This is a genomic window from Corynebacterium sp. HMSC069E04 (assembly GCF_001813175.1).
GTDB classification, from domain to species: Bacteria; Actinomycetota; Actinomycetes; order Mycobacteriales; family Mycobacteriaceae; genus Corynebacterium; species Corynebacterium aurimucosum.
The window spans coordinates 1-57047 of sequence record NZ_KV811688.1; the positions used below are offsets into that span (position 1 = coordinate 1).

Below are 57047 nucleotides of genomic sequence, written 5' to 3' on the forward strand. Positions count from 1 at the left end.
AAACGGAACAAAACCTGGGACACTTCAGGGTGAAGCGTCAATCACGGGCACGGGGCTATATGCGCTACAGGTGTTGGGGCGGACGGACTCACGTTATGGGAAGGGAGGAAGTTGACCGCCGGGAAGAAGATGCCACTGGCGTGCGGGGAAACGCTGGCCTCGGGCGCACGTTCTGGGTGCCGAAACGGAACAGGAAAAGCCCCGCGAGGAAGGGGCTTGGAACCTTAGGCGCTTGTAGGGCCCAGCGGCATGGTGCGCTTGTGGGCGCCGCCGCGCCAGAGGGTTTCGATGCGCTCGCGGGCGTCGTCAGGCACGTCCTTGCCCTCGAGGTAGTCATCGATGTGGGTGTAGGTGACGCCGAGAGCTTCTTCATCAGAGAGCAAGGGGCGGTCATCCTCCAAGTCAGCAGTTGGTACCTTCTTCCACGTGGAATCCGGTGCGCCGAGATGTTTCAGGAGTTGAGCGCCCTGGCGCTTGTTGAGCCCGGCGAGAGGCAGGATGTCGGCAGCGCCATCGCCCCACTTGGTAAAGAAAGCTGTGACGTTTTCGGCGGCGTGGTCGGTACCGATGACTAGCGCACCGACCTCGCCGGCTAGCGCGTACTGTGCAGCCATGCGCAGACGCGCCTTCAGGTTGCCTCGATTGAAATCCCTCAGAGAGTCTTGTTGCATGGCGTTGGCGACGGCGTCGTCGAGAGCTGTGGTGGTCTCGGCAATGTTGACGGTGAGGGAGTAGTCAGGCTCGATGAAGTCCAGAGCGATCTGTGCGTCATCCTCGTCGGCCTGCACTCCGTGGGGAAGGCGCACGGCCCAGAAATGTGCGCCGTCGACGCGGGCCACCGCCAGCTGTGCCAAGCGTCCGGCCAGGGTGGAGTCTTGGCCACCAGAGATGCCCAGGACAAAGCCCTTCGCACCGGTGGCGCGAAGATAGTCCACCAAGAAAGCGACGCGGCGCTCAACCTCTTCTGCTGGATCGATACGGGGTTTTACGCCGAGGGCCTTGATGATGTCGTGCTGGAGGTCTGAGGATTCATGTGACATGACGCCCATGGTAGCCGCCTGCGACAATAGGAACCCGTGAACAAAGATACTTACGTCATGATCGTCGCAGGCGTAGCCGCCCTGGGCGGCCTGCTCTTCGGATATGACACCGGAGTGATGTCTGGTGCCCTTCTCTTCGTGGGGCCGGAATTCGGCATGTCCGCCCACGAGGAGGGGCTGGTGACCTCGATGCTGTTGGTTGGCGCGGCAGTCGGTGCGCTGGCAGCTGGGCGTGTGGCGAGCGTAATCGGGCGGCGTCGAACCCTCATCGCCGGCGGACTCATCTTCGTGGCTGGTTCCGTGTGGTGTGCGCTTGCAAACTCAGCTGCGGAACTTGCTACCGCCCGCACATTCCTTGGCGTGGCGGTGGGCGCGGTGTCCATCGTCTCCCCGATGTACATCTCCGAAATCACCCCGGCGGCTGTGCGGGGCCGGATGGTCTCCCTCAACACGCTCATGATCGTCGTCGGGCAGCTACTCGCGTACGGGGTGAACTCGCTGTTGGCTGCAAGCGGCAGCTGGCATTGGATGCTCGGGCTGGCCGCGGTCCCGGGTGGGGCGCTGGCGCTCGGCATGGTGTTACTCCCCGATACCCCGGCGTGGCTCGTGGCACAAGGTCGAACGCGCGAAGCTGCCGCAGTCAGCGCTCGGGTTGGCGCGCGGGGAGCGGAGTTGGAACATAGCGCGCGGCCGAACACGGGTGAATGGCGAGCTTTGCGACGCCACCGCTGGATGCGCTGGGCCATCGCGCTTGCCATGCTCATGGGCCTGACCCAGCAGATTACGGGTGTTAACGCCATCGTGTACTTCGCACCCACGATGATGAACCAGGTGGGTATTTCCACCACCAACTCGGTGTATACGTCGATGGTGATTGGTGTGGTGTCCGTCGCGGCGTGCCTAGTGGGCATGCGCGTGGTCGACCGACTGGGGCGCCGTCGGTTGTTGCTAGCAGGATTAAGCGGCAACGTTGCGTCGCTCCTGGTCCTCGCTGTGGCTTATCACTTCGCCTATGATTCCACGCCGCTGGCTATGCTGGCGCTGACGTGCATGGCGGCGTTCATTGCCTTCCAGCAGGCGGCGGTCTCCCCGGCCACGTGGCTGCTCATGTCAGAAATTGTGCCGCCCGAAGTTCGCGGCTTGGGCATGGGAATCGCCGGGCTGGCGTTGTGGGTGAGTAACTGGGCGGTGGCGCAGTTCTTCTTGCCGGTGGTCGAGTGGCTCGGCGGCTCGCTGGCCTTCGGAATCTTTGCGGTCTTAGGCCTCGTCGCGGTGGGGTATACCCGCGCACTCGTTCCGGAAACGGCGGGGAAGAGCCTCGAGGATGTTGCCGAACAGCTTCGCTCCCGCTACTCCGAAAGCTGAGTGTTTTGGTTATGGCGCGCGCGTGGGGTAACATTTTTCCTCGTGTCATTGCTGGGTGTCTGCCCGGCTGTGCTTTGAACTAATCAATCGCATCAAGATTGCGCATAACGAAAGGAGCGCCCGATGAAGGTTCGCAAGTCGCTTCGGTCGCTGAAGAAGAAGCCGGGCGCCCAGGTTATTCGCCGCCACGGTAAGGTCTTCGTGATCAACAAGAAGGATCCGCGCTTCAAGGCTCGCCAGGGCTAAGTCGTACGGACTCGCACCGCCCCCTTCAGCATGCTCATAGCTTGTTGGAGGGGGCGGTTTCCTTTTGCTGCCTCGCCCCGGGCTGAAACTGTCTCTGTGAGCTTAAGGAGTCTTTCGTGCCAGTGTGCGGGAGGCGAAAACCGGGGCCCGAGTGGTGTTTGTCACAAACTAGGTGAATCTTCGGTGAACGAGCAGGGAATATCACCCGTGTAGTTACCGCCGTGGCAATCGGTGAAGTGATGGGGTGTCAACATGTGGGGTCGGGGCGGGTTACATCCTGGGAATATCACCCTTGTAACTACTACATATAGTGCTAGTTGCGGGGTGTGAGCACAAAGTATAGTGTCGTTGATGTTGCTTGAGCGGCGGTTCTGCACCGCTGTTCAAAGCTTTAATATGGGGCTACTAAGCGCCCTGCTGGTATCGAATTCAACAGTCACTCCGCGTGTAGTGCCGAAGGAAGCTGAAGGAACGTCACATGAGCATCACCCTCTACACCAAGCCCGCTTGCGTCCAGTGCAACGCCACCAAGAAGGCTCTTGACCGTGCTGGTCTCGACTATGAAACGGTGGATATCAGCCTGGATGATGATGCCCGTGACTACGTCATGGCTCTGGGCTACGTCCAGGCGCCGGTCGTTGAGGCTCACGGTGAGCACTGGTCCGGTTTTCGCCCTGACCGCATCAAGGCTCTCTCCGTTATGGCGGCGAGCGCCTAGGGAACAGCCATGTTGGTCGTGTATTTCTCTTCCGCTACGGAAAACACCCACCGCTTCGTCGAGAAGCTCGGCCTTCCCAGCGCCCGCATCCCGCTGCGTCTCAGCGATGAGCCCCTCACCGTGAATGAACCCTACGTCTTGATTTGTCCGACGTATGGGGGAGGGACATCGATGAGCGGGCACAACACCCGGCCTGTTCCCAAGCAGGTCATTCGTTTTCTGAATGACGAACACAACCGCAGCTTCATCCGCGCTGTCGTAGCCGGAGGCAACAGCAACTTCGGCAGTGACTTTGGCAAGGCCGGCGACGTCATCGCCGCCAAGTGTAAGGTTCCTTATGTGTACCGCTTCGAGCTTCTCGGAACCGAGGAAGATGTCACAATTTGCCGTGAAGGCCTCTTGGCCAACGCGGCTGCTTTAGGTTTAGCCGCCTAAAGCCTCATTCCTATTATTTTGTCTCTCCATTTCGCCATAGCAAAGAAAGGCCCGTGAACGTCGTGACCACGCAATTGGGTAAGACCGTCGCTGAACCTGTGAAGCCAGAGGAGCAGCTGGATTACCATGCGCTCAACGCACTTCTGAACCTGTATGACGAGAACGGCAAGATTCAGTTCGACAAGGACCGTGAGGCCGCGAACCAATTCTTCCTCCAGCATGTCAACCAGAACACCGTCTACTTCCATGATCTGGAAGAAAAGATGCGCTATCTGGTGGACAACAAATACTACGAGCCGGAACTGCTTGAGCAGTACGACTTTGATTTCATTAAGTCCCTGTTCAAGCGTGCCTACGCCTTCAAGTTCCGTTTTAAGACCTTCCTGGGTGCCTACAAGTACTACACCTCGTACACGCTGAAGACCTTCGACGGCCGCCGCTACCTCGAGCGCTTCGAAGACCGCGTGTCCATGACCGCACTCTTCTTGGCGGATGGTGACACCAAGGTGGCTGAGCACCTTGTAGATGAAATCATGACCGGCCGCTTCCAGCCGGCTACCCCGACCTTCCTCAACGCCGGCAAGGCTCAGCGTGGCGAGCTGGTGTCCTGCTTCCTGCTGCGTATCGAGGACAACATGGAGTCCATCGGCCGCTCCATTAACTCCGCTCTGCAGCTGTCTAAGCGCGGCGGCGGCGTGGCCCTGTTGCTGTCCAACATCCGTGAATCTGGCGCGCCCATCAAGCACATTGAGAACCAGTCTTCCGGCGTCATCCCCGTGATGAAGCTGTTGGAGGATTCCTTCTCCTACGCGAACCAGCTGGGTGCTCGCCAGGGCGCTGGTGCGGTTTACCTCAACGCGCACCACCCGGACATCATGAATTTCCTCGACACCAAGCGCGAGAATGCGGATGAGAAGATCCGCATTAAGACACTGTCGCTCGGCATCGTGATCCCGGATATCACCTTCGAGCTGGCGAAGAACAACGACGATATGTACCTGTTCAGCCCGTATGACGTCAAGCGCGTCTACGGCAAGGCCTTCGGCGATATTTCCGTTACTGAGCACTACGAAGAGATGGTCGAGGATCCGCGTATCCGCAAGAAGAAGATCAACGCTCGCCACTTCTTCCAGACCGTTGCGGAGCTGCAGTTCGAATCCGGTTACCCGTACATCATGTTCGAGGACACCGTGAACCGCGCGAACCCGGTCAAGACCGGTCGCATCAACATGTCGAACCTCTGCTCGGAGATTCTGCAGGTCAACTCCCCGTCGGAGCTCAACGAGGACCTCACCTACAAGACCTTGGGCAGCGATATTTCCTGCAACCTTGGCTCCCTGAACATTGCCGCCACCATGGATTCCCCGGACTTCGCGCTGACGGTGGAGACTGCTATCCGTGGTTTGACCGCGGTGTCGGATAAGACCGCCATCAACTCTGTTCCTTCCGTGCGCAAGGGCAACGATGATTCCCATGCCATTGGCCTGGGCCAGATGAACCTGCACGGTTACCTCGGCCGCGAGCACATTGAGTATGGCTCCGAGGAAGGCTTGGACTTCACCAACGCCTACTTCGCCGCCATCATGTACGCCGCGCTGCGCGCCTCCAACAAGCTGGCCCGCGAACGCGGCGAGTACTTCAGCGAGTTCCCCGAGTCTGACTACGCTAGTGGCGAGTTCTTCGACCGCTATGATCCGGCTGACTTTGCTCCCCGTACGGAGAAGGTCAAGGAGCTCTTCGCCAAGTCCTCGATCCACACCCCGTCGGCAGAGGAGTGGGCGCAGCTGAAGGTGGACGTCGCCAAGCACGGCATTTACAACCGCAACCTGCAGGCGGTGCCGCCGACCGGATCGATTTCCTACATCAATAACTCGACCTCTTCGATCCACCCGATTGCCTCTAAGATTGAGATTCGTAAGGAAGGCAAGATCGGCCGCGTCTACTACCCGGCGCCGCACATGGACAACGACAACCTGGAGTACTTCAAGGACTCCTACGAGATCGGCTACGAGAAGATCATCGACACCTACGCCGAGGCCACGAAGTACGTTGACCAAGGTCTGTCGCTGACGCTGTTCTTCAAGGACACCGCCACTACCCGCGATATCAACCGTGCTCAGATTTACGCTTGGCGCAAGGGTATTAAGACTCTCTACTACATCCGTCTGCGTCAGATGGCGCTGGAGGGAACCGAGGTTGAGGGCTGCGTTTCCTGCATGCTCTAGTCTTTATTCGCACGCGCCTCAATGAGAATGGCGCGTGCGATTTTTTCTGCCTCGGGGGAGTCACCGCGGTGGATTGCCTCCGCTAGATCGAGGTGGAGCTGTGCGGTGCCGGCCGTGGGGTTGCGCTTGCGGGAACCATAGAGGGAGCGCCCGCGCACCATGGATAGGAGATAGGGGCTTAGCGCAGTGAACATTTCATTGCCTGAGGCATGGAGAACCATGGCGTGGAAGCGCAGATCTGTGGCGAGGTGCTCGCCCACGCGCCGCGTTGGCGTGACCTGAAGTCGGTGGGCCAGCTCCAAAATCTCTTCCTTATCTTCTGGGGAAGCGTGCTGCGCGGCTAAGCCCGCGGCGACAGGCTCGATGGCGAGACGCAGATCATTAAGAGAGGTGCGCTGGCTATCGCGCGATTTCTCGGATCCTAAACGCCAAGAAATGATTGCGGGATCGTAGACCGCCCATTCACTGATGGGGAGCACTGTAATACCTACTCGGCGTGACGAGGAGACCATCCCTAGGTGCTCGAGCGCGCGCATGGCTTCGCGGGCTACGGTTCGGGAAATACCGAAACGCGCGCAGAGATCAGTGAGCGTAAATCGATCACCGGCTGCCAGCGTGCCGCTGACGATGTCCGTGCCCAAAGCGTCGAGCACGGTACTGAGGAGGGGAGCGGAGGAGTCAGTCATTCCATCGAAACTTGGGGTCATGAGAACAGGACTTAAGTATAAAACACGCTGGAATTTTGGCCCCTAATTTTAGCGGGTACGATGGCACCGAACCCCAAAATTACTAGCAAGACGAGGTGACGTGCGTGTCTCACGAGTACGACGATTACATCGCTAGCCACGAGGCTCCGGTGAAGGCAATTAACTGGAATACCATTCCGGATGAGAAGGATCTTGAGGTGTGGGATCGCCTGACCGGTAACTTCTGGCTCCCGGAGAAGGTTCCGGTGTCCAACGACATCCCGAGTTGGAAGACGCTGACGGAGAAGGAGCAGGAGACCACCATGCGCGTCTTCGCTGGCCTCACCCTGCTCGATACCATTCAGGGCACCGTGGGTGCGGTCTCGCTGCTTCCCGACGCCGTCACGCCCCACGAGGAGGCCGTGTACACCAACATCGCCTTTATGGAGTCCGTCCACGCGAAGTCCTACTCCAATATCTTTATGACGCTGGCGTCGACCCCCATGATCAACGACGCCTTCCGCTGGTCTGAGGAGAATGAAAACCTCCAGCGCAAGGCTAAGATCGTCATGTCCTACTACGAGGGAGATAACCCGCTGAAGAAGAAGGTAGCGTCCGTGCTGCTGGAATCCTTCCTCTTTTACTCTGGTTTCTTCCTGCCGATGCACTTCTCGTCGCGAGCAAAGCTGACGAACACGGCCGACATCATCCGCCTCATTATTCGTGATGAGGCCGTTCACGGCTACTACATCGGCTACAAGTTCCAGCAGGGCTACAAGGAGCTTTCGGAGCCGGAGCAGGAAGAGTTGAAGGGCTATGCCTTCGACTTGCTCTACGATCTCTATGAGAACGAGATTGACTACACCGAGGACCTTTACGATGAACTGGGCTGGACCGAGGATGTGAAGCGCTTCCTGCGCTACAACGCCAACAAGGCGCTGAACAACCTAGGTTTCGAAGGTCTCTTCCCCGCGGATGAAACCCGCGTGTCCCCAGCGATCCTGTCTTCGTTGTCTCCGAACGCCGATGAGAACCATGACTTCTTCTCTGGCTCCGGCTCTTCCTACGTAATTGGCAAGGCCGAGGAAACCACCGACGACGACTGGGACTTCTAAGCCCTCCCTGTCGGTACCGCGCACCTCCCGAGAGGATCAACCGAAAGTTTGATTCTTTCAGGGGGTGCGTTTTTGGCTTTCCGGGGCCTACAGCACCGACCTTCTGTGTTCTATATCACCGAGCGTTAAGGTGCGCTGCGGCGGGTCGGCCGCGTACAAGGGGTTATCTGCTCCAAACGGGGCTAGCGAGGGCGGTGGAAAATAACAGAGCGCTGGAAATTTGGCCCTGAGGTGGCCTAATATAATGCGAGTAAACCTAGGTGTTTGATCGCTGAGCGTGTGGCGCGTGAAAACGCGTGATACCGATGTGGTTAAACGCTTGTTCTTCAGGAGGATTTTATGACCGCTGTGGCGCCACGGCTCGACGATTACGTCGCGCCTACACGTCCGGAGCCGACTGGTAATGCAAAGACCGGTTCCAAGGCGTGGACGTTGCTAACCACCACCGACCACAAGCAGCTGGGCATCATGTACATGATCATGTCCTTCAGCTTCTTCTTCCTCGGTGGCTTTATGGCTCTGCTTCTTCGTGCTGAGCTTTTCACCCCAGGACTGCAGTTCCTGTCCAACGAGCAGTTCAACCAGCTGTTCACCATGCACGGCACCGTTATGCTGCTGCTGTTTGCAACACCAGTGGTGTGGGCGTTCGGTAACTACGTTCTGCCCCTGCAGATTGGTGCACCGGATGTGGCCTTCCCGCGTCTGAACGCTTTCGGTTTCTGGATTACCCTGACCGGCGGCATCGTGATGCTCGCGGGCTTCTTGACCCCGGGCGGTGCTGCTGACTTCGGCTGGACCATGTACGTGCCGCTGGCTGACTCGGTTCACACCCCGGGCATCGGCGCTGACATGTGGATTGTTGGTGTGGGTGCTACCGGTGTCGGTACCATTGCTTCCGCCATCAACATGATCACCACGGTTCTCACCCTGCGTGCGCCAGGCATGACCATGTTCCGTCTGCCGGTCTTCACCTGGGCTGTCTTCACCGCTTCCATCATCGTGCTGATGATCTTCCCGCTGCTGACCGCCGCAGCGCTGGGCGTTCTCTATGACCGCAAGCTGGGTGGCCACATCTTCGATTCCGCCAACGGTGGCGGCATCCTGTGGCAGCACCTCTTCTGGTTCTTCGGCCACCCGGAGGTTTACGTCCTGGCACTGCCGTTCTTCGGCATCATCTCCGAGATTGTTCCGGTCTTCTCCCGTAAGCCGGTCTTCGGCTACATTGGCCTCGTCTTCGCTCTGCTGGCCATCGGTGCACTGTCCATGGCTGTGTGGGCTCACCACATGTTCGTGACCGGCGCCGTCCTGCTGCCGTTCTTCTCCTTCATGACCTTCCTCATTGCGGTTCCGACCGGCGTGAAGTTCTTCAACTGGGTCGGCACGATGTGGAAGGGTCATATCACCTGGGATACCCCAATGATCTTCGCCATGGGCTTCCTGACTACCTTCCTCTTCGGTGGTATGACCGGTATTATGCTGGCCTCTCCGGCGCTGGACTTCCACCTTGCTGAGTCCTACTTCCTGATTGCTCACTTCCACTACACCCTCTTCGGTACCGTGGTCTTCTCCGCCTTCGGTGGTCTGTACTTCTGGTTCCCGAAGATGACCGGCCGCATGCTGGATGAGCGTCTGGGCAAGATTCACTTCTGGCTGACCTTCATTGGCTTCCACGGCACCTTCCTGGTTCAGCACTGGGTGGGCAACATGGGTATGCCGCGTCGTTACGCTGACTACCTGGAGTCTGATGGCTTCACGGTCTTCAACCAGATTTCCACCATCTTCTCCTTCGTTCTCGGCGCATCGGTTATCCCGCTGGTGTGGAACGTCTTCAAGTCCTGGCGCTACGGTGAGATCGTCACCGTGGACGATCCGTGGGGTTACGGCAACTCCCTCGAGTGGGCTACCTCCTGCCCGCCGCCGCGCCACAACTTCGTATCCCTGCCGCGCATCCGTTCCGAGCGTCCGGCCTTCGAGCTGCACTACCCGCACATGGTCAAGCGCATGCGCGAGGAAGCACACGTCGGGCACTAAGCACTCACTAGCTGAGTACTCCTGAAAACGCCGCCTCCCCATCACCGCGATGGGGAGGCGGCGTTTGCCGTAGGTGGAGATTCCAGGATCGCGGTGTGCGATAATGAGGCCCGTGGATAATCAAAGTGAACAAGTCTTCGCCGTTGTCACCGCCTCTGGCCCCGACAAGCCCGGCGTATCGGCCGCCTTCTTCCGAGTCCTGAGCTCCCACAACGTCGAGCTCGTCGACGCCGAACAGGCTATTTTTTCCGGCCGTATCTCCCTTTCTGCGTATATCCGGGTGCAGGCCTCCAGCCTCGAAGCGCTCGAGCAGGGCCTACGCAACACGTTGAGCATTTATGCCCAATCCATCAACGTGGATCTTCGGGAAGAGGAGGCAACCTCACGGCCGCGCTCCACGCACGTCGTCGTGGTGCTAGGACGCCAGCTCAACGCCAGCCACATGTCGGCGATTGCCAAGGAGCTGGCCAACCTGAACGTCAACATCGACCGCATCCGCGGTCTTTCTACCTACCCGCTCAACGGTCTCGAGCTCTACATCACCATTGAGGGAGCTTCCGACCCAGTCCGCGCAATGCTGGCCCGCTTGGCCACGGAGCAGGGCGTCGACATCGCCATTGAGCGCTCCGGCCTGCAACGCCGCTCAAAGCGGCTTATTTGCTTTGACTGCGATTCCACCCTCATCACCGGCGAGGTTATCGAGATGTTAGCCGCCCACGCCGGCAAGGAGGCAGAGGTTGCCGCCGTGACGGAGCGCGCTATGCGCGGTGAGCTGGACTTCGAGGAGTCTCTCCGCGAGCGCGTCGCCGCCTTGGCCGGGTTGCCGGAATCGGTGATTAAGGAAACCGCCAACGATATTCGTCTGACTCCAGGCGTGCGCACCACCATCCGCACGCTCAAGCGCATGGGCTACCGCGTTGCGGTGGTGTCTGGCGGCTTCATTCAGGTCCTCGAGGATCTAGCTAAAGAGCTCGACCTCGACTACGTGCGCGCCAATACCCTCGAGATCGAGGACGGCAAGCTCACCGGCCGGGTCATCGGGGACGTCGTGGACCGTAAGGCCAAGGAGATGTTCCTGCGCGAATTTGCTGCGGATTCGGGCCTGAGCATGCGGCAGACCGTGGCGGTTGGTGACGGTGCCAACGATATCGACATGATCTCCGCTGCCGGTTTGGGCATCGCCTTCAACGCCAAACCCGCACTGCGAGAGGTTGCGGATACCTCGGTCAACCATCCGTACATGGATGAAATCCTGCAAATCCTGGGCATCCCCATGGAGGAAGTCGCCAGTGAATAACCTCCGCGAGGCCCACCGCCGCCTCGTGGCCGCGTGCAGCGAGCGGAGCTGGCGGGATGATCCCGAGGACCCCAACAAGCCCGAGACCATCCAGGCGATGCAGATAGCGCTCAACCTGCCCAAGCAAGACACGCCCACGCGCACGGAGGTGCTGGAGGCAGCGGCGCGGGGTGTGGTCAAGCTCTGCCTCGACGATCGGGCCGGGCAGGATGGGGCCTTCGCCGAGGCCTTGGGGCAGTGGTACGGCCACCGCATCCGCAAGGTGGCCCGCCGCGCGCGCAACAAGGCGTGGCGCGATGTACAGGCTCTGCCTGGGGTCACTGTCAATGACCGCGCGCGTGTCTTCGTCCCCTCGGCGGTACAGGATGTGCACCCGCTCGTCGCCAAGCTGCAGATCGGCCATACTGATCTCCCGCAGGATGAGCCGGGCCCCGCGCTTGCCGACGACCCCGTGATCTACATCGACTCATCCCTTGCCATGAGCGCCGGAAAGGCTGCGGCGCAAGTGGGGCATGGTTCAATGCTGCTGGCTGCGGCAATGAGCTTCAAGGAAGTAGAGGACTGGGCAGCGCGGGACTTTTCGCTTTCCGTGCGCGAACTCGGCACTGCGGACTTTGCAGCGGCATGCGCTCGCCCCGGTGCTGTTGTGGTGCACGACGCCGGCTTCACCGAAGTTGCCCCAGACTCAGCTACGGTCTGCGCGCTGCGCCGCCCCTAACGGGCTTCGACTAGGCGCTGGAGAGCCCCGCGCACGACTTGCGGGTCGCTCGTGGGCCACATCTGTGGCATCGAGGCCCTCAAGTAGGAGCCATAGCGCTTGGTTACTAAGCGGTTATCCAGTACTGCGACGACGCCGCGGTCGTTAGCAGAGCGCAGCAAACGGCCCGCGCCTTGGGCCATAAGCAATGCAGCATGCGTGGCGGAGACTTCCATGAAGCCGTTGCGCCCGGCGGCCTTCGCGGCCTCGGTGCGAGCCTGCATGAGGGGGTTATCCGGGCGCGGGAAGGGAATGCGGTCGATGAGGACCAGGGAACAAGCAGGACCCGGTACGTCGACGCCCTGCCAAAGGGTTAGCGTGCCGAAAAGACAGGAGTTTTCGTTCTTCGTGAACTTGTCCACGAGAGCGCCGATGGAGTCCTCGCCCTGGAGGTAGATATCGAAGGGGAGCGTGGGCTTGAGTTCCTCGGCTGCCTGCTGCGCGGCTCGCCGCGAGGAGAAGAGCCCGAGCGTGCGCCCGCCCGCAGCCATGATGAGCTCGCGGATCTCCTTGAGCGTCTCGGGGCTGAGGCCGTCACGGCCCGGCTGCGGTAGGTGCGACGCGGTATATAAGATGCCACTGCGCGCGGGGTCGAAAGGATAACCCACATCAAGGCTGTCCCACGTGCCCTTCGGCAGGCCCCACTGCGCGGCCATGGCGTCGAAGCGCCCTCCCAAGGCCAGCGTGGCGGAGGTCAGCACCACGGTTTGTTCGCCGAAGAGCTTTTCGTGCAGCATCCCGGCGATGGAGAGCGGGGCCACGGCGAGGGTGTCGTTCAGCGTGCGGTCATCGCGCTCCAGCCAGACTACGTCGGCATGCGCGGCGGGGTCACCGGTAGCGAAAACGTCAAGGATGCGAGCGATGGCTTCGACGAGGCTAGCGAGGTGATTGGCCAGGTTCTGGCGCTCCGCAGATTTTTCCGGGTCTTGGGACTGCTCACCCTCGGGGGCGCGGGCGATGGTGTCGCGGCAGTCGGCCAGCGTGTCCGCCACGCTCATGAGTTGCTGTTTGGCTTCCTCTGGCAAGTCGGTCCAGCGGCCTGGCGCGAATTCTCCGAGGAGTTGACTCAGCTCGTTGGCCTGCTCAGCGAGGCGTTGGTCCTTGCCGTTGGCGCCGAGAGACTTGGCGCGGCTGGCCGCCATCTTCAGCGCGCGCCCGGTGATTTCGGCGGTAGAAACCGAGGTGATGCGGCCATCTAGCTCGTGGGCCTCATCGATGATGACGACATCGTGTTCCGGCAGGATATTGATGTCTGCTACTGCGTCAATGGCGAGCAGCGCGTGGTTGGTGACCACGATATCGACGTCCGCCGCGCGGCGTCGCGCGAGTTCCGCGAAGCAGTCCTCGCCGTGCGGGCAGCGTGTGGCGCCGAGGCATTCGTTCGAGGTGACGGAGACTTGCCGCCACGCGAGGTCGGGCACGCCCGGTTCCAAATCCTCACGGTCACCCGTCTCGGTGTCTTCCGCCCATTCATAGACACGTTGGACGTGGCGGCCGAGGTGGGAGACCGAGTCTTCGTCGAGTAGCGCGTCCTCATCCTCCAGTTCGGCGGCGCGGGACACCTTGTTGAGGCAGACGTAGTTGGAGCGGCCCTTCATGATGGCGAAGGTGGGCTTCTTCTCCAGGTGCGGCTCGAGGGCCTCGGCCAGACGCGGAAGGTCCCGCTCCACGAGCTGCCGCTGCAGCGCCAGCGTGGCGGTGGAGACGATCACCGTGTGTCCGGTTCCTTGCGCGTGGCGGAAGGCGGGCACGAGGTAAGCCAGGGACTTACCCGTACCAGTTCCTGCCTGCACAGCGAGGTGGCGTTCCTTTTCTAACGCGGTGGTTACGGCCTCCGCCATGCGCACCTGGCCGGCACGCCGCGCGCCGCCGAGGGAAGAGACTGCGGCGTCGAGAAGGTCAACCGTTGTGTCGTGCATGTCAGGCAGTGTAGTCGGTCGCCTTCGCCGTGCTTCTTAAGAGCCGAAGCCAACGAAGCGGGTGGGAACCGCAGGCTCGTCGCGGGTGAGCGCTAGGCCTTCCCATGGCAGGGTGGTGATGGCCTGAGCCAGATACTCGCGGGATTCTTCGAGGGTAGGCAGGTTGTCGAGGATTTCGCCGTCGCGCATGAGCGGTACCGTCATCTCGCGGGTGCGCAGCGTGCCCGTGTCTGGGTCCTCGGCGGAGAAGGGGAGCACGAGCTCCTCGACGGCCACCCCCGAGGAACGGTAGGTGCGCAGAGAGCGCTTAGCCCCGCCCTGCGATTTCTTCGAGGAGGAGCGCTTGGCTACTGGGTGGCCATCAACCTCGACGACCTTGTACACCATGCTGGCGGTTGGCGCGCCCGAGCCAGTAACCACTGAGGTACCCACGCCATAGACATCGACGGGGTCGCCGCGCAGGCCGGCGATGGCAAACTCATCGAGGTCGGAGGAGACCACGATTTTGGTGTTGTGGTTGCCCAAGTCATCGAGCTGCTTGCGCACGCGACGGGTGACCGCGGCCAAATCACCAGAGTCGATGCGCACGCCGCCCAACTCGGGGCCGGCGACGCGCACGGCGGTTTCTACGCCCTTGGTGATGTCATAGGTATCCACCAACAGGGTGGTATCGACGCCGAGCGTTTCGATCTGCCCGCGGAAAGCCGCCTCCTCGTTGGGGGTGCCGTCCTCGTTGACGTGCGCCAGCGTCCACGCATGCGCCGCAGTGCCGGAGACCGGAATGTCGTAGCGGTAGCCGGCTTCCAGGTTGGAGGTGGCCTGGAAACCTGCCAGGTAGGCGGCGCGGGCAGCGGTCACGGCAGCGTATTCGTGAGTGCGGCGCGAACCCATCTCGATGATGGGGCGGCCATCTGCAGCCACCACCATACGTGAGGCCGCAGAAGCCACTGCGGAATCGGAATTCATGATGGACAGAATCACCGTTTCCAGAATCAGGCATTCACCAAAGGTTCCGCGCACGGTCAACAGGGGCGAATTGGGGAAGTAGAGCTCACCTTCGCGGTAGCCATCGATGTGTCCAGAGAAGCGGTAATTGGCCAGGTATTCCTTGGTTTCTGCATCAAGGAAGTCCATCTCTGCCAGTTGTTGGGCGGTAAAGCGGAAGTCCCGGACTGCGCGAAGTACGCGTTCGGTGCCGGCCACGACACCATAGCGCCGCTCGTTGGGGAGGCGGCGGGCAAATACCTCGCAGGCCACTTGGCGGTGCGCGGAGCCATCGCGCAACGCTGCCTCCAACATGGTCAGCTCGTATTTATCCGTAAGGAGAGCCGTAGAACGATCGCTAGGTCCGAACCCAGAATCCTGGGTGTTGTCTGAGATAGTAGTCACATCGAAGATGCTACTCAGGGAGCTCTGAAAAATCAGCTCTTCTATTCCTCAAGCTGAATGACAACGTAGACCTCACCGTCGTTATAAGCCACTCCAACGGCTGCAGTGGACATCCGGCGATCCCGCAAAGCAGCCACATGGTCGGGAGAAGCAAGGAAGGCTTCCATGAATTGATAGCCGCTAGCCTCCTCCAAGGGCAGGTGGTGCTGAACCATCTGCACATTTTCTTCGGCCGAGTCTTGCGTCTTGGTGACGGCGTTGCACTCTGCCTTTTCGCGGGCTGCGGTTTGGCGGTCGATCCAGGGCACCAGTGGGGCTTGGCCATCTTCCTTGCGCCACTCGTTGAGCCCCTCCATGAGCTCCTCTTGGATGGTGGCGAGCTGGCGTTGGACGGGAACGTCGGGAAGCTCGTAGTCGCACGCCTCCGACGTCGGGGGTTCCGCATCCGTCGAGCTGCCGTCGTCCGACGGGTTGGTCAGGCTAATCACGGCAGTGACGAGCGTGCCGCCGAGGACGAGCACGGTGAGGATGCGCTGCAGGAGGAGCACGACATCCTCCTTCGCCGGTTGGCGTCCCGCGAGAATGTCAGTAACGGCTGGGGGAAGGGTGAAAGAATTCATCGGTGCCACCTGGAAACGACAATCAGGTCAGAAGTTGATGACAGTATAACCGCTCGCTACCGGAAAAAATTTGGCTAGGGTAGAGGACATGAAAGCGCACAAAGAAACGTCCGCGGGTGTGGTTATGAGTTCGCCCATGGCCACCCCGGAGCTGGATGAAGCGATTGAGGTCGACGTCGCCACGAGCGAAAACCTGCCGTGGATGTGCATTGTTTGGGATGACCCAGTCAACCTAATGAGCTATGTTTCCTACGTGTTCCAGACTGTGCTGGGCTATGACAAAAAGCGCGCCAACGAGCTGATGATGCAAGTCCATACCGAAGGTAAGGCGGCAGTCTCCTCAGGTGAGCGTGACAAAGTCGAAGCCGATGTGAAGAAACTGCAAGTCGCCGGCCTGTGGGCCACGATGCAGCAGGCAGGATAAGAGTATGCAGGCTTGGAAAAAGAAAAAGTCCTTCATGCGTGGCGCGCAATACACGACTGTTTTCGAGCCCATGGAGCGCGAAGTTTTAGGTGATCTCACCGCAACCGTCTCCGAGGCCATCATTGCCCGCGCACAATCGGCCCCCAAGGATGAGCTGGCGGACATGCTCGACATGCCCACCGGCCACACCGAAGCACCGGAGGATCCATCGCTGGCCCGCCTTTTCCCCGACTTCAAGAAGGCAGGGGATGAAGAGTTCGACGGCGATAATTCACTGCTGCGTTCGCTGCACGAAAATGACATCGCGCGCGCCAAGCTGGAAAACCTCCAAGTGATTAACACCGCGCTGGGGCCCACCGGCGGGGTAGAGGTGGCTATCAGCGAGGAAGAAGCACATGCCTTCCTCGCAGGGCTCAATGACCTGCGCCTCTTCATCGCCGCCGGGGACGTGCCGGAGGATACCCCTGGAGCGGACCGCGATACGCTCGTGGAATGGCTGGCGTTCTGCCAGGATTCGCTGCTCGACGTCATCATGGATTAGCACCGTGCAGACTCTCCCCGACATGGGCTTTTCTGTCGGTCACGTCACGCGTGAGGACACCGGCGTCACCGTCGTTTACTGCGGTGAACAAGGTGCCGTGGCTGGCGTCGATGTGCGCGGCGGAGGCCCCGGCACCCGCGAGACGGATCTGCTGGAGCCGCACAACACGGTTGAGCGCGTTCATGCTCTTGTCCTTGCAGGCGGTTCGGCCTTTGGGCTGGCAGCAGCGGATGGTGTCATGCGCGGGCTTGAGGAAGCGGGAATTGGTTTCCCCGTCTTTGGGGAGGAGAGCCCCGGCCCCCGCGTACCCATCGTGCCAGGCGCGGTCATTTTTGATCTGCTCGCTGGCCCACAGCGCCCCACGGCGGCAGATGGTCAGGCGGCTCTACGCGCCGCGTTGGCAGGGCACGACGCTACGAGCGGCAGCGTGGGCGCAGGCACCGGCGCCTGCGCAGGCAAGATCAGAGGTGGGGTGGGGACCGTGCTTATCGATGTCTCCCCGTTCACCGTCGCCGCGGTTGTTGTAGCCAACCCGGTGGGGCAGGTGATTGATGCTGAGACTGGGCGTTTGTTTGGCGCACCGGACGCGCCGGCCGTGGACGCTAAGCGGTTTGCCGCGGCCCGCAGCCTGGCTGAATCTTTCGCAGAGGCTTCTCAACTAAACACCACCATTGGCGCGGTGTTGACCGACGCCCCGTTAACCAAGGCCCAAGTAAAACGTCTTGCTTTAGCGGGCCACGACGGCATTGCCCGGGCGGTTCGCCCGGCGCATTCTCCACTGGATGGAGATACGCTTTTTGCCGCCGCCTCCGGAACACAACCTGCGGAGCAGGGGATCGGCGCTGCGGAGTTGGCGTCGTTAAGCGCCGCCGCTGCCGACGCAGTGGAGGCAGCCATCGTCGAGGCTGTGGTGAGCGCCACCCCGGGGCTGGGTTTGGAGGCGTATTCCTCGCTGCGCGCTTGCTAAAGTTGGAGTCATTATGACGACGAGTGGACCTTTTGGCCAGCAGCATTCGCATGGGCCCAACCCCTTCCGGCCCCGCCCGGCAGCCCCCGGGGCGGGGCAGCAGCCTGTTCTCAACACGGGGGATTCGAAGAATTACACTCGGGCTGGACGCCTGAAGACGGCAGCGTCTTTAACGGTGGGCTTCCTAGTCGCTGAGTGGGTTATCCACATCATCAACTTCCTGTTTTTTGGCAGCGAGCTGGGTCAATACGGCATACGCCCACTGGATTTTAATGGCATCTGGGGGATTTTCACCGCTCCGCTACTCCACGCGAACTTTGAGCACCTCATCGGAAATTCACTGCCCGGTGCCGTCTTTTGTTTCCTGATCGGCCTCTCAGGCCGCAAGGCATGGTGGGAAGTTACCATCATCGTGGTACTCATCGCTGGCATCGGCACCTGGCTGTTGGGCGGGCCGGGGACCTCGCATATTGGTGCCTCGGGCATGGTGTATGGCTGGCTGGCCTACCTCATCGTTCGGGGAATCTTCAACCGTTCCCTGGGTCAATTTCTCGTCGGCGTGGGGTTGGGCTTTGCCTATTCCGGTCTCATCTGGGGCGTGTTGCCTATCTATGAAGGAGTCAGCTGGCAGGGGCACCTTTTCGGTGCCATCGGTGGCATCGTCGCGGGAATGGTGATCACCTCCGATGACCCGATTAAAAAGGTTAAGCCCGCGCCCGAAGGAGTAACGCGCTAATGCCTGATGCAACATCTCCCATCGGGATTTTTGACTCGGGCGTGGGTGGCTTGACCGTTGCGCGCACCATCATCGAGCAGCTTCCCGACGAATCCATTATCTACATCGGCGATACCGCCCATGCGCCCTATGGCCCGCGCTCCATCGCCCAAGTGCGTGAGCTGTCCACCGCGATTGCCGATGAGCTCGTGGAGCGCGGCTGCAAGATGCTGGTGATTGCCTGCAACACCGCGACGGCCGCCTTTTTGCACGACGCCCGGGAGCGCTATGACATTCCGGTCGTGGAGGTTATCCGTCCGGCTGTACGCCGTGCCATCGCCACCACCCGCAACGGAAAAATTGGCGTGATCGGCACGGAGGGCACCATCAATTCAGGTGCTTATCAAGATCTTTTTGCCGTCAATCCGAATGTCGAATGCGAGGCGGTGGCCTGTCCTGATTTCGTGAATTTTGTCGAGCGCGGCATTACGGCTGGGCGCCAGATCCTTGGCGTGGCGGAGGGCTACCTGGCGCCGTTGCAATCGGCGGGCGTCGATACGCTCGTTCTTGGCTGCACACATTATCCGCTGCTGACGGGCGTCATCCAGCTCGCCATCGGAGATAACGTCACGTTGGTGTCTTCGGCGGAGGAGACTACGAAGGATGTCCTACGTACCCTCACAACCACGGACATGCTCGCCCCAGCGGGACAGGTGCCCACCCGCAGTTTCGAGTGCACCGGTGATCACGCGGCCTTCGAGCTCTTAGCCACGCGTTTCTTGGGACCCAAGATTTAGTCCTAGTGAAGATGTACAATCGACCCAAATCCCGCATCCCCCGTTGTTTCGTGGAACTATTGAACGCATGAAGCTGACCATCCTAGGCTGTTCCGGCTCGGTGCCCACCGTGGGTAATCCGGCCTCTGGCTATCTCTTGTCTTTCCCCTCTGCTCCGTCCATCATCATGGACTTGGGCCCGGGTACGCTTGCACGCCTGCAGGAACTTCAGGATCCTTGCGATGCACACGTGGCATTAACTCATCTTCATGCCGATCACTGCCTGGACTTTCCGTCTTTGATGGTGTGGCGGCGCTTCCACCCCACAGCACCCGCGGCGTCCCGCAATTTCTGCCTCGGGCCCAGTACTACCGAAACCCACCTGGGCCGCTTGTCCTCTGATGCTCCGGACGGGGTGGATGACATGAGCGATACGTTTGCGTTCAGCCCCTGGGTGGACCGCGAGCGCCAGCTTGTTGACGATGTCTATATCACCCCCTTCCGCACAGTTCACCCGGTCGAGACATACGCCTTGCGGGTCGAACACACTAAAACCGGTGCAACCTTGTGCTATTCAGCTGATTCGGCTTATACGCCCGCGCTCGTCGAGGCTGCCCAGGGCGTGGATGTTTTCCTCTGTGAGGCCGCTTGGGGCGAGACCTCGGAGGACAAGGCTCCAGACATGCACATGTCGGGGGCAGAAGCTGGACGCCTGGCGCGCGAGGCAGGCGTGAAGAAGTTGGTGCTCGTTCACCTGCAGCCGTGGGGTGATGCTGCGGCAACCTATGAAGCAGCGGCCCGTGAGTTCGACGGTGAGATCGTCGTCGGTGCCGCCGGTATGGAGCTCGACTTTTAGCACGCGCGGTAGGGTAGGAGGCATGACTGATTTCACTCGTGCCGATGGTCGCGCGCTCGACCAACTCCGTAGCGTCCGCATTACCCGCAACTTCACCACCAATCCGGCTGGGTCGGTCTTGGTGGAGTTCGGCAACACCCGAGTTATGTGCACGGCTTCCGTGGAATTCGGGGTGCCGCGCTTTAAGAAGGATTCCGGCGAGGGCTGGTTGACAGCCGAGTACGCGATGTTGCCTTCGGCCACCCACGATCGCATGCCGCGCGAGTCGATGAAGGGCAAGGTCAAGGGCCGCACCCACGAGATTTCCCGGCTGGTGGGGCGTAGCCTGCGCGCAGCGGTTGATCTCTCCGAACTGGGGGAGAACACCATCCAGCTGGATTGCGATGTGCTGCAAGCAGACGGCGGCACACGCACGGCGTCGATTACCGGCGCGTATGTGGCGCTGGCTGATGCGATTGCTTACCTCAAGGAGGAGGGCGTCGTCCCGGGCGAGCCGCTGCTGGATCCTATTGCCGCTGTTTCCGTCGGCATCGTCGACGGTCACGTGTGCCTCGACCTGCCCTATGAAGAGGACTCCCGCGCGGAGGTTGATCTCAACGTGGTGATGCAGGAGGGCGGAGACTTCGTCGAGATTCAGGGAACCGGTGAGCACGGCCTGTTCGGCCGCGCGGAGCTTAACGACATGTTGGACGTGGCCCAGGCAGGTTGCGCCCAGCTTATCGACGCTCAAAAGGCGGCCCTCGGATGGTAAAGCTTCTCGTCGCTTCGAATAATGCCAAGAAGCTTAAGGAGCTGGAGAAGATTCTCGCTGATGCCGGCATCGCGGGCATCGAACTGCTCCCGCTGTCCGCAGTGGAAACCTACCCGGAGCCTGTGGAAGACGGCCGCACCTTTGCCGATAACGCGCTGATCAAGGCGCGCGCCGGGGTGCAGCACACCGGTTTGGCCACGATCGCGGATGATTCTGGCCTCGCGGTGGAAGAACTCAACGGCATGCCGGGTGTGCTCTCCGCTCGGTGGTCGGGCGGTCACGGAGACGATGAAGCGAATAACCAGCTGCTGCTAGGACAGATGTCCCATGTACCCGCTGAACGTCGCGCGGCTGCCTTCGTGTCGGTCTGCGCGTTGGTGACTCCGGATGGGCAGGAACACGTGGTGGAGGGCCGCTGGACTGGCTCCTTGCTCACCGCCCCACAGGGCGAAAATGGCTTTGGTTACGATCCCCTCTTCCAGCCCGAAGGCGAATCCCGCTCTGCCGCGGAGATGTCCCCGGAGGAGAAGAACGCTGTCTCGCACCGCGGCCGCGCGCTGGCGCAGCTGCGTGAACCCCTAGCGGCGCTTGCCGGCCAAGCCTAAGCATCCGCCGGGCCATGACCGCAAGCCCCGGCAACAGCCAAGCCGTGACCGCAATCCCGGTATCCGCGAGCTGGGCTGGCTTGCCGAGCGCTGTGACGACGAGACCCCCGCACGGAAACCGCGCGGGGGTCTGACTATGTGCGCCCGGTGAGACTTGAACTCACACGTCATAAGACACTAGAACCTAAATCTAGCGCGTCTGCCAATTCCGCCACGGGCGCGGATTTAGTTGCTGCGGAGCGCTCTTTGCTCCACGCAACGTTCACTAGCCTACAGGGCAGCAGCCCATAGACGGAAATCCACTTTTCCGGGCGTGGTGGGTAGGCTGTTGAGAGTGAGCACCAACCCAGCACCGAAAAAGCGGATGAAGGTTCGATGGTGGCACATCGTCCTCATCGTGATCTTTGTCGTGCTCTTTTTATTCCTTGCTTATTGGCAATGGACGCGGTTCCGCTCCGGTTCGGGAACCTTCCAGAACTTGGGATACGCCTTCCAATGGCCGCTGTTCGCGGTATTTGTTGTTTACGCTTACCGCACTGCCATACGCTACGAGAATGAGCGAATTGATGCCGAGAACGAAGCACTCGAGCGGGGAGAAGAGCCAGCCCAGTATGAGGCAGAGAGCGTGCGCGCGGCCAAGGAGCACACCGCGACTAAAATCGACGAGGATTTCCTACCGCCTCGCCCACAGATTGATGTGGACACCTTTAACGCTATGAACAAGCAGCGCCGCCGTCGCGGCACTGAAGAGGAGTATTAATGAGCAACTCAGTCAACAACGCTGTCCATCCTGACCGCCAGGCGCGTATCCGTGGCCCGCTGAAGTTCTTTTCCATTGCCGCCACTATCACCGGTATTTTTCTTCTCATTCTTGTTGCGCGCATGATTCTGCAATATGGCGTGGGGATGGAGATGCCATCCTGGGCCACGCTCATCGCCCAAGCACACGGCGTGGCCTACATGGTCTACCTCGTGTCCATCCTGGTCCTCGGTCCGCGTGCCATGTGGCCGGTAAGCAAGCTTTTCACCACGGCGCTTGCCGGCGTTGTTCCATTCCTGTCCTTCTGGATGGAGCACAAGCGCCGCACTGAAGTTGTTGAGCAGTTCCAGCTGTAGGTAGGTATGACGAGCCGCAAACTGAGCACCACACTTATCGCGATTGTGGTGCTTCTTTCACTCGCTTGCGCTGGCTTGGGTGTGTATGCCGTACGCCAGCCGAACGAGATTTATAGCGCCCCAGTTCAGTCCACTAATACTCAGGTGGTCAACGCAGTCGAACGTGAAGAGCAAGTGGTCTTGCTCAGCCTGGGCATCCAGGGGCTGGCGGAGAAATCCTCTGTCGGCGAAGTATTTGGTGTACGCGTCCCGTGGACCGACCGCACCCAATTTGTGCAGTATTCCTACAAAGCCAAGCTCGGTATCGAAGGCAAGGATGTGCGCGTCACTGAGACCGGCGAGCATGCCTACACGGTCCATATCCCGGACTTCATTTTTATCGGGCATACCGATGAAGAGTTTAAGACCGCAGTGGAAGATAACGGCGTGCTCAGCTGGACCACCCAGCCACTCGACGCCGCCTCGACAGTGTCAGATGTCCTCAGCACCGATAAGAAGCGCAAGGACATCAACGACAACCGCGAGCTCCTGCAGGACCAAGCCCGCCGTTTCTACGAGGGCATCATCCGTGGCGTTGACCCCGAGGCCCAGGTCACCATGGAGTTCAGCTAATCCTCACTCTGAGTGCCCTCTTTCGTGGAATGAACTACATCTACGTGGAATGAACTACGTTCATTCCACCTCCGTGAACTTGCGGTCCCAATAAGCCCGCACCGGGTTAGCGTCCGCAAGGAGGATATCGAAGCGGTCATTGGCAATCTCGATGATTTCGCTCAAGACCACGCGCTGTTCCAGCTCATCCGAGTTGGACAAGCGACGCACGCCCGCATCGATGACACGATCGGCCGAGTCATTGGTGTCTAGGTACGCCACAAATGGCATGTCGAAGCGTTCGCGGTAGGCCTGTGAGACGTCAATAAGCTGCTGTGTCTGAACGTCGTCGAGGTCATCCAGAGCCAAGGAACCGCGGTCAGCAGAGATAGTGGCGGCGGTGTCGGAATCAGCGAGCAGTAGCTCATCCATCGCCGGGTAGTCGTGGATCAGGGCACGGCGCTGCTCGCCGGGGGCAGTGAGGACCGTGACCTGGATTGCTTCGCGCAGCTGGCTGACATCCTGGAAGGGGCGCAGCTCCCAGGCGGCTTCGAGCGGCCAGGTTTCGTTGTTGAAGAGCGGGCGCAGCGCACTGACGAAGCTGTCGCGGTCCATGTCGTTGAGCTCCTTGAGCGAGACGCCGGCGCCGTCGAGACGGCTGACATCATCGCCAGACTGCGAGCCGACGTGGAAGAAGAGCAAGTTGAGCAAAATCGCCGTGATAGCGCCGATGGACATTCCGGAGGAGACAAAGATCTGCGCCCACTCCGGGAAGGCGGTGGCCACGTCCGGCTTGAAGGTAACGAGCATGGCCAGTCCCAGCGCGGTGGTAACGATGGCGGCGTTGCGGCCATCACTAATGTCTTCCTTCGCGATGGTCTGCAGGCCCGCCCACGCAACGTTGGCAAACAATGCGAGGGAGGCGCCGCCGAGCACCGGGGAGGGAATAGCCGCCACAACAGCTGCGGCCTTGGGCAGCAGGCCCAGAATGATCATGAAGCCCGCTGCGGACACGGCTACCCAGCGGGATTTCACACCAGTCAGGCGAACCAAGCCGACGTTCTGCGCGAAGCAGGTGTAGGGGAAGGAGTTCATCACGCCACCAAGGGTGGTGGAGAGACCATCGGCGCGAATGGCGCGCACCACGTCATCGCGCTTGATGCGCTTCTTCACAATCTCACCGGTGGCGAAGACATCGCCGGTGGTTTCCACCATGGTGATGATCATGACGATGATGAGGGAAAGAATCGCCATGATGTCGAACTTCGGCATACCGAAGTAGAAAGGTGTTGTCATACCGATGGCATCGGCTTCACGCACGCCGTCAAAGGACGTATCGCCCAGTGCGAAGGCCACGCCAGTACCGATGACCAAACCAAGCAGCACAGACAGAGTACCCAGGAAGCCGCGGAAGAAACGCTGCACGATGATAATGATGGTGAGCGTGCCGAAACCATAGAGCAGATCGCGTGCGGCCGGAACCCCGTCCGCGTAATTGACAAAGTCATTTGCTGAGACCGCCAGCAGCGACGTTCCCATCACCAGAAGCACGGTGCCGGTGACAATTGGGGGGAAGTACTTGAGCACGCGTCCAAAGACCGGCGCAGCAAAGAAAGTAAAGATACCGGCAGCAATAATCGCGCCATAAATCGTCGGCAGCGGCTGGTCACCAGCGCTCATGCCGATGGCAATGATCGGGCTTACCGCCGTGGTGGTCACACCCTGGATGATGGGAAGGCGGACACCGATGTGCTTGCCGACGCCCACCGCCTGGATCAACGTCGCCAGACCACAGGTCAACAGGTCTGCATTGATGAGGTGAATCGTGGTGGCCTCATCGAGGCCCAAGGAACCAGCGATAAGCAGTGGCACGATGACCGCGCCGGCATAGAAAGCGAGAACGTGCTGGAGTCCGAGTGCCGCCAGCTTGGGCGCCGGCGGGACCACATCAACGGGGTGGGTTGGGGCAGTGGCAGGGCTAGCGGTAGCGGCGGTGTGAGACACGCAAAGAGCTCCTTGCTGAAGGGCGAGATGAGGATACTGCGCATAACAATAGAGTGCGGCGCGGACAGGCACCAAGAACTCGCCCGAAAGGTGTGGGAAAGGCCACGTCAGGGGGTGATTTACCCCCGCATCCAACCGTACGGCCGTTACCTATGAGAGAGCTGACCTGTGTGGTGCTAAAACCAGCCCGTTCGGTGGCGCGGGGCACGCATGTGCCGATGTGAGGTTATGCGTTTGTCCCCCTACTATGGGCTACAGAGAGGGGTTCGGTGACGATACGTGTTGACCGAATTGCCCGTGAGCCGAAGTCACCTACAACCCTTCTGCGACTAAGTGTTTACGCGTCGTGTGAACTATGAAGGGAGTCAATATAGTGACCACCGCAACGGAACAGTCTGTGCAGTTCGAGGCATGGAAGGGCTTTGAGCCCGGCCCGTGGACTGAGAACATTGACGTTCGTGATTTTATCCAGCGCAACTACACCCCTTATGACGGGGACTCTTCCTTCCTCGCTGGGCCCACCGAGAAGACGCAGCGCGTGTGGGAGCATTTGGAGAAGAACTATCTTTCCGTCGAGCGCCAGAAGCGCATCTTCGATGTGGATACCCACACCCCGAGCGATATCGATGCTTTCCCGGCTGGGTATATCTCCGAGGATGATGACGTCATCGTCGGTCTGCAGACGGATACTCCGCTCAAGCGCGCCATGATGCCCAATGGTGGATGGCGCATGGTCAAGCAGGCCATTAAGGAAGCCGGCAAGGAAACCGATCCGGAGATCGAGAAGATCTTCACGCGTTACCGCAAGACCCACAACGATGCGGTCTTCGATATCTATACCCCGCGCATCCGCGCAGCGCGTTCCTCCCACATCATCACCGGCCTGCCGGATGCTTATGGCCGCGGCCGTATCATCGGTGACTACCGCCGCGTGGCTCTCTATGGCGTGGACTACCTCATCGCCGAGAAGGAAGCATCCAAGAGCGCGGTGGGAGACCTCGGTTTCTCCGAGCACTGGGCCCGCTACCGTGAGGAGCACGCCGAGCAGATCAAGGCCCTGAAGAAGCTCAAGATCATGGCTGAGTCTTATGGCTTCGATATCTCGAAGCCGGCGAAGACTGCCCACGAAGCAGTGCAGTGGACTTACTTTGGCTACTTGGCCTCCATCAAGTCCCAAGACGGTGCAGCGATGTCCATCGGCCGCCTTTCCGCCTTCTTCGACTGCTACTTTGAGCGTGATTTCGCCGCAGGCATCCTCACTGAGGAAGATGCTCAAGAGATCATCGACCAGCTGGTTCTCAAACTGCGCATCGTGCGCTTCCTGCGTACCGAGGACTATGACCAGATCTTCTCCGGCGACCCGTACTGGGCAACCTGGACCGATGCTGGTTTCGGTACGGATGGCCGCCACCAGGTCACCAAGACCTCCTTCCGCCTGCTGCAGACCCTGATTAATCTGGGCCCATCACCGGAGCCGAACATCACCATCTTCTGGGATCCGCAGCTGCCGGCGGGCTACAAGGAATTCTGCGCCCACATCTCGATTGAGACCTCCTCCATCCAGTACGAGTCCGATAAGCAGATTCGTGACCAGTGGGGCGATGACGCCGCGATTGCGTGCTGCGTGTCCCCGATGGCCGTCGGCAAGCAAATGCAGTTCTTCGGTGCCCGCGTGAACGCCGCCAAGGCCCTGCTTTACGCCATCAACGGCGGTCGCGACGAGGTCAGCGGCAAGCAGGTTGTGGATGGCTACGAGCCTATCCAGGGTGATGGCCCGCTCGACTTTGACGAGGTCTGGCAGAAGTACGAGGAGATGTTGGACTGGGTCGTCGGCACCTACGTTGAGGCTCTGAACATCATCCACTACTGCCACGACAAGTACGCTTACGAGTCCATTGAGATGGCGCTGCACGATTCCGATATCGTGCGCTCCATGGGCTGCGGTATCGCCGGCCTGTCCATCGTGGCTGACTCGCTTTCCGCCATTAAGTACGCCAAGGTCTACCCGGTGCGCGATGAGACCGGCCTCATCGTGGACTACAAGACGGAAGGTGACTTCCCCTTCTACGGCAACGATGATGACCGCGCCGATGATATCGCCGCCACCATCGTCCACACCGTCATGGCGAAGATTAAGGCCATCCCGATGTACCGCAACGCCATTCCGACCCAGTCGGTGCTGACCATTACCTCCAACGTGGTCTACGGCAAGGCAACTGGTTCCTTCCCGTCCGGCCACGAGGCAGGTACCCCGTTCGCCCCAGGCGCTAACCCGGAGAACGGCGCGGATAACCACGGCATGGTTGCCTCCATGCTGTCGGTGGGCAAGTTGGACTACAAGGATGCCCTCGATGGCATCTCACTGACCAACACCATCACCCCATCCGGATTGGGCCGCACCCCGGAGGAGCGCATCACCAACCTGGTGGGCGTCCTCGATGCCGGCTTCATCATGGATTCCGAATAGACCACTTCCACACCACTTCCCAAGGAGAACACATCATGGCAACCCCAACTTTTGACGAGCGCCTCGCCACCATGAAGGCCAACCGCACCGCCAACAACATGGACTCGGGCCTCTACCACGCCAACATCAACGTCCTGGACAAGTCCACCTTGGAGGACGCCGTTGAGCACCCGGAGAAGTACCCGAACCTCACGGTCCGCGTTTCCGGCTACGCGGTGAACTTTGTGAAGCTCACACGCGAGCAGCAGCTGGACGTTATCTCCCGCACCTTCCACCAGGGTTCCTAAATGGCAGATGGCATTACCGGCGTCGTGCGTCTTTCTCCTGAAGAAGGGGAGAAGGTGCGCGGCGCCGCCGCCGGTTTAGGAACGGACAACGACCTCGACGGTTTTACCCGCTCGGAGCTGATGCAGGCTCGCCGCTCCGGCGATGTCGCGCTCGTGCATTCTTGGGAGCTGGTGACGGCTGTTGATGGCCCCGGAACCCGCATGACCATGTTCATGTCGGGCTGCCCGTTGCGCTGCCAGTATTGCCACAACCCTGACACCATGGAGATGAAGGTTGGCACCTTGGAGCGCATCGAGGATGTGGTCAAGCGCATCAAGCGCTATAAGCCCGTCTTCAAGGCTTCTGGAGGTGGTCTGACTTTGTCGGGTGGCGAAGCGCTGTTCCAAATCGCCTTCACCCGGCGCCTGCTCAAAGAGGTCCATGACGCCGGTATTCATACGACGATTGACACGTCGGGATACCTCGGCGCGCGCCTGCGCGATGAGGACATGGACAACATCGACCTGGTTCTCTTGGACGTCAAGGCTGGTGACGAGGAGACCTACAAGGAAGTCACTCGCCGCGAGTTGCAACCCACGATCGACTTCGGTGACCGTCTCAATGAGATGGGCAAGCCGGTGTGGATTCGCTTCGTGGTCGTCCCTGGTCTGACAGACTCCCTAGAAAACGTCGCTAACGTTGTCAAGATTGTCTCCCGCTGGAAGAGCAACGTCGAGCGCGTCGAGGTCCTGCCTTTCCACAACATGGGCGCGGACAAGTGGCGCGAGTTGGGCTACCCCTACACCTTGGAGGATACGAAGCCGCCGAAACCGGAAGATGTTGAATCTATCCGCGATGCGTTCCGCGAGGAGGGTTTCGTGGTCTACTAGAAGCATGAAACGCTTCGGCCACACCATCAAGGAACACACCATCACCGTCCCCTGGGACTATGACAATCCCGCCGCGGGGGAGTTCGAGCTCTACGCCCGGGAAATCATCCCGCCCGGCGGTGAGAATTACCCGGCGCTGCTCTATAACCAGGGCGGGCCGGGTTTTCCCGCGCCAAGGCCGACGGGTGCTTCCGGACTCATCGGGAAGGGCTTGGAGCGCTACCGCTGGATCCTCATGGACCAGCGCGGCACGGGTCGCAGCCACCGCATTGATGAGCTGAGTCCTGCCGAGGACCGCACCGCACAGCGCTTGGCCCAACTGCGCCAGGAAAACATCGTGCGCGATGCCGAACACCTGCGTGTGCACCTGGGGGAGGAGTCCTGGGATCTCTTCGGCCAATCCTTCGGCGGCTTCATCATCACCGCCTATGCCTCGATGTTCCCTGATTCCATTGGGCGTGCCTTCCTTACAGGTGGCCTGCCCACCCTGACCAAAGGTGCAGATGATCTCTACCGCACGACTTTTGCCAAGCTCAAGGTGCGTCACGAGCGTTTCTATGCCCAGTTCCCGTGGGCTAAAGCGCGCGTCGAGGAAATCCTCCACCACCTAGACAACTCGGAAGAGCTACTTCCGACAGGGGAGCGCCTGTCTGCGCGCCGCTTCCGCACTATCGGCATTGAGCTGGGGCGCGGCACCGGCTTCGATTCTTTGGGCTACCTGCTGGAGGAACCTTTCCGCACCGTGGGTGGGGAGAAGCGCTTGTGCTCGGACTTCCTCAACGACGTCGGTAGCCGCGTGAGCTTCCAGGCTGGCCCGCTGTACGCGGCCATCCATGAGTCCATTTACGGCGGCGTCGGCGGCCAGGCCGTCACCGGCTGGGCTGCGCACCGCATGCGTGAGGAGTTCCCCGAGTTCGCCGAGGATGGTACCTATCTCACCGGTGAGCACATCTTCCCCTGGCAATTCGATGAGGATCCGGCGCTGCGCCCCTTCAAGCCGGCCGCCGAGGAGCTCGCCGCCCACGAGTGGGCAAGCTCGCCGTATGATGCCGCCGTACTTGCCGCCGCACCCGTTACCGCCTCCGCCGCCATCTACTTGGACGATATCTTCGTGCCCTTCGAAGACTCCCTGGCTACAGGAGAGACCTACCGCGACTTGCGCCCAGTGGTGACCAACCGCTTCCAGCACAACGGTATTAGTGAGGACGGCGCGGGGATTTTGGGCGAGCTCTTCCGCGCGGCTGATGAGCGATAAGAGTGCTCCGAGAGCTCTCGGGGAATGTTCTTTCTCGAGATGTGGTGGTGGTCACCGTATGGCACACTGGTTAGGAAAACCTTAACCGAGCAGAAAGGATAAGCCTATGGCCGGTCTCATCGTCATTGGCGTGATTCTCCTCATTATTATTGCCACTGCCTTCGACGGTTTCTTCATCGTCCGGACGAAGGAGGCCGCCATCATTGAGCGGATGGGTAAGTTTGTGAGCGTTGCTCACGCGGGCTTGCACTTCAAGGTGCCTTATGTCGACCGCGTGCGCGCCAAGATTAGCCTGCAGATCCGTCAGCTCGATGTCATGGTGGAAACCAAGACCAAGGACAACGTCTTCGTCCAGATCCCCGTTGCCGTGCAGTACGAGGTAGTTCAGGGCAGCGAGCGTCAGGCTTTCTACACCTTGTCCAACCACGAGCAGCAGATCGTGGCCTATGTGCAGGACAACGTCCGTTCCTCCGTGGCGAACATGAACTTGGATGATTCTTTCTCTTCCAAGGACACCATCGCCCGCAACGTAGCGATGTCCCTGCGCGATAACATGGCCGCCTACGGCTGGAACTTCGTCAACACCCTCGTTACCGATATTCGCCCGGATGCCCGCGTGCGCGAGTCCATGAACTCCATTAACGCCGCACAGCGTGAGCGCGAGGCTGCCGTGGCGCAGGCAGAAGCTGAGAAGATCCGTGTGGTCAAGGAAGCCGAAGGTGCGGCCGAGGCTAAGAAGCTGCAGGGCCGCGGTGTGGCTGACCAGCGTAAGGAAATCGTCGAAGGTATTGCCCAGCAGTACGAGCTGCTGCGTGCTGCCGGTGTGCAGGAGAACCCCGAGACCCTCATGCTGGTCTCCCAGTATCTTGACGCCATGGTGGACGTGGCCGACCGCGCCCACACCAATGTGCTGTACATGCCGTCTAACCCGGGCGGCATGCAGGATCTCTTCGGCGGTATGCGCGATACGCTGCTGTCCACTAACGCTATTAACGAAGCCCCGAAGCCGAAGGTGCCGGCCGGCGAAGCAAAGCATAGCCGCGAGGATGCCGCCACGGAGCGTCGCCGTCGCGAGGAACAGGAGCGCCGTGAGCGCGATGAGCGTGCCCGCCGCGATGCTGAAGCGATGGAGCAGGCGCAGCGCGCACAGCAACAAGCACAGGAGCACGTACAGAACGCACAGCAGGGCCAGGGCTTTGGTCAGTTCTCGGGTTTCCCGGCCCCGCCGCAGGGGAATAACCAGCCGCAGAGCGCGCGCGACTACTTTGATCAGTTGCGCAATCAGCTCAACAAGGGCAATAACTAAGCACATTCAAAACCACATGAAGAGGGCCTTCCCGCTTTTTGGGAAGGCCCTCTTTTCGTTGCCCTTCCACGCGAAGATGGTTTCCATCATGATGGCGCCGGTGAAGATGCCAGGAACGGAGAAAGCGGCGGAGGTCGCAACCGGAATGATGGAAGTGCGCAGGGCGTGCTTGCGAATGGCTTGGGAACGTGTCAGGCCCTTTGCCCGTGTAGTGCGCCCCGGAATTCCGATCGCGGAAAACTAAGCTCCAGCGTTAGGTGCGGATGAATATTATGCGCATAATTTCGGGGGTAGCCGGAACGCACCCGCAACGCTTAAAACACATTAAGGGGGATAGAAATACTCAGCAGGCGTGCAGCAGCCGACTGAGTGCATCCTTTTCTGCCTCCGTAACCCAGATTCCATAGGTCGCTTTTACCTCGACGATGCGGCGCGCATATTCACAGCGAAAACCTTTGTTAGGCGGCAGCCACGTGGCGGCATCACCAGCGCCTTTCTGCTGGTTGAGAGGACCGTCGACGGCAAGGAGGTTGCGTGGATCATTGGCAAAGTTGCGACGCTTCTCCGGTGACCATTGCTGGGCGCCTTTCTGCCAGGCGTCGGCCAGCGCCACAACGTGATCGATCTGCACCGCGCGTGAGGTCTGCGCCCCGCGCTGAAACTCAATGTCCTGGCCCAAATAAGGGTCGTGCAAAACCCCGGACAGCGCCACACAGTCGTGGGTGCCTTCCTTGAGCACGAGGCTTTCCGGATCCAGATCCCTGCGGAGGATGTCGTTGCGGGTATCGCAGCCGTTGTGTCCGAAGTCCACCGTCACATCATCGGACCACGCTTGGCCGAATTCCTCACGCTCATAACCGGTCATGGGAGCGCGGCCTTTGACCTCCAAGGAATTCAAGGCGGCGAGTGTTTCGGCGATCTCCGGCGCGGGAGCGGCCTCTTCGGACTGTTCTTCTGTAGGTCCCTCCTGGACCGGCGCCGCTGCCGTTGTGGCGCTGGGCTGCTCGAATGGGGGATCGGCTGGGGCGGGAAGGAAAAGGCCCACAGCCACCAGTGCGGCTATCGCGGCGTTAAGCAGTGCGGCGATGAAGAACGGGGTACGAGTGGACATGACGTAGTGATCCTAGTGGGTAGAATCGGCACACGGTATGAGTATCGATATGTTCTTTGACGAGTACCTTGCTGAACGCGGCTTGCAGCGCTCGGCCGAGGTTGTCCCAGACCACGCCTGCCAGGTCTTTTCTGATATTCCTGAGTCGAAGACCCAGTCTTCCCTCGATGAGGCCGCGCAGCTTGTCGCTCGCGCTTTGGGGGAGTAGTGACGGTGTCCGATTCCCACGTCTCTGTGCCTTTGGTTGCGCACTTGGGCTCCGAGCCTTTCGCGCTGTCTTTCTCCGGACAAGGCTATGCCTGGCTGCCGACGTTGCGCGACGCCCTTGCCACTGGTGTCGGGCCGCAACTGACTGAGTACCTCGCTGAGGCGGAAGAACTGCTTGCCCCACTGGACGAGGAACTCCTGCCCGCTGCGCCACACGGGTTTGCACCCCTGGCCTGGGCGGATGCGGAGCCGGCGTGGGCGCACGCGCTTGCCGACGTCCCACTTTCCACTCCCGGCATCCTCACCGCACAGCTGGCGGTGCTAGAAAACCTGCGCGCACACGGAGTAGAACTCGAGGACGCTGTGAGCAGCATCGGCCATTCCCAAGGCGTGCTCGCCGCAGCGGTGGTGAAGAAGCGCATGAGCCCAGCGGGGGCTCTGGCACTGGCGCGTCTCATCGGCGCAGCCATGGTGACTACCGCGCGCAGCGCTGGGCTCGTCCGCACCGCGCAGGGCGCACCCATGGCGGCGGTGACCGGTGCGACGAAGCAGCAACTGCATGAAGCCGGTGCCCGCATTGGCCTCGACAACGGACGGGGGCGCTTCGTCATCGTCGGAACACCGGTTGAGCTTGCCCGAGTGAAGGCCGCGCTGCAGGAGAACTCGACCCTTACGGAAGGGGAGGAAGTCAAGCCCGCCGCAGTCACCGTTTCCGACCTTGACGTTTCGGCCGCGTTCCACCATCCCACCATGCAGTATGCGGTGGAACAGGTAGAAAGCTGGGCGGGGCGAATCGGCTTGGACCCAGAAATCACCGCGCAGCTCGCGCGCGCCGTGCTCACGGACTACGTGGACTGGCCCGAGCGCGTTGATTCGGCGCTTGACGCTGGGGCTCGCTGGATCCTTGAAGTCGGGCCCACCCGCGGGGTGGAGCCGCTGACACGCGATCTCGTTGCCGGGCACGGCGTGGGCACGCTGGCCGTGGGGACAGCGCAAGGACTGGCTCAGCTCGTGGAACCGGGACGCGCACCTTCTCTGCCACGCGCGTGGTCCGAGTGGGCCCCGCGCGTGGTAAACGGGCGTCTGTCGACTGCTTTCACTCGGGCCACCGGCTACTCACCAGTCATGCTCCCCGGGATGACCCCCACCACGGTCGACCCGGACATCGTCGCCGCGGCAGCCAATGCCGGGCACTGGGCCGAATTGGCCGGCGGGGGACAGCACACCGATGCCATCCTTAAAGAGAACTTGCACACCCTGGGCCGGCTACTGCAGCCTGGGGTTAACGCCCAGTTCAATGCGCTGTACCTCGCGGCTTCCCAGTGGCGCCGCCAGATCGAGGGGCCGAATTCGATTCTGCAGGCACGCGCAGTGGGAGCGCCTATCAACGGCGTGGTGATTTCCGCTGGTATTCCGCCTGTGGAGGAGACAATAGAGCTGGTGGGGAAGCTCCACGCAGCGAATATCCCGTGGGTCGCCTTCAAGCCGGGAACTTCGGCGCAGGTGGAGGAGGTTCTCCGCGTTGCGGACGCTCTCTCTGAGACCACCGTAATCATGCAGCTGGAAGGTAGCTCGGCCGGTGGCCACCACTCTTTAGAAAGTCTCGATGAGGTCCTTGTTGCTACCTACGCGCGGATCCGTGAGCACGACAATGTCCTTCTCGCCGTTGGTGGGGGAATCGGTACCCCAGCGCGTGGAGCAGAGTACCTGCTGGGCACGTGGGCGCAGCGCTACGGTCTGCCCGCAGCGCCAGTCGATGCCATCATGGTGGGCACCGCTGCCATGGCGGCGAAGGAATCCACCGCATCCAAGTCGGTAAAGCAGGCGCTCGTCGCTGCGAAGCGCGACGACGTTGTATCGGGACGCTCGGACCTGGGGGCAGACATTCACGAGCTGGACAATTCCTTTGCCCGCGCTGGGCGCCTCTTGGATGAGGTGGCCGGTGACGCTGCGGCCGTGGAGACTCACCGCGCGGAGATCATTGAGGCCATCGGGTGCACGTGCAAGCCCTATTTCGGGGACCTTAATGAGATGTCTTATTCCGAGTGGCTGCAGCGCTACCTTGAGCTGTCCTATCTGGACGGCTGGGTCGATGAATCCTGGTTGAGTCGATTCATGCGCATGGTGGCTCGCGCCGAAGCCCGCCTTCATCCGACCGACCACGGCGAGATTGAGTTGCGCGTTGAGGTTGACCGCGAGAACCCAGCTGAGGCAAGTGCTCAGCTAACCGAACTCTACGGTGACGCCGCGCTGCACCCGACCGACGCCGCATGGTTCATCCAGCTCGTGGATGGTCCGGGCAAACCCGCAAACTTTGTGCCGGTCATCGATTCTGACGTACGCCGCCGCTGGCGCCGCGACACCTTGTGGCAGGCGCACGATGAGCACTACGAGGCCGATGAGGTCTGCATCATCCCTGGCACGGCAGCCGTTGAGGGAATCGAGCAGGCCAACGGGCCGGTGGCGCAGATACTTGGCCGCTTCGAACAGGCGGCACTTGCGCTTCTTGACGAGACCGAGGATGACTCTGGCGAGCCCGCTTTCAGCACTGAAGAGCTCATTCGCCGCGCCCCGGGGCTGAATTGGGCCGGGCGCGAGCAGCCCAACCTTCTGCGCTTGGGCCTTCATGGCGTGGAACTGGAGGCTGCCGGCGACGATGCCATGTGGTTGACCGTTCCGTTCCAGTCCGGAGCTAGGCTGCGTGTGCGCATCACTTCGCCGCGCATTCCGGGTGCCTCACCACTGGTCACTGTCGACTATGCCGAATCCGCCATGCGGGAGCTGCTGCGCCAAGCTGTCGGCGGCGACCTACCTGAGGTTGATTCCGGGGCCGCAACAATCAGCGCTGACCTCAGTGCCACCGACATTGCCCAGTATGGTGCGGTGACGAGCGGGGAGATGAGCACTGCTGTCTCGCCCGATGTCCTCGTTGGCCGCGCCTGGCCGGCACTCTTCGCAGTCCTGGCCGGCGCCCACACCGAGTCCGGGGAGCCGATAGTGGAGGGCTTCCTCAACCTTGTCCACCTCGAGCACTCGCTGAGCCTCACACCGCACGCCTGGGATCGGCTTCGCAGCAGCGCCGCCCCCGACGCTGAGCCTTTGGACCTGCGCTACACCGCCGAGCTGGAGGAGGTACGCGATACACCGTCGGGGCGCGTTGTCGACATTACAGTCGGCGTGACTACAGCCGTGCGCGGCGAAGAACATGAATTCGCGCAGATGCACGAGCGCTTCCTGATTACCGGACGGCATGGTGATGCATCCGAAACCAACGCGCAAGCAAACAGCCAAGAAAACAGTGGAGAGTCATCTTTCCGTGAGACTCCGCGTTCCTTCCGCCACCGCACCACCGCGGTGGCACCGGAATCACTGCGGCCCTTCGCCGTTGTAACGGGGGATAGGAACCCCATTCACCTGTCATCGAACGCTGCGGCACTGGCGGGGCATCGTCAAGGCCCGATCGTCCACGGCATGTGGACCTCGGCGCTGGCGCAAGCAGCCGTGGCTTTCGACGGCGCTCGCGTCCTCGAGTGGTCCGTTACCTGGCTTGCACCCGTGCTTCCCGGCAGTGAGGTGGAGTTTGATGTGGAACGGGTGGGCGTCGACAAGCGGCGCGGCTACGGTGAGGTCCGCAGCGTGATTGCCACGAGTCAGGGCGTGCCGGTGCTGCAGGCGCGAGCGACGATGAGCAGCCCCACCACCTTCTATGCCTTCCCCGGCCAGGGCATCCAGTCCCCGGGGATGGGGATGAAGGACTACGCAGAATCCGCAGCGGCGCGCGCCGTGTGGGAGCGTGCGGATAAACACACGCGGCGGAGCTTGAGCTTCTCCATCCTGGAGATCGTCCGCCACAACCCCGACACCGTGGTGGTGGATGGTGAGGCATTCACCCACCCGGATGGCGTGCTCTACCTGACGCAGTTCACGCAGGTGGCTATGGCGACGCTGGGTTGCGCACAGATTGCAGCGCTTAAAGAATCCGGGGTTCTTGAAAGTTGTGCCTTCTTCGCTGGCCACTCGGTGGGCGAGTACAACGCCCTGGCCGCCTATGCCGAGGTCCTGTCCTTGGAAGCAGTGTTGGACATCGTTTATGTCCGCGGTCTAACCATGCACCGTCTGGTCGAGCGCGATTCCGCTGGGCAATCTCTCTACGGTTTCGCTGCGCTGCGCCCGAACAAGATGGGGATGAGCGCGACCGAAGCCTTTGACCATGTCGCTCGGGTCGCTGCGGATACGGACGAGTTCCTCGAGGTGGTCAACCACAATATCGCCGGGCGCCAATATGCAGTGGCCGGCACGAAGGCGGGCCTGGATGCACTGGCGAGCGACGCCGAGCGCCGCGCCCCTGGGCAGCGTGCCGTCATCCCCATTCCGGGAATTGACGTGCCTTTCCACTCCTCCCACCTGGTGGGCGGCGTAGCGGATTTCCGCGCGCACCTCGATGTACTCGTTCCTGAAGAAATCAATCTCGACCCGCTGGTGGGGCGCTATATTCCAAACCTTGTGGCGCGGCCCTTCGCGCTGAGCCGCGAGTTCGTGGAATCCATCGCCGCGGTGGTGGATTCGGAACCCATCGCGGAGATTCTGGCGGACTTCGATGGTGCCGTGGCGAGCCCGGCGCGCCTGGGCCGTACCCTGCTCATCGAGCTTCTGGCCTGGCAATTTGCTTCCCCCGTGCGCTGGATAGAGACCCAGGATTTGCTCCTCGCGCAGCTTGGCGTGGAGCGTTTCATCGAGGTCGGTGTGGGCGCCGCGCCGACGCTGACCAACATGCTGGGCCAAACCCTGCGCCTTCCCCAGCACGCGGGCAGCGCAGACCTCGAGGTGCTCAACTATGAGCGCGACCATGGGCGAGTCTTTGCCGAAGACGCCGAGCCGGCACCCGGGCCAGCAGCGAAGGCGGTCGCAGAGCAAGCCGCACAACCGGTTAGCGCCGAAGCGGAATCGGTCGAATCTGAGTCGAGGCAGTCACCGCAGACCACACACCAGGAAGAAATGGTGCAGGCATCGCATGAGGAGGTTCCGGCCGTCGTCGGGGACCTCCCGCTGAGCGTGCACCAGGCACTCGAGATGCTTATTGCGTTGTGGACGAAGGTCCGCCCCGATCAAATGGCCGCGACTGATTCCATCGAAACCCTCGTGGAAGGCGTATCCTCCCGCCGCAACCAGTTGCTCGTTGACCTTGGCGTGGAATTCGGCATCAGCGCCATCGAGAATGCTGCGGATACACCCATCCCGCAGCTGGCGGAGAGTGTGGCGCAGCGCGCGCCGGGCTATGCACCATTCGGGGAGGTCCTCACAGAGCAGGTTGCGCAGGCGCTCAACCGGCTCACGGGACCGGCGGGCAAGAAGCCCAGCTACGTGGCCGAGCGCGTGAGCGGTACCTGGGGATTGGGGCCAGGCTGGGTCGACCGCGCGACTGTGCAGCTGGTCCTGGGTACTCGCGAGGGCTCCTCGTTGCGCGGAGGGGACTTGGCCAGCTTGCCCACGACCGGTGTGGCGTCGGTAGCTGAGCTTGATGCGCTGATTGATGCCGCCGTGCGCGCCGCCGGCGAGTGCGAAGGAATCGCGCTTCAGAAGGCCGCAGCGCCAACGCCACACGAGGCCGTGGACCCGGAGGCGGTGCGTGCCTATACCGAGCGCCTTGAATCGGCGCTGGAGGACTCCGCCCGCGCCGCACTCGCCGCTCTCGGCTGTGAGGAGACCCTGATTGAGCAGGGGGACAGCGCAGCACGCACGGAGCTGGAGCAGCTCGTTGCCACGGAGCTGGGGCCGGACTGGCAGCAGCGCGTCGCCCCCGCTTTTGATGCGCGCAAGGCAGTGCTTCTCGACGACCGCTGGGCCAGCGCCCGCGAGGACATCGCCCGAGCGGCCGCCGCCGGAGAAACAGAGCCCGAACTCGACGTGCTGGGCGCCGGTGAGGAGGTAGCGCTCTTAGCCGAGCACTTCGGCTATGTGGACTTGGCCCGCGATGCCCGCACCCCGGCCGATGGGTTGCTCTTGGCTGACCAGGTGGCGGTGGTGACGGGTGGCTCGCCGAGTTCGATTGCCGCCGAGCTCATTGGCGAGTTGCTCGCGGAGGGCGCAACCGTGATTGCGACGACCTCCCAGCTAAGCCACGAGCGCCTGGAGTTTTATAAGGAGCTCTACCGCAGGCGGGCTGTCGGCGCGGCCGCGCTGTGGGTAGTTCCAGCAAACCTCAGTTCCTTCGCGGACGTGGATGCGCTCGTGGAATGGATTGCGGCAGAGCACACCGCCACCGTGGGCGGTAAAACCGTGCAGATAAAACCGGCCTATGTGCCGGACCTGCTCTTTCCCTTCGCCGCGCCGCGCGTTACCGGTACCCTCCAGGATGCCGGTGCGGGGGCGGAGTCCCAGATGCGCCTGCTGCTGTGGTCGGTGGAAAAACTTATTGCGGCGCTTTCCGCTGTGGGTACGGATACACGCGTGGGCCACCGCCTGCACGTGGTGCTGCCGGGCTCACCCAACCGCGGGCGCTTCGGCAGCGATGGCGCCTACGGCGAGGCCAAGGCGGCCCTCTGTGCCTTGGTTAACCGCTGGTCTTCCGAGCAATCCAGCTGGGGAGCGCGCACCTCGCTGGTGCACGCCCACATCGGGTGGGTGCGCGGCACCGGCCTGATGGGCGGCAACGATCCGCTGGTTGAGCAGGTGGAGGCCCGCGGCGTGCGGACCTTCTCAGCGAAGGAGATGGCGGTGCAGCTTCTCGACGTCACCGCGTCCCCGCAGATCCGCGCTCAGGCAGCGTCCTCACCGCTGAGCGTCGACCTCACCGGCGGGCTGGCCGATGCTGAGTTGGACCTAGCCGCACTTGCCCGGGCGTCACAGCCAGAGGAAGCAGATGCACCACTGGCAGCTGGTAGCTCGCGCGTAGAGAAGGCTTCGCGAACGGCGAAGGCCCTGCCGAACGTGCTGAAACCTGCGGAGTCGACCAGCCCCGACTTCAGTGGGGTAACGCAGACTCTCGAGGACATGGTGGTCATCGTCGGCGCGGGAGAGCTCGGTCCGCTGGGCTCCTCGCGTACCCGCTATGAGGTGGAGGTCGGCGGAGAGCTCTCCGCGGCCGGCGTGCTGGAGCTGGCCTGGAGTCGCGGACTCATTAGTTGGGATGAGCGCACAGCCGGATGGCTGACGGCCGAAGGTGAAAAGTTAGCAGAGGAAGACGTCTACGAGCGCTTCCACGACGAAGTTCTCGCTGGGATTGGTGTACGCCGCTTCCACGATGACTTCGGACCACACCTACCTATGCTGGATAACCTCGCGCCCGAGCTGACCACCATCTATCTAGAGAAGCCGCTGAGCTTCACCGTGCAGGATGAAGAGACGGCGCGCAGTTTCGTTGACAGCTGCGAGGGCGCCACACTCCGCCGCGTCGATGGCGCGACAGGTGAGGTCGAATGGCAGGTCACCCGCCCTGCTGGCTCCGCGGTGCGAGTCCCGCGGCGCGTGGCCATGACCCGCTTTGCGGGCGGCCAGATTCCGGAGGGCTTTGACCCACAGGTCTACGGCATCCCCGCGGACATGGTGGATAACCTCGACCGGCTCGCCCTGTGGAACCTGGTGTGCACAGTGGATGCCTTCCTTTCTGCAGGCTTTAGCCCGGCCGAGCTCTTAGCCCATGTCCACCCGGCGCGCGTGAGCTCCACCCAGGGAACCGGCATGGCAGGCCAGGAGGCGCTGCGCTCGTTGTACGTCGACAAGCTGCTGGGACAGCCACGCCCCAATGACATCCTGCAGGAAGCGCTGCCCAACGTTATTGCCGCGCACGTGATGCAGTCCTATATCGGCGGCTATGGCCAGATGGTGCACCCGGTGGCCGCCTGTGCCACGGCAGCGGTGTCGGTGGAGGAGGGCTTCGACAAGCTGCGCCTGCACAAGGCGGACTTCGTCGTGGCCGGCGGCATCGATGCCCTGTCCATCGAGGGTATTACCGGCTTTGGTGACATGGCAGCCACTGCCGATAGCGCGGAGTTGGAAGCGAAGGGGATTGAGCATCGCTTCTTCTCCCGCGCTAATGACCGCCGTCGTGCCGGCTTCGTGGAATCCGAAGGCGGCGGGACTATCCTGCTCGCCCGGGGAAGCTTTGCGGCGGAGATGGGGTTGCCAGTGCTGGGCGTGGTGGGCTTTGCCGAGTCCTTCGCTGACGGCGCGCACACCTCCATCCCCGCGCCGGGCTTGGGCGCACTCTCCGCGGCGCGGGGCGGGCAGAACTCCCGCCTGGCCCGCTCCCTGGAGGCTCTCGGCGTGGGTGCGGACGATATCGCTGTGGTGTCCAAGCACGATACCTCCACCAACGCCAACGACCCCAACGAATCGGACCTGCACGAGCGCATCGCCGCCGCACTCGGCCGCAGCCCCGGCAACCCGCTCTATGTGATATCGCAGAAGAGCCTGACCGGGCACGCCAAGGGCGGAGCAGCGGCCTTCCAACTCATCGGTCTGACCCAGGTGTTGCGTAGTGGGGTCCTCCCGCCGAATCGTTCCCTGGACTGCGTCGACCCCGTGCTGCGCCGTCACTCGCACCTGCTGTGGCTGCGCCAGCCGTTGGACCTTCGCCGCACCCCGCCGAAGGCGGGCCTGGTGACATCTCTGGGCTTCGGGCACGTCTCCGCCCTCATCGCGCTGGTTCACCCGAGTGCTTTCTTTGCCGCATTGGCCCGGGAGCAGGGTGAGGGCGTGGCCGAAGCCTGGCGGGTGGCCGCCGCCGATCGCGAGCTGCGTGGACTGCGGCGCTTAGAAGAAGGCATGCGCGGTGGGCCATCGCTGTACGAGCGGCCGGTGAAGCGCAACTTGGGAGCAGGCACAGCTGACGAGGTAGCAGAACGTGAGGCAGCAACGCTGCTGAGCGAATCCGCGCGGCTTCGCAACGGCATGCTCGAACCGGAGGGAGGAGACACAACGAAACGGGGGTAGCAGGCGCTAGAGTATCCCCAGCGTGTCCCCTCTGGAACGATAAAGAAGCAGGTCAGGCGGGTTGGAGAAGTCCCCCAATCTGGGGCACCATGCAAGGGTGAATAAAGCTAAGAAGCCACTACTAGGCCTTATTTCGGTAGCCGCTGCCACCCTTCTTGCCGCCTGCTCCGCCACCGGTGGTGCGCCCCGTCCCGAAGCTGACGGTGAGCTAGCCGGTGGCGTCGACACCGAGCGTCTTGTCGTTGCCATGATTTCCCATGGCGCACCAGGTGATACGTACTGGGATCTCGTGCGTAAGGGCGCGGAGGACGCCGCGCGCAAGGACAATATCGAGTTGCGTTACTCTTCCGACCCGGAAGCGCCCAACCAGGCAAACTTGGTCCAGTCCGCCATCGACTCCGGGGTGGATGGCATCGCCGTGACCATGCCCAACGCTGGGGCGATTGGACCGGTGGCCAAGAAGGCCGTGGATGCTGGCATCCCCACCGTGGGGCTTAACGCCGGCATGGATGATTACCAGAAATACGGCATGAGCGCCTTCTTCGGCCAAGAGGAAAAGGTAGCCGGCACCAAGGCCGGCGAGCGCCTCAAAGACGATGGCGCCAAGCACGTACTGTGCGTCATCCACGAGCAGGGCAACTCCTCGCAGGAGTCGCGCTGTGCCGGCGTGAAGGACGGGCTGGACAACGGCGAGGTTGAGATCCTGTACGTCAACGGCAAGGATCTCACCGCCGCGCAGTCCACCATCAACGCGAAGCTGAGCCAGGACCCGTCCATTGACTGGGTCATGGCGCTGCAGGCCTCCGTGGCCATGCGCTCCGCCGACGCGGTTGCTGACGCCGCCTCCGAGGCCAAGGTCTCCACCTTCGACACCAACGCCGAGCTTGTCGACGCCATTGCGGATAAGCGTATCCAGTGGGCCGTCGATCAGCAGCCCTATATGCAGGGCTACCTCGCCGTCGATTCACTGTGGCTGGCACACCGCAACGGCTCCACATTGGGCGGCGGACGCCCCGTGTACACCGGCCCCTCCTTCGTGGATTCCACCAACGTGGACATCATCTCCGAATCCGCTAAGGCAGGCCTGCGATGAGCGAAGCCACGACTGCATCAGACGAGGCGCAATCAACCCCCGCCGATACCCGCCTGACCCGCCGCAGCGGTTTCGCGCGCCTCATCCGCCGACCCGAGTTGGCCAGCCTGCTCGGCGCGGTGGTCATCTTCGTCCTCTTTATGATTGTGGCGCCCGCCTTCCGCTCGGTGGAGGCCTTCTCCACGGTGCTCTACGCCAGTTCCACGCTGGGTATCGTGGCCCTGGCGGTGGGCCTGCTCATGATTGGTAATGAGTTTGATTTGTCCTCCGGCGTGGCGGTGACCTCCGCGGCGCTCGTGGCCACCATGCTCAACTACAACTTCCACCTCAACTCGTGGGTGGGCGTGGGGCTGTCCCTCATCACCGCACTGGCCATCGGTGCGCTCAACGGCTTCCTTGTGGTGCGCACCAAGATTGACTCCTTCCTCATCACCCTGGCGGCCTTCCTTATGCTGCAGGGTCTCAACTTGGCGATAACCAAGCTGGTGACCGGCCAGGTGGCCACCCCCACCATTTCGGACATGGAAGGCTTCGATTCTGCCCGCATCATTTTTTCCGGCACCATCCACATCGGCAGCTTGAGCATCCGCGCCACCGTCATCTGGTGGATCCTCTTCGTCGCCATCGCCTCGTGGGTGTTGTACAAGACGCGCTGGGGAAACTGGATCTTCGCCGTTGGTGGCGACGATGAAGCCGCCCGCGCCGTCGGTGTTCCCGTGCGCCGCGTCAAGGTGGCGCTGTTTATGCTCGTCGGATTTGCAGCGTGGTTCGTGGGCATGCACACCCTCTTTGCTTTCGACTCCATCCAGGCCGGCCAGGGCATTGGCAACGAGTTCCTCTACATCATCGCCGCCGTGATTGGCGGCTGCTCCATGACCGGCGGGCGCGGTACCGCGGTGGGCACCGCCATTGGTGCACTCATCTTCGGCATGACCAACCAGGGCATCGTGTACGCCGGCTGGAACCCCGACTGGTTCAAGTTCTTCCTCGGCGCCATGCTGCTCTTTGCCGTGCTCACGAACACTTCGGTGGCCAACTTTACGAGGAAGCGATAACCATGATTGAGTTGCACGATATTTCCCAAACATTTGGCAACTTCCACGCCCTGCGCGGTATCAACCTCCGCGTCAAGGAAGGCGCAGTGACCTGCGTGCTGGGTGATAACGGCGCGGGTAAATCCACGCTGATTAAAATCCTCGCCGGCCTCAACCAGCCCACCGGGGGCACTATCACCGTCGATGGGGAAGAGGTGAGTTTCACGAGTCCGCGCGATTCCCTCGGCGCCGGTATTGCCACCGTGTACCAGGATTTGGCGTTGGTGCCCTCGCTGTCTGTGTGGCGAAACTTCTTCCTAGGCCAAGAGCTCACCGGGGCGCTGGGGAGCTTGCGTGAGGAGGAAATGAAGCGCATTACGCACGAGCAGTTGTCCGAAATGGGCATTGAGCTTGGCGATGTCTCCGTGGAACTCTCCGCCCTCTCCGGTGGCCAGCGCCAGGTGGTCGCCATTGCCCGCGCCATCTACTTCGGCGCGCGCTACATCATCCTGGATGAGCCCACCGCCGCGCTCGGCGTGAAGCAATCAGGCATGGTGCTGCGCTTTATCGACGCCGCCCGCGAACGCGGCATGGGCGTGGTGTTTATTACGCACAACCCGCAACACGCCTACCTCGTGGGCGATCACTTCATCGTGCTCACGGTGGGGCAGATGTCTCTCGACGCTTCCAAGGAGGAGGTCACGCTGCCGGAGCTGACCCAGTGGATGGCCGGCGGCGACGAATTGGAGGAGCTCAAGCAGGAGCTGGCGCGCTAAACCACGGTTCGCGCAACTAAGCTGGCCTGCATGACTATGAGTGGCGTGAGCGTGGGCACCGACTTGGTGCACATTCCGTCCTTTGCCCAGCAATTGGAGCTTCCCGGCACACGTTTTGCGCGGGTCTTCAGCGCCTCCGAGCTGCGCGTGGCGCAGGCTCGTGGGCTAATCGGTGCTGCCCGCGCGCAGCACTTCGCGGGGCGCTGGGCAGCGAAGGAGGCCTTCATCAAGGCGTGGTCGCAAGCGCTCTACGGGCGCCCGCCGGTCCTGGCGGAGGAGGCCGTGGACTGGGCCGAGATTGAGGTCCGCCCGGATGCGTGGGGGCGCGTGGCAGTTGAACTGCGTGGGGAGATTGCCCGGCTCGCGCGGGAATCCCTGGGGGATTTTTCTACGGCGTTGTCGATCAGCCACGATGGTGACTACGCCACCGCTACCGTGCACCTTTCGCGGCACACGCCATAACCCACGCCATGACCTAGGCGCTGGTCGCGATGGCGAAGAGGTAGGCGATGAGCATGCGCTTAATCTCTTCCACCACGCCATCGAAGCTCTCCTCGGAGCGCATGGTGCTGTAGTTGAGCAAGGACACCACGGTGTGGACGAGGAAGGCGGCGATCTCCATTCGGGCGTCGGCGTCCATGCCCTGTGCAAGAGGCTCGATGATTTCCGCGATGGGCTTGAGCAGGCTGAGCTCGGTATCAGCGGCCGTGGCGCGGGTAGCTGGCGTGGACTGCACGGCGTGCCACACCGCGCGGCGCGAAGGGTCCTCGCGCCAGACGCGAGCCATGCGGTCAATGAATTCCTCGAGAAAGTCCGGCCACTGCAGGGCCGGCACGCGTTGGGAAAAACGCTCAACCTCCGCCTGCATTGCGGCGGTGTCTTGGCGGTCGAGCTCGCAGATCAGTACGTACTTGTTGGCAAAATACTGATATAGCGTGCCGATTGGTACTTCCGCGCGGCGCGAGACCTCGTCGAAGGTAAAAGACTCAAAGCCATAGTCCACGAGCGCCTGACGCGCGCAGGACAAAATCCGGTCATACTTGGCCCGGCTGCGTGCCTGCGCTGGGCGACGCCTCGGGACCAGAATCTCCGGTGACTTCGAGCTAGATTCCACGGTTTAGTTGAGCCCCTTGAGCACGCGGGCGACGTGGCCAGTGGCCTTGACGTTGTACATGGCCTGGCCAATGGTGCCGTCTTCCTCGATGAGGAACGTGGAGCGAATAACACCCTGGACGATCTTGCCGTAGTTCTTCTTCTCGCCGAAAGCACCATACGCCGTCATGACCTCCTTGTCGGGGTCAGACAGCAGCGGGAAGTTCAGCTCGTGGTCCTCGCGGAACTTAGCCAAGGCCTCCGGCTTGTCGGGGGAGATGCCCACCACGGCGATGTTCATGCCGTTGAGCTGTTCCAGGCTGTCGCGGAAGTCGCAGGCTTCCTTCGTGCAGCCAGGGGTGTTGGCGCGCGGGTAGAAGTAAACCACGACGCGCTGGCCGGCGTAGTCGCTCAGGCTCACGGTGTTGCCGGCATCATCGCTCAAGGAAAAAGCGGGGGCTTTGTCCCCTACGGACAGTCGTTGTGCTTTAGTCATGCTGTCTACCTTACCGTGCTCTGCTCAAGGGCTCTTTCGCTCAACGATGTTCACTCGGTGCAGCGTGGGTGAGATAAACGTTGACCAACTCTGCAGACACGCTGGCGGTCAATGTAGAATGTCCACGTTAGAACCACAACGGTTAGATAGAAGCTAACCGCAACAACACCGAACGAAGTCAAAATTCAGGAGATTCACGTGGCACGCAACATTGATGATATCCAGCGCGACATCGAGCGCACCCGCCGTCAGCTGGCTAGTACCTTGGATGAGCTCGCTGATCGCAGCAAGCCGCAGAACTTCGTCGAGGATGCTAAGGGCGCGGCAACCCAGAAGCTGCAGGAGCGCAATGTGCAGATGGCGCTCGCCGGCGTTGGTGCGGCCGTCGTAGGCCTCATCGCTTTTTCCGTCTTCCGCTCCAAGCGCCGTAAGTCCGATATCAAGGAGCTGCAGCGCCTGCTTGCTGAGCGCCGCTAGCGCGGACACGCGCCAGTGGGCGCGACTGCGCGCGTAGAGGCCCTGCCTTGGGAAATGCCTGGGGTGGGGCATTTTTACGCTCCGCATAAACTAGAAAAAGCATTGCCTACTCTATTCAAGCTTTGGGTAGCCTTACCTGACTGTGTAGTATGAACCTCCGGACAGACCGCAAGACGAAAGTTTGAAGGAGAAATTGTGCTTCACGTATCGACGCCTGCAGGTCAGGCATCCCGTCCACGCACCGGGCGAGTGGTAGGGGCGTGCGCCATGGTGGCGGCGCTGGCCGGCGCGCTGGCGGGCTGTGCCGCCGACAATGCCGGTGCTGGCAGCGAGCAGGCCGGGACTGCTGCTGTGAGTTTCACAGACCTTGCCGGCCGCCAGGTGGAGCTGGACCACGCGCCGGAACGCGTCATCCTGGGAGAGGGCCGCAGTGTCTTTGCCACCGGCATCCTCAACAAGGAAGACCCGCTGGACAAGGTCGTGGCCATCGGATCGGACCTGAAGCAGAATGTGCCCGACTACTACCGCGAGCTGGAAAAGACCACGCCCAAAGTCAACGAGCTGCCGGAAATCGGCGGCTTCACCAAGGGTGATGTCACCGTGGAGGAGCTCATCAGCCTCGACCCGGACCTCATCGTGCTCTCCAAGGATCAGTATGAGGCCTCCCAGACCGCCGGGCTCACCGACAAGCTGGACCAGGCCGGCCTGACCTATGCCGTCACAGACTTCCGTTCCAAGCCCTTGGAGAACACCGTGCCCACCATGGAAATCTTCGCCGATATCTTCGGCCACGAGGACCGCGCGGAGGAGTTCATCGCAGACTGGCAAAAGAACGTTGACCTGGTAACTGAGCGCGCAAAGAAGGCGCAGGATAAGCCGTCCACCTTCGTGTGGCGTGCAGCAGGTATCTCAGATTGCTGCGGCTCGTGGAACGACTCCAACATTTCTGAACTGGTCAATGTCGCCGGCGGAAAGAACGTGGCAGATGGCATCATCGAGGGCGAGTCCGGCGCGCTGACCCCGGAGAAGGTCATCGACGCCGATCCCGACATGATCATCGCCACTGGCGGTGACTGGTCCGCCAAGGTGGATAACGCAAAGGGCCACACCGGCTTCGCTGCCGCCGGCTATGGCATCAGCGATAAGGATGCCCACGACAGCGCCGCTTCACTGGCCGGCGTCCAACCTGGTTTTGAGGACCTCTCTGCCGTCAAGGAGCACAACCTCCACGGCCTGTGGCACCAGTTCTACAACTCGCCCTTCAACTACCTGGCACTCCTCCAGATCGCCGCGTGGCTCCACCCGGAGGACTACGCAGACGTCAACGTCCAGCAAGAATGGGCCGAAGCCCAAGAGAAATACTCGCCCGTCCCCGGCGACGGAACCTTCTTCAGCACCAACTAGTCATGGGCATTCTCACATCAACCACGCGCACGGCAAACCCTGAACGAACCACGCGTGCAGAAACCGCGGAACTTCCTGTGGAGGCCCTCGCGCACGAACATTCCCGAGTGACCCGCCGCCGCATCGCTATCGTCGCCGGGCTTATCGTCGTAGCACTCGCCGCCTTCGTCGTGAGCGTGATCGTTGGCGCCATCGACCTCACCCCGGGGCAGGTGTTGCGGGGGATGGTGGATCCGGGAGGCGTCGACAAGCAAACGCGTACAGTCCTGTGGAGCCTGCGCCTGCCTATGGCCGTCATGGCGCTGCTCATCGGGGCTAGCCTGTCACTGGCTGGCGCGCAGATGCAGACCATCCTGGATAATCCGCTGGCGGAGCCTTTTACCCTCGGCATCTCCGCGGCGGCTGCTTTCGGCGGGGCCAGCGCCATCGTTCTGCGGTGGCAGCTCCTGGCCCAGCCGCAGTTCAACCTCGCGCTCATCGCGTGGCTGTCGGCGGCGCTGGCCACGGCCATCATCGTCGTCGCCGCCGTCATCCGCGGTGCGAAGTCCGAGACGATGGTGCTGCTCGGTATCGGCCTCGTCTTCTTCTTCCAGGCCATGTTGGCGCTCATCCAATACCGCTCTTCTAGCGAGGCTCTCCAGCAGATCGTTTTCTGGTCCATGGGTTCCCTCACCCGCGCTAGCTGGCAGGCCAACGCCGTGCTGGCCGGCGTGCTTGCGGTGGCGTTGCCCATCCTGGGCGCGCTGTCGTGGCGGCTGACGGCGTTGCGGCTTGGCGACGCCCGCGCCACCGCCCTCGGCATCAACACTTCCCGCCTGCGCGTGATTGTTCTCGTCGTGGTCTCACTCGTCGCGGCAACCACCGTGGCTTTTGCCGGCATCATCGGATTTATCGGCCTGGTGGGCCCGCACATCGCACGCATGTTGGTGGGCGAGGACCAGCGCTACTTCGTGCCGGCCTCCATGGCCGCGGGCGCGGCGGTGATGTGCGCCGCCCACGCGCTAAGCCTCCTGATTAAGCCCGGGCTGGCCATCCCCATTGGCATCGTCACCTCGCTTCTGGGCGTGCCGTTCTTCATCGCCATCGTCATGACCCGAAGGAGGGCATTGTGGACGTAGAACTCACCATCACCGATCTATCTGCCGGCTATGGCTCGCGCACGGTGGTGGACGGGCTGAGTCTTCCCACCCTGTGCGGCGGGCAGGTCGTGGGGCTGCTGGGGCCGAACGCGTCCGGCAAGACCACCACCATCAAGACGCTCGCCGGCGTGCACCGCGCGCGGGGCGGCACGGTGGATTTTCGTGTCGACGGCCAGGTTCCGCGCGGACAGCGGCGCCGCCAGCTTATCGGCTATGTGCCGCAGGGGCTGCCGCACACCGCGGCGCTGCGGGCGTTTGAGGCGGTGCTGATTGCGGCGCGTCGGGAAGCATGTGAGGACCCCGTCACCCGCACCGCCGAGGTCCTGCACTCCATGGGGCTCGACGACATTGCGCAGCGCTACCTCAACGAGCTCTCCGGCGGCCAGCGCCAGCTCGTCGCCGTGGCGCAGATGCTGGTGGGGACCCCTGGGCTCATGCTTCTCGACGAACCCACCTCCGCCCTCGATCTCAACCGCCAGCTCTTCGTCTTGGGCCGCGTGCGGGCAAAAGCTCGGGAGGAAGGCAGCCTCGCGTTGGTGGCGATTCATGACATCAACCTGGCGGCCCGGATGTGTGACCAGCTCGTCGTGCTCCACGGTGGCAAGGCCCGCGCCCATGGCGCGCCGGGGGAGGTGCTCACGGAGGAACTCTTGCGCGAGGTCTACGGCGTAGAGACGGATGTGCTGGACCACCGCGGGCAACCCGTCGTGGCGCTGCGGGAGGTTAGTTAGACTCGGGCCGTGTGAGCCGAAATTCGCCCGAGAACCTCCTGTTGTACCTCACCCCGGAGGATGAAAACACCATCCGGGAAGTCTACGCAGCCCTGGCTCAGCGTGGCTTTCCGGTGCAGCACCAGCGCCCACACATTACGGTGACGTTCGCGCCGGTGCTCGAGACTTCAGTCGTCGACGAGGCTCGCAGCCTGCTCCCACCGCTGATGCCGGCGCAATTTCATCGCGTAGGAACGGTGGTCTTCGGAAGGAAAAGCAAGCAGACCGTGGCCTGGCTTCTGGAGACCACCGATGAGCTAGAAATTGCGGCGCGGAAGATAAGCGCTAAGAACCCCGAGGGGTGCGGACCACGGTGGACGCCGCATCTGACGATGGGCCTGCGCCTGCCCCGGGCACTGGTGCCTGACTATATGCGCGCCCTCGATGAGATTGCTGGGCCGGAGCATAAAGAATTCAGTGCAGAATCTGCGGCCTGGTGGCGGCCCAAGACGCAGCGTCTGGAGGTCTTTGGGGCGGCCACGGAATGAGGAAACCCCCTTCATCGAAGGATGAAGGGGGTTGAACTGTGCGCCATCAGGGAATCGAACCCCGAACCCACTGATTAAGAGTCAGTTGCTCTGCCAATTGAGCTAATGGCGCTTGTGTTTACTCGGTGACTGCTGATTTCCTCGGTGCCTGCCGTGCAACGAGATGTAACTTTAACACCCTCTTTGTAAAAAGGTAAAATCGCCAGGTAGTTGGTGGTTTATTGGGGTCTTCGGTGGTGGCGTTGTGGCCGCTTTGAAGGAGGGGCGAATTGGGTGCGCAACGGGTGGGTAACGAAACGGTTAAGGGTGGTGGCGTCAACTGGTTTGAGAGGTGCGCTGGCGGTTAGGCTATGAGAACTCTTGTCATTGTCTTTAATCATTTCTATGAGCTAGGGGTTTCTGTGCGTTCTCTATTCCCTTCTGCACGTCCCGCAGTACTTCTCTCGAGCCTCGTTGCAACGGCTTCCCTTCTGGCCGCCTGCACCATCGGCGGGGCCGCGGATTCTGGCCCAGCCGAAAACCAATCGGAAGCAGATGCTCAGACGAGTGCTTCGGCGGAGGCGTCGGCCTCGGCAGCCGCTAAAGCGAAGCAGCTGAAGTTTTCCGTCAAGGACGGTGCTAGCAATGTTGATCCATCCGAACCGGTAGAAGTGAACTCCCCGGCTGGCCTGAAGTCGGTGACGATGACCAACGAGGCTGGCATTGAAGTGGAAGATGAGCTGTCCTCGGACTCGACCACGTGGAAGAGTGCTGAGGTGCTGGGATATAACCGCACGTACACCATCGATGCCACGGACAAAGACGGCACCCACAAGACCATCACGTTCACCACCCCGCAGGCCGCAGGGGTATCCGAGGTAGCTTTGAGCCCACTGCCGGACTCCGAAGTAGGCGTGGGTCAGGTTATCGGCGTGCGCTTTGGCAACTACGTCACTGACCGCAAGGCGGCCGAAAAGGCTATTACGGTCAAAACAGAGCCCGCCGTCGACGGTGCTTTTTACTGGGTGAATAACCAGGAGGTGCGCTGGCGCCCGGAAAACTATTGGGAGCCGGGTACGAAGGTGACTGTTGACGTCGACCTGTACGGTCGCAACCTCGGCGGCGGTGTCTACGGCGGCGAGGATGCCTCAACCAACTTTACTATCGGCGACCGCGTCATCACGCTGATCGATAACAACACGAAGATGATGTCGGTGTTCAAGAATGGTGAGGTGCTGCGCCGCATTCCTGTCTCGATGGGCAGGGATGGCCAGTGGGATACCCCGAACGGCGCCTACATCATCGGTGACCAGTACCCGTCCCTTACCATGGACTCGACTACCTTTGGCCTGGCTCTCGACGCTGGCGGTTACAAGACCGACGTTCAGTGGGCGACGCAGATGTCCTATTCCGGAATCTATGTCCATGCGGCGCCTTGGGCTGTGGGTGCGATGGGCAGTTATAACCAGTCCCACGGCTGTATCAATGTAACTACTGAGGCTGCTCAGTGGTTCCAAAACACGGTCAAACGCGGCGATATTGTGAGGGTTTCCAACACCGGCGGTGGTGTGCTGAGTGCGCTCGATGGTCTAGGGGACTGGAATATGGATTGGGCTACCTGGTCTGCGGGCAATGCTACCGCTAATCAGTAGCTCCCCGGGGATCGATCAGGGTGCACCCGAAAGTTAAAACAGCTAATTCGGCGTCAGTGCCCTAAATGGCTGTAACGGGCAGCATTGCGACGTGCGCGCATGTAATGCAAAGTGTGTGAAGTGTAATGCTTTAACTTCTACAAAGTGGTTTGCATCACGTCTTTGTTTTGGTGAATCTTGTGGAGAACTAGTTATTCACTGCAAAGATGGAGGCAGAAGTGGATCTCTACGAGTACCAAGCTCGAGACCTCTTTGAAGCTCATGGCGTTCCCACCCTCAAAGGCATCGTTGCGACCTCGGCCGTGCAGGCTGAAGAAGCAGCCGTGAAGTTGGGGACACCGGTGGTCGTGGTCAAAGCACAAATCAAAACCGGTGGGCGCGGAAAGGCTGGGGGAGTCAAGCTAGCGCACAGTCCTGCGGAAGCCGCGGAGAAGGCCAATGAGATTCTAGGCCTGAAGATCAAGGGGCACACCGTGCGCAAGGTCATGGTGGCAGAAGGTGCCGACATCGCTGCGGAATACTACTTCTCCATCCTCCTGGACCGCACCAAACGCCGTTACCTGGCCATGCTCTCCAAAGAAGGCGGCGTGGAGATTGAGAAGCTGGCCGAAGAGCGCCCAGATGCCCTGATTAAGCGCAGCTTCTCCCCACTCGATGGCATGACAGACACCCTCGCTCGAGACATGGCGTATGAGGCGGGGTTTGACGAGGGGGACGTCGCCAAGCTGGTGCCCGTATTCAAGAAGCTCTACACGGTGTACACGGAAGAAGACGCCACGCTTGTAGAGGTGAACCCACTGGTCAAGACATCGAGCGGTGAGATCATCGCGCTTGATGGCAAAATCACGCTGGACGATAACGCGCAGTTCCGCCACCCCGAGCACCGGGACCTCCAAGACCACGGGGCGACCGATCCGCTGGAGCTCAAGGCGCAGAAGATGGGGTTGAACTACGTGAAGCTTGACGGTTCCGTGGGGATTATCGGCAATGGCGCTGGCCTAGTGATGTCCACGCTCGACGTCGTGGCCTATGCCGGCGAGGATTTTTCTTCGCAGCCGAAGCCCGCGAACTTCCTCGATATCGGTGGTGGCGCTAATGCGGAGGTGATGGCCAACGGGCTCGAAGTGATTCTCAGTGATCCGCAGGTGAAATCGGTCTTTGTCAATGTCTTCGGCGGTATTACCGCCTGCGATGAAGTGGCCAAGGGCATCGTGCAGGCCTACAAAATCCTGGACTCGGAGGGGATTGAACCCAAGCCGCTCGTGGTGCGCCTGGATGGCAACAACGCGGAATTGGGACGCGCGATTCTGAATGACGCACACCTGCCCAAACTGGAGCAGGTTGAAACCATGGACGCTGCGGCCCGCCGGGCTGCGGAGCTGGCGAACTAGGAGTAGACATGTCGATTTTTCTCAACAAAGACTCGCGGATCATTGTCCAGGGCATGACGGGGTCCGAAGGTATGAAGCACACGCGTCGCATGCTGGGATCCGGCTCCACCATCGTAGGTGGGGTCAACCCGCGCAAGGCAGGTGAGCGTGTGGATATTGAGGGGCGTGAGATTCCCGTCTTCGGCAGCGTGCGTGAGGCCATGCAGGCTACCGATGCCAATGTCACCGTCATTTTTGTGCCGGCAAAGTTCACTAAGGACGCAGCGGAAGAAGCCATCCGTGCCGGTATTGAACTCGTGGTCATCATTACGGAAGGAATTCCGGTGAAGGACACCGCTGAGCTCTATGCGCTGGGACGAGAATCCAAAACCCGCATCATTGGGCCGAACTGTCCGGGGCTCTACACACCGGGCGAATCTAATGCGGGCATTATTCCGGCAGAGACTGCGCCAAACCCAGGAAAGATTGGCTTGGTGTCGAAGTCGGGCACGCTGACGTATCAGATGATGTACGAGCTATCCGATATTGGTTTTAGCACGTGCGTGGGAATCGGTGGAGATCCGATTATTGGGACCACGCACATTTCAGCGATTGAGGCCTTCCAGAATGATCCGGATACCGAGGTGATCATTATGATCGGTGAAATCGGCGGTGATGCAGAGGAGCATGCCGCTGCCTATATCAAGGACCACGTCACGAAGCCGGTGATTGCGTATATCGCGGGCTTTACCGCGCCGGAAGGCAAGACGATGGGGCATGCTGGCGCCATCGTGTCTGGTGGTTCTGGTACGGCAGAAGGCAAGAAGGCGGCGCTCGAGGCCGCTGGAGTGAAAGTGGGCAAGACCCCCTCGCAGGCAGCGGAGCTGGTGCGAGCGGCCCTGGCTTAAAGATATGGTGCATGAGTCTCAGGACTCAGGCGCCGGTAGGGGGCTAGCGGGGGAGCCCGCGACGCCGAGACACTGTCTTGTCAAAGGGGATCCAAAATCGTAGCGCGGCGTCTTGGTTCTTAGAGATTCCGATGCGCGGCCCGCGGACCCACTCGGGCTCCTCTTCGCGTGCGCCAAGTTTTACCGGGGTTCCGTTATCTTCAAGGCTGAATCCTAAGGCCTTACCCAAATTGCCAGGGCCGCGGGCGAGATTGTGAAAATCCGTGTCGCCCCGGCGCTGGTAGGCAATGTCTAGCCCGTCGATGACTTCTCCGCCGCGGAGCAAGCAACCCTGACCGGTGCCTTCGGGCGCGCAGACGAGATTGCCGTTCCGATGGATGCCATAAGACATGTAGACGTAGAGGCGCCCGGGTGGGCCAAACATGGCTGCGTTGCGCGGCGTGCGGCCCTTAAAAGTGTGTGAGGCCTCATCGTCTGCGCCGAGGTAAGCCTCGACCTCCGTGATGCGTACTGAAACGCCGTTGTGCGTGAGCACCGTGCCCAGAAGCTGGGGAGCAACGACGTCGGCGGTGTCGGTGAAATCGATCATTGCCGCAGTCTAACGTGAAAACAAGCGTTAGGCCTTAGCTCTTTCTTCCTCTGCTTCAATCTCTGCATTGAATTCGCGCTTGGAGGATTGCCATTGGTCCTCAGTCATTCCGATACGCCAGTAGCCAGAGATAGAAACGTCTTCCTTGGGAATTCCAGATTCCACGAAAAGGAAGCGACGCAGCTCTTTGATCATCTCGGCGACACCGTGGATGAACCAGCTGGTTTTCTTCTCCTTGGGGATACCAGCCTCGCGTACCACGCGGGATAGCTCAGTGCCGTGGGTAGCGCCGTTGCGGATTACCCAGACGATCTCCACACCCTCGCGGGTGGGCAGCTCGAACGTGCGGTCTTCGTCTTCGATCTCGATGAAGGCAGTAGCGGTCGCGCCCTCGGGGAGATGCTGGACACCCGCACCGATGGCCGGTGCCGCAGATTCATCGCCGGCGAAGATGAAGTGCTCATATTCTTCGGCAGGTCCCCACGCGCCACCTGGGCCGAGGAAGCCGATCTTCTCTCCGGCCTTAGCGGCTCGTGCCCACGGACCAGCCAGACCGGAATCACCGTGGGTGACAAAATCAACGTCGAAGTCCCCGGTCTCCGGGTCTAGGTTAATCAGGGTATAGGTGCGGAGAATTGGTTGTTTATTACGCGGCTGCTCTTCGCGAATCTGCTGGATATCAAACGGCCAAGAGTAGTCAGCATTTTCTGGCACAAACAACAACTTGATGTAGTGATCCGTAAACTCCAGCTCCTTGCCTACAAATGCTGGAGAGTTCATGCTCAACCGAATCAAATCCGGAGAAACCTGCGTGCGACCAGTCACGGTTGCTTCATGCGCTTTGCGGGGCTTGCGCTTCGGCGCTGCCTCTTTAGCTTGGCCAGCCATCGTTATCACTGTCCTTTGAAAACTTGAGGTGCTGTGCTGGCGGAAACCTACGCACTATACAATTAGGTAAGGCTAACATACTCAAGGCCGGCCCGTTGTGGGGCTTGGTGGTGCGGTGTGGTGGTGCTGGGGCTCAATGCAAAAAGTTGACCCCGCATCCTGCTCAAACAGAATGCGGGGTCTATTCGGGGTGGCTGACGGGGCTCGAACCCGCGACACCCAGGATCACAACCTGGTGCTCTACCAGCTGAACTACAGCCACCATCGTTGCGGAAAGCAACGAGATACAGGTTAACCCACGTTCTCCGTTTTACAAAAACGCCTGGTAGTCGTTGGTAGTAGCCGCCTTGAGCTCCTCAGCTTCCGGGGTGGAGGGGCCGTTATCTGTGCGGAACACGCTGCGGCGATAAAAATCGAGCTCGCGAATGGACTCGATGATGTCCTGCAGGGCTCGATGTGCCATCCCCTTGTCGGGCTGGTTGTAATAGGCCCGCGGGTGCCAGCGGCGTGCCAGCTCCTTAATTGTGGAGACATCAATCATTCGGTAGTGCAGCGCGGCGTCCAGGCGCGGCATGTATTCGCGAATAAAGGTGCGGTCCGTAGCGATGGAATTGCCGGCAAGGGGTGCCGGATGATTGGCGTCGCAGTGCTTCTCGACGAGCTTCAGCACCGCCTCCTCTGCCTCCTTAATCGTGATTACAGATTCCCGAATCTCCTTGTCCAGCCCAGACTTCGCGTGCATCTCGGTGACGAAGTCATCCATCTGCGCGAGTTCTTCCTCCGTGGCGTGGACGACGAGGTCAATGCCCTCGTCGAGAATGTTCAGTTCGGCGTCGGTAATCACGGCGGCAACTTCCACGATCACGTGGCGCTTCGGATTAAGCCCGGTCATCTCCAGGTCGATCCAGACGAGGCGGTCGTTCTTAGCGGGGATATCACTCATGTCTTCCACCATAGTTTCTCTTGGAGCGTGGTCGGGAACGCGCGCTCTTGGCTCGGTGGGGGGAAGTGGGGGTGGGGGAAGAGTGTGCTTATCGAAATCGGTCTCTTAATCGATATGTGCTGGGGATTTGTGCTGGATGTCAATGTTGAGGGTGGCGCCTTCTCAACTTTTTTATGATTTCACGCACGAAAGTCGTCGTGGAAGGGGCATTATTAGGTCAGCCTTTAACGTGACGGCACTCACATATTGCGAAGGACGGTAACCTACCGATGTCAGCCTTTCTCGACACCCTCAACTCTTTGATTTGGTCACCAGCACTAGTCTTC

At 61.2% G+C, this 57047-nt stretch carries 52 protein-coding genes, 3 tRNA genes and 1 pseudogene (1 of these 56 running past the window's edge); 40 read left to right on the plus strand and 16 right to left on the minus strand.

The window, feature by feature from the left end; genetic code table 11:
* Window positions 1–224: 224 nt before the first annotated feature.
* Window positions 225–1049: an ammonia-dependent NAD(+) synthetase gene (gene nadE / locus HMPREF2896_RS09305; protein WP_070719291.1), complete on the minus strand. Its 825-nt coding sequence runs from the start codon at window positions 1047–1049 to the stop codon at window positions 225–227.
* Window positions 1050–1076: 27 nt separating this feature from the next.
* Between nadE and HMPREF2896_RS09310 the strand changes: the two genes are divergently transcribed.
* The 5 genes from HMPREF2896_RS09310 (at window position 1077) to nrdE (ending at window position 6029) form a co-directional block, all read left to right on the plus strand.
* A complete protein-coding gene (locus tag HMPREF2896_RS09310; protein ID WP_070719293.1) occupies window positions 1077–2405 on the plus strand; it encodes a sugar porter family MFS transporter in 1329 nt (442 codons plus the stop codon).
* A gap of 123 nt (window positions 2406–2528) precedes the next feature.
* Window positions 2529–2651: a type B 50S ribosomal protein L36 gene (ykgO, locus tag HMPREF2896_RS09315; protein ID WP_003847162.1), complete on the plus strand. Its 123-nt coding sequence runs from the start codon at window positions 2529–2531 to the stop codon at window positions 2649–2651.
* A 478-nt stretch (window positions 2652–3129) separates the two neighbouring features.
* Window positions 3130–3369: a glutaredoxin-like protein NrdH gene (gene nrdH / locus HMPREF2896_RS09320; RefSeq protein WP_070443347.1), complete on the plus strand. Its 240-nt coding sequence runs from the start codon at window positions 3130–3132 to the stop codon at window positions 3367–3369.
* 9 nt (window positions 3370–3378) lie between these two features.
* Entirely contained in the window at window positions 3379–3804 is a 426-nt protein-coding gene (nrdI, locus tag HMPREF2896_RS09325) for a class Ib ribonucleoside-diphosphate reductase assembly flavoprotein NrdI (RefSeq protein WP_070719294.1), read from the plus strand.
* Window positions 3805–3866: 62 nt separating this feature from the next.
* Window positions 3867–6029: a class 1b ribonucleoside-diphosphate reductase subunit alpha gene (gene nrdE, locus HMPREF2896_RS09330; RefSeq protein ID WP_070719376.1), complete on the plus strand. Its 2163-nt coding sequence runs from the start codon at window positions 3867–3869 to the stop codon at window positions 6027–6029.
* Here nrdE and HMPREF2896_RS09335 read toward each other — a convergent pair.
* Window positions 6026–6736 (minus strand): FadR/GntR family transcriptional regulator, encoded by a 711-nt coding sequence (locus tag HMPREF2896_RS09335; RefSeq protein WP_070525284.1) that lies wholly within the window; start codon window positions 6734–6736, stop codon window positions 6026–6028. The genes nrdE and HMPREF2896_RS09335 overlap by 4 nt on opposite strands.
* 104 nt (window positions 6737–6840) lie before the next feature.
* Here HMPREF2896_RS09335 and nrdF point away from each other — a divergent pair, with 104 nt between their 5' ends.
* From nrdF to HMPREF2896_RS09355, 4 genes are all read left to right on the plus strand, one after another.
* The gene (gene nrdF, locus HMPREF2896_RS09340; protein ID WP_070443354.1) at window positions 6841–7830 is read left to right on the plus strand and encodes a class 1b ribonucleoside-diphosphate reductase subunit beta; all 990 of its coding nucleotides are present in this window, start codon (window positions 6841–6843) and stop codon (window positions 7828–7830) included.
* Between the two features lie 339 nt (window positions 7831–8169).
* A complete protein-coding gene (ctaD, locus tag HMPREF2896_RS09345) occupies window positions 8170–9861 on the plus strand; it encodes an aa3-type cytochrome oxidase subunit I (RefSeq protein ID WP_070645904.1) in 1692 nt (563 codons plus the stop codon).
* A gap of 103 nt (window positions 9862–9964) precedes the next feature.
* The gene (gene serB / locus HMPREF2896_RS09350) at window positions 9965–11158 is read left to right on the plus strand and encodes a phosphoserine phosphatase SerB (protein WP_070719296.1); all 1194 of its coding nucleotides are present in this window, start codon (window positions 9965–9967) and stop codon (window positions 11156–11158) included.
* Window positions 11151–11876, plus strand: a complete 726-nt coding sequence (locus tag HMPREF2896_RS09355; RefSeq protein ID WP_070719298.1) for a peptidyl-tRNA hydrolase — start codon at window positions 11151–11153, stop codon at window positions 11874–11876. The genes serB and HMPREF2896_RS09355 overlap by 8 nt, the downstream gene beginning before the upstream one ends.
* Here HMPREF2896_RS09355 and HMPREF2896_RS09360 read toward each other — a convergent pair.
* From HMPREF2896_RS09360 to HMPREF2896_RS09370, 3 genes are read right to left on the minus strand one after another with little or no spacing between them, the layout of a single operon-like run.
* Window positions 11873–13834 carry an ATP-dependent DNA helicase gene (locus HMPREF2896_RS09360; RefSeq protein ID WP_070719301.1) on the minus strand — a complete coding sequence of 654 codons (1962 nt, stop codon included), beginning with the start codon at window positions 13832–13834 and terminating at the stop codon, window positions 11873–11875. The two genes, HMPREF2896_RS09355 and HMPREF2896_RS09360, sit on opposite strands and share 4 nt — an antisense overlap.
* A 36-nt stretch (window positions 13835–13870) precedes the next feature.
* Entirely contained in the window at window positions 13871–15223 is a 1353-nt protein-coding gene (locus tag HMPREF2896_RS09365) for a nicotinate phosphoribosyltransferase (RefSeq protein WP_070443364.1), read from the minus strand.
* A 41-nt stretch (window positions 15224–15264) separates the two neighbouring features.
* On the minus strand, window positions 15265–15843 hold the full coding sequence (locus tag HMPREF2896_RS09370) for a spore germination YkwD domain-containing protein (protein WP_070711196.1): 579 nt from the start codon (window positions 15841–15843) through the stop codon (window positions 15265–15267).
* Between the two features lie 88 nt (window positions 15844–15931).
* Here HMPREF2896_RS09370 and clpS point away from each other — a divergent pair, with 88 nt between their 5' ends.
* The 8 genes from clpS (at window position 15932) to rdgB (ending at window position 21478) form a co-directional block, all read left to right on the plus strand.
* Complete coding sequence (gene clpS / locus HMPREF2896_RS09375; protein ID WP_012715272.1) at window positions 15932–16267, plus strand: ATP-dependent Clp protease adapter ClpS; 336 nt, start codon at window positions 15932–15934, stop codon at window positions 16265–16267.
* Window positions 16268–16271: 4 nt separating this feature from the next.
* Window positions 16272–16808: a DUF2017 domain-containing protein gene (locus tag HMPREF2896_RS09380; protein ID WP_070719303.1), complete on the plus strand. Its 537-nt coding sequence runs from the start codon at window positions 16272–16274 to the stop codon at window positions 16806–16808.
* A gap of 22 nt (window positions 16809–16830) precedes the next feature.
* Window positions 16831–17775 (plus strand): P1 family peptidase, encoded by a 945-nt coding sequence (locus HMPREF2896_RS09385; RefSeq protein WP_070516112.1) that lies wholly within the window; start codon window positions 16831–16833, stop codon window positions 17773–17775.
* A gap of 13 nt (window positions 17776–17788) precedes the next feature.
* On the plus strand, window positions 17789–18511 hold the full coding sequence (locus HMPREF2896_RS09390; protein WP_083311476.1) for a rhomboid family intramembrane serine protease: 723 nt from the start codon (window positions 17789–17791) through the stop codon (window positions 18509–18511).
* Window positions 18511–19287, plus strand: coding sequence for a glutamate racemase (murI, locus tag HMPREF2896_RS09395; protein ID WP_070443374.1), 777 nt, complete (start codon window positions 18511–18513; stop codon window positions 19285–19287). Before HMPREF2896_RS09390 ends, murI begins: the two co-directional genes overlap by 1 nt.
* A gap of 67 nt (window positions 19288–19354) precedes the next feature.
* Window positions 19355–20122, plus strand: coding sequence for an MBL fold metallo-hydrolase (locus tag HMPREF2896_RS09400; RefSeq protein WP_070443376.1), 768 nt, complete (start codon window positions 19355–19357; stop codon window positions 20120–20122).
* Window positions 20123–20144: 22 nt separating this feature from the next.
* Window positions 20145–20873 carry a ribonuclease PH gene (rph, locus tag HMPREF2896_RS09405; RefSeq protein ID WP_070711201.1) on the plus strand — a complete coding sequence of 243 codons (729 nt, stop codon included), beginning with the start codon at window positions 20145–20147 and terminating at the stop codon, window positions 20871–20873.
* Window positions 20867–21478 (plus strand): RdgB/HAM1 family non-canonical purine NTP pyrophosphatase, encoded by a 612-nt coding sequence (gene rdgB / locus HMPREF2896_RS09410; protein ID WP_070645922.1) that lies wholly within the window; start codon window positions 20867–20869, stop codon window positions 21476–21478. Before rph ends, rdgB begins: the two co-directional genes overlap by 7 nt.
* Before the next feature lie 139 nt (window positions 21479–21617).
* Here rdgB and HMPREF2896_RS09415 read toward each other — a convergent pair.
* Window positions 21618–21699 (minus strand) — tRNA-Leu (locus HMPREF2896_RS09415).
* 143 nt (window positions 21700–21842) lie between these two features.
* Between HMPREF2896_RS09415 and HMPREF2896_RS09420 the strand changes: the two genes are divergently transcribed.
* The 3 genes from HMPREF2896_RS09420 to HMPREF2896_RS09430 are packed head-to-tail and all read left to right on the plus strand — an operon-like array spanning window position 21843 to window position 23206.
* On the plus strand, window positions 21843–22238 hold the full coding sequence (locus HMPREF2896_RS09420) for a hypothetical protein (RefSeq protein ID WP_070719307.1): 396 nt from the start codon (window positions 21843–21845) through the stop codon (window positions 22236–22238).
* Window positions 22238–22594: a DUF3817 domain-containing protein gene (locus HMPREF2896_RS09425; protein ID WP_070443384.1), complete on the plus strand. Its 357-nt coding sequence runs from the start codon at window positions 22238–22240 to the stop codon at window positions 22592–22594. Before HMPREF2896_RS09420 ends, HMPREF2896_RS09425 begins: the two co-directional genes overlap by 1 nt.
* Window positions 22595–22600: 6 nt before the next feature.
* Window positions 22601–23206: a hypothetical protein gene (locus HMPREF2896_RS09430; RefSeq protein WP_070719310.1), complete on the plus strand. Its 606-nt coding sequence runs from the start codon at window positions 22601–22603 to the stop codon at window positions 23204–23206.
* Window positions 23207–23266: 60 nt separating this feature from the next.
* Here HMPREF2896_RS09430 and HMPREF2896_RS09435 read toward each other — a convergent pair whose 3' ends face one another.
* Window positions 23267–25189, minus strand: a complete 1923-nt coding sequence (locus tag HMPREF2896_RS09435; protein WP_070719312.1) for a solute carrier family 23 protein — start codon at window positions 25187–25189, stop codon at window positions 23267–23269.
* Between the two features lie 355 nt (window positions 25190–25544).
* Between HMPREF2896_RS09435 and pflB the strand changes: the two genes are divergently transcribed.
* The 5 genes from pflB (at window position 25545) to HMPREF2896_RS09460 (ending at window position 31374) form a co-directional block, all read left to right on the plus strand.
* Entirely contained in the window at window positions 25545–27656 is a 2112-nt protein-coding gene (pflB, locus tag HMPREF2896_RS09440) for a formate C-acetyltransferase (protein WP_253287080.1), read from the plus strand.
* 35 nt (window positions 27657–27691) lie between these two features.
* Window positions 27692–27943 carry an autonomous glycyl radical cofactor GrcA2 gene (gene grcA2, locus HMPREF2896_RS13135; protein WP_039676708.1) on the plus strand — a complete coding sequence of 84 codons (252 nt, stop codon included), beginning with the start codon at window positions 27692–27694 and terminating at the stop codon, window positions 27941–27943.
* Window positions 27944–28813: a pyruvate formate-lyase-activating protein gene (pflA, locus tag HMPREF2896_RS09450; protein WP_070719313.1), complete on the plus strand. Its 870-nt coding sequence runs from the start codon at window positions 27944–27946 to the stop codon at window positions 28811–28813.
* Window positions 28814–28817: 4 nt separating this feature from the next.
* Window positions 28818–30068 (plus strand): alpha/beta fold hydrolase, encoded by a 1251-nt coding sequence (locus tag HMPREF2896_RS09455; protein ID WP_070719316.1) that lies wholly within the window; start codon window positions 28818–28820, stop codon window positions 30066–30068.
* A gap of 106 nt (window positions 30069–30174) precedes the next feature.
* Window positions 30175–31374, plus strand: coding sequence for an SPFH domain-containing protein (locus HMPREF2896_RS09460; protein WP_070719317.1), 1200 nt, complete (start codon window positions 30175–30177; stop codon window positions 31372–31374).
* A 60-nt stretch (window positions 31375–31434) separates the two neighbouring features.
* On the opposite strand, the pseudogene HMPREF2896_RS12480 reads toward HMPREF2896_RS09460, so the two are convergent.
* Both HMPREF2896_RS12480 and HMPREF2896_RS09470 read right to left on the minus strand, forming a co-directional pair.
* A pseudogene (locus tag HMPREF2896_RS12480) lies at window positions 31435–31590 on the minus strand (ABC transporter permease subunit); the annotation flags it as partial.
* Window positions 31591–31717: 127 nt separating this feature from the next.
* Window positions 31718–32485: an HNH endonuclease family protein gene (locus tag HMPREF2896_RS09470; RefSeq protein WP_070719321.1), complete on the minus strand. Its 768-nt coding sequence runs from the start codon at window positions 32483–32485 to the stop codon at window positions 31718–31720.
* 37 nt (window positions 32486–32522) lie between these two features.
* On the opposite strand from HMPREF2896_RS09470, the gene HMPREF2896_RS12855 reads away from it, so the two are divergent.
* The 6 genes from HMPREF2896_RS12855 (at window position 32523) to HMPREF2896_RS09495 (ending at window position 44988) form a co-directional block, all read left to right on the plus strand.
* Entirely contained in the window at window positions 32523–32693 is a 171-nt protein-coding gene (locus HMPREF2896_RS12855) for a hypothetical protein (RefSeq protein WP_168163690.1), read from the plus strand.
* Between the two features lie 5 nt (window positions 32694–32698).
* Window positions 32699–41623 carry a type I polyketide synthase gene (locus HMPREF2896_RS09475; protein WP_083311480.1) on the plus strand — a complete coding sequence of 2975 codons (8925 nt, stop codon included), beginning with the start codon at window positions 32699–32701 and terminating at the stop codon, window positions 41621–41623.
* A 97-nt stretch (window positions 41624–41720) separates the two neighbouring features.
* Window positions 41721–42716, plus strand: a complete 996-nt coding sequence (locus HMPREF2896_RS09480) for a substrate-binding domain-containing protein (RefSeq protein WP_070719325.1) — start codon at window positions 41721–41723, stop codon at window positions 42714–42716.
* Complete coding sequence (locus HMPREF2896_RS09485; protein WP_070443406.1) at window positions 42713–43771, plus strand: ABC transporter permease; 1059 nt, start codon at window positions 42713–42715, stop codon at window positions 43769–43771. The genes HMPREF2896_RS09480 and HMPREF2896_RS09485 overlap by 4 nt, the downstream gene beginning before the upstream one ends.
* A 2-nt stretch (window positions 43772–43773) precedes the next feature.
* Window positions 43774–44526, plus strand: coding sequence for an ATP-binding cassette domain-containing protein (locus HMPREF2896_RS09490; RefSeq protein WP_070719327.1), 753 nt, complete (start codon window positions 43774–43776; stop codon window positions 44524–44526).
* Between the two features lie 36 nt (window positions 44527–44562).
* Window positions 44563–44988: a holo-ACP synthase AcpS gene (locus HMPREF2896_RS09495; RefSeq protein ID WP_070443633.1), complete on the plus strand. Its 426-nt coding sequence runs from the start codon at window positions 44563–44565 to the stop codon at window positions 44986–44988.
* A 13-nt stretch (window positions 44989–45001) separates the two neighbouring features.
* On the opposite strand, the gene HMPREF2896_RS09500 is transcribed toward HMPREF2896_RS09495, so the two are convergent.
* Entirely contained in the window at window positions 45002–45640 is a 639-nt protein-coding gene (locus HMPREF2896_RS09500) for a TetR/AcrR family transcriptional regulator (RefSeq protein WP_070719330.1), read from the minus strand.
* A 3-nt stretch (window positions 45641–45643) separates the two neighbouring features.
* Entirely contained in the window at window positions 45644–46114 is a 471-nt protein-coding gene (gene bcp, locus HMPREF2896_RS09505; RefSeq protein ID WP_070719331.1) for a thioredoxin-dependent thiol peroxidase, read from the minus strand.
* 198 nt (window positions 46115–46312) lie between these two features.
* Between bcp and HMPREF2896_RS09510 the strand changes: the two genes are divergently transcribed.
* The 5 genes from HMPREF2896_RS09510 (at window position 46313) to HMPREF2896_RS09530 (ending at window position 50392) form a co-directional block, all read left to right on the plus strand.
* A complete protein-coding gene (locus tag HMPREF2896_RS09510; RefSeq protein ID WP_010191207.1) occupies window positions 46313–46591 on the plus strand; it encodes a DUF3618 domain-containing protein in 279 nt (92 codons plus the stop codon).
* A gap of 267 nt (window positions 46592–46858) precedes the next feature.
* Window positions 46859–47995 carry an ABC transporter substrate-binding protein gene (locus HMPREF2896_RS09515; protein WP_070443414.1) on the plus strand — a complete coding sequence of 379 codons (1137 nt, stop codon included), beginning with the start codon at window positions 46859–46861 and terminating at the stop codon, window positions 47993–47995.
* A gap of 2 nt (window positions 47996–47997) precedes the next feature.
* Window positions 47998–49113, plus strand: coding sequence for a FecCD family ABC transporter permease (locus HMPREF2896_RS09520; protein WP_246824015.1), 1116 nt, complete (start codon window positions 47998–48000; stop codon window positions 49111–49113).
* Window positions 49104–49865 carry an ABC transporter ATP-binding protein gene (locus HMPREF2896_RS09525; RefSeq protein ID WP_070719333.1) on the plus strand — a complete coding sequence of 254 codons (762 nt, stop codon included), beginning with the start codon at window positions 49104–49106 and terminating at the stop codon, window positions 49863–49865. Before HMPREF2896_RS09520 ends, HMPREF2896_RS09525 begins: the two co-directional genes overlap by 10 nt.
* A gap of 11 nt (window positions 49866–49876) precedes the next feature.
* Window positions 49877–50392 (plus strand): 2'-5' RNA ligase, encoded by a 516-nt coding sequence (locus HMPREF2896_RS09530; protein ID WP_070719335.1) that lies wholly within the window; start codon window positions 49877–49879, stop codon window positions 50390–50392.
* Window positions 50393–50431: 39 nt separating this feature from the next.
* Here HMPREF2896_RS09530 and HMPREF2896_RS09535 read toward each other — a convergent pair.
* Window positions 50432–50504, minus strand: a tRNA-Lys gene (locus tag HMPREF2896_RS09535).
* A 289-nt stretch (window positions 50505–50793) separates the two neighbouring features.
* On the opposite strand from HMPREF2896_RS09535, the gene HMPREF2896_RS09540 reads away from it, so the two are divergent.
* The 3 genes from HMPREF2896_RS09540 to sucD all read left to right on the plus strand — a co-directional run bounded on the left by HMPREF2896_RS09540 (window position 50794) and on the right by sucD (window position 54301).
* Complete coding sequence (locus tag HMPREF2896_RS09540; RefSeq protein ID WP_070443420.1) at window positions 50794–52023, plus strand: L,D-transpeptidase; 1230 nt, start codon at window positions 50794–50796, stop codon at window positions 52021–52023.
* A gap of 218 nt (window positions 52024–52241) precedes the next feature.
* The gene (gene sucC, locus HMPREF2896_RS09545) at window positions 52242–53414 is read left to right on the plus strand and encodes an ADP-forming succinate--CoA ligase subunit beta (protein ID WP_210384557.1); all 1173 of its coding nucleotides are present in this window, start codon (window positions 52242–52244) and stop codon (window positions 53412–53414) included.
* An 8-nt stretch (window positions 53415–53422) separates the two neighbouring features.
* A complete protein-coding gene (gene sucD, locus HMPREF2896_RS09550; protein WP_070443424.1) occupies window positions 53423–54301 on the plus strand; it encodes a succinate--CoA ligase subunit alpha in 879 nt (292 codons plus the stop codon).
* A 43-nt stretch (window positions 54302–54344) separates the two neighbouring features.
* On the opposite strand, the gene HMPREF2896_RS09555 is transcribed toward sucD, so the two are convergent.
* The 4 genes from HMPREF2896_RS09555 to orn form a co-directional block, all read right to left on the minus strand.
* A complete protein-coding gene (locus HMPREF2896_RS09555) occupies window positions 54345–54890 on the minus strand; it encodes a DNA-3-methyladenine glycosylase (protein ID WP_070719336.1) in 546 nt (181 codons plus the stop codon).
* A 27-nt stretch (window positions 54891–54917) separates the two neighbouring features.
* Entirely contained in the window at window positions 54918–55778 is an 861-nt protein-coding gene (locus HMPREF2896_RS09560; RefSeq protein ID WP_070719338.1) for a siderophore-interacting protein, read from the minus strand.
* 189 nt (window positions 55779–55967) lie between these two features.
* Window positions 55968–56040 (minus strand) — tRNA-His (locus HMPREF2896_RS09565).
* Window positions 56041–56088: 48 nt separating this feature from the next.
* The gene (gene orn / locus HMPREF2896_RS09570; RefSeq protein WP_246821778.1) at window positions 56089–56721 is read right to left on the minus strand and encodes an oligoribonuclease; all 633 of its coding nucleotides are present in this window, start codon (window positions 56719–56721) and stop codon (window positions 56089–56091) included.
* Window positions 56722–56990: 269 nt separating this feature from the next.
* On the opposite strand from orn, the gene HMPREF2896_RS09575 reads away from it, so the two are divergent.
* Window positions 56991–57047 carry the start of an alanine/glycine:cation symporter family protein gene (locus tag HMPREF2896_RS09575; protein ID WP_070443432.1) on the plus strand. The gene runs 1488 nt beyond the window's last position, so 57 of the gene's 1545 nt are visible here — the first part of the coding sequence; its start codon is at window positions 56991–56993; its stop codon lies off the right edge, out of view.

Coding starts and splice junctions, on each gene's coding strand:
- HMPREF2896_RS09420 (WP_070719307.1), top strand. CDS start 21,843: ATGAAGGTTCGATGGTGGCACATCGTCCTCATCGTGATCTTTGTCGTG.
- bcp (WP_070719331.1), bottom strand. CDS start 46,114: ATGACTAAAGCACAACGACTGTCCGTAGGGGACAAAGCCCCCGCTTTT.
- HMPREF2896_RS09495 (WP_070443633.1), top strand. CDS start 44,563: ATGAGTGGCGTGAGCGTGGGCACCGACTTGGTGCACATTCCGTCCTTT.
- HMPREF2896_RS09455 (WP_070719316.1), top strand. CDS start 28,818: ATGAAACGCTTCGGCCACACCATCAAGGAACACACCATCACCGTCCCC.
- ctaD (WP_070645904.1), top strand. CDS start 8,170: ATGACCGCTGTGGCGCCACGGCTCGACGATTACGTCGCGCCTACACGT.
- pflA (WP_070719313.1), top strand. CDS start 27,944: ATGGCAGATGGCATTACCGGCGTCGTGCGTCTTTCTCCTGAAGAAGGG.
- serB (WP_070719296.1), top strand. CDS start 9,965: ATGAGGCCCGTGGATAATCAAAGTGAACAAGTCTTCGCCGTTGTCACC.
- pflB (WP_253287080.1), top strand. CDS start 25,545: ATGAAGGGAGTCAATATAGTGACCACCGCAACGGAACAGTCTGTGCAG.
- nrdH (WP_070443347.1), top strand. CDS start 3,130: ATGAGCATCACCCTCTACACCAAGCCCGCTTGCGTCCAGTGCAACGCC.
- clpS (WP_012715272.1), top strand. CDS start 15,932: ATGAAAGCGCACAAAGAAACGTCCGCGGGTGTGGTTATGAGTTCGCCC.
- rdgB (WP_070645922.1), top strand. CDS start 20,867: ATGGTAAAGCTTCTCGTCGCTTCGAATAATGCCAAGAAGCTTAAGGAG.
- HMPREF2896_RS09430 (WP_070719310.1), top strand. CDS start 22,601: ATGACGAGCCGCAAACTGAGCACCACACTTATCGCGATTGTGGTGCTT.
- HMPREF2896_RS09560 (WP_070719338.1), bottom strand. CDS start 55,778: ATGGCTGGCCAAGCTAAAGAGGCAGCGCCGAAGCGCAAGCCCCGCAAA.
- rph (WP_070711201.1), top strand. CDS start 20,145: ATGACTGATTTCACTCGTGCCGATGGTCGCGCGCTCGACCAACTCCGT.
- HMPREF2896_RS09380 (WP_070719303.1), top strand. CDS start 16,272: ATGCAGGCTTGGAAAAAGAAAAAGTCCTTCATGCGTGGCGCGCAATAC.
- HMPREF2896_RS09385 (WP_070516112.1), top strand. CDS start 16,831: ATGGGCTTTTCTGTCGGTCACGTCACGCGTGAGGACACCGGCGTCACC.
- HMPREF2896_RS09370 (WP_070711196.1), bottom strand. CDS start 15,843: ATGAATTCTTTCACCCTTCCCCCAGCCGTTACTGACATTCTCGCGGGA.
- HMPREF2896_RS09390 (WP_083311476.1), top strand. CDS start 17,789: ATGACGACGAGTGGACCTTTTGGCCAGCAGCATTCGCATGGGCCCAAC.
- murI (WP_070443374.1), top strand. CDS start 18,511: ATGCCTGATGCAACATCTCCCATCGGGATTTTTGACTCGGGCGTGGGT.
- HMPREF2896_RS09490 (WP_070719327.1), top strand. CDS start 43,774: ATGATTGAGTTGCACGATATTTCCCAAACATTTGGCAACTTCCACGCC.
- HMPREF2896_RS09335 (WP_070525284.1), bottom strand. CDS start 6,736: ATGACCCCAAGTTTCGATGGAATGACTGACTCCTCCGCTCCCCTCCTC.
- HMPREF2896_RS09555 (WP_070719336.1), bottom strand. CDS start 54,890: ATGATCGATTTCACCGACACCGCCGACGTCGTTGCTCCCCAGCTTCTG.
- grcA2 (WP_039676708.1), top strand. CDS start 27,692: ATGGCAACCCCAACTTTTGACGAGCGCCTCGCCACCATGAAGGCCAAC.
- ykgO (WP_003847162.1), top strand. CDS start 2,529: ATGAAGGTTCGCAAGTCGCTTCGGTCGCTGAAGAAGAAGCCGGGCGCC.
- HMPREF2896_RS09520 (WP_246824015.1), top strand. CDS start 47,998: ATGGGCATTCTCACATCAACCACGCGCACGGCAAACCCTGAACGAACC.
- HMPREF2896_RS09515 (WP_070443414.1), top strand. CDS start 46,859: ATGGTGGCGGCGCTGGCCGGCGCGCTGGCGGGCTGTGCCGCCGACAAT.
- HMPREF2896_RS09485 (WP_070443406.1), top strand. CDS start 42,713: ATGAGCGAAGCCACGACTGCATCAGACGAGGCGCAATCAACCCCCGCC.
- nrdI (WP_070719294.1), top strand. CDS start 3,379: ATGTTGGTCGTGTATTTCTCTTCCGCTACGGAAAACACCCACCGCTTC.
- orn (WP_246821778.1), bottom strand. CDS start 56,721: ATGAGTGATATCCCCGCTAAGAACGACCGCCTCGTCTGGATCGACCTG.
- sucD (WP_070443424.1), top strand. CDS start 53,423: ATGTCGATTTTTCTCAACAAAGACTCGCGGATCATTGTCCAGGGCATG.
- HMPREF2896_RS09460 (WP_070719317.1), top strand. CDS start 30,175: ATGGCCGGTCTCATCGTCATTGGCGTGATTCTCCTCATTATTATTGCC.
- HMPREF2896_RS09470 (WP_070719321.1), bottom strand. CDS start 32,485: ATGTCCACTCGTACCCCGTTCTTCATCGCCGCACTGCTTAACGCCGCG.
- nadE (WP_070719291.1), bottom strand. CDS start 1,049: ATGGGCGTCATGTCACATGAATCCTCAGACCTCCAGCACGACATCATC.
- HMPREF2896_RS09400 (WP_070443376.1), top strand. CDS start 19,355: ATGAAGCTGACCATCCTAGGCTGTTCCGGCTCGGTGCCCACCGTGGGT.
- HMPREF2896_RS09425 (WP_070443384.1), top strand. CDS start 22,238: ATGAGCAACTCAGTCAACAACGCTGTCCATCCTGACCGCCAGGCGCGT.
- HMPREF2896_RS12855 (WP_168163690.1), top strand. CDS start 32,523: ATGAGTATCGATATGTTCTTTGACGAGTACCTTGCTGAACGCGGCTTG.
- HMPREF2896_RS09360 (WP_070719301.1), bottom strand. CDS start 13,834: ATGCACGACACAACGGTTGACCTTCTCGACGCCGCAGTCTCTTCCCTC.